A 57,671-nucleotide genomic window follows, 5' to 3' on the forward strand; every position below is an offset into this window, starting at 1 on the left:
TCAAAAAATATATGAGCGAAATTGCCATACTTGATAATCCGCGCGCCCGCGGGAAGGGACTTACTTCAAATCTATCAGGGTTGTGGCGGTACCGCGTTGGCGATTACCGCATTTTGTGCCGTATCCGTGATGATAAGCTAATTATCACCGTCATCGAAATTGAGCACCGGTCAACGGTGTATTGATGAGCAATTAAAACCGTGATAAGGATACCCGTGTGCTGAATTTTCAACGACCGCTTTCTTTTTTCCTCTTGCTGTTACTGCCGACTTTTGTACTGCTCCGGCGGACGGGGAGATTGCAAGCGGTATCAATATCACTGCCGCTTGGAAATTGGAACGGATTTGTTCCCGAAAAAAATCTGCGGGTGTATCTGGCGCACCGTATCTCCCAGTACACCCTTGCGGCAGCCTTTGTGTTCGCCGTCGCTGCGATTGCGGAACCGGTACGGCAAACTTCCGAAGCGATGTATGCCGGTTCGGGACAGGCGCTGATGTTTGTCATCGACACCAGCCCCTCGATGGCGGCACAGGACATGGGAACACAGACACGGCTTGAGGCGGCGAAGCAGATTATCAAGTCCTTTGCGGAAAAATATGAAGGCGACTCGTTAGGGCTTACCGCGCTGGGAAGTTCCGCCGCCGTACTCATTCCGCCGACAATCGATCGGCACACGTTTCTGACTCGGTTGGATCAACTGCAAGTCGGTGAATTCGGTGACGGAACGGCAATCGGTATGGGGCTTGCCTCTGCCGTGCTGCATCTGACGCAGTATTCCGCGATCCCCTCACATATCATTCTCTTTACCGACGGAGATAACAACACCGGCGAGGTGCATCCCCGCGCTGCTGCGGATATCATCAAGCATAAAAAAATCGGGTTTTACATTATCGGGTTGGGAAAGTCGGGATATGCGCCGGTTAAGTATATTGATCCCATTCAAAAAAAAGAAATTTCCGGTACGCTCAACACTGTGTTTAATGAAGCGGAGTTACAAAAAATCGCCGGTTACGGTAACGGCCGCTATTTTTCGGCACAGTCACCCGAATTATTAACGGATATTTTTAATCGATTTATTCAAAAGATACCGGCGACGCCTTCTTCAATGACGATGCGTAAATACGCGTACCTTGACGGGCTGTTTTTATTGATTGCAATGAGCTGCGCGGCAGGAGCATGGCTGCTCCGCAGAATCGGAATGCAGGCGGTGTCATAATGATTGAATTTGAAAAACCGTTTTTCCTGTTGTGCATCATCGGTATTCTGCCTGCCTGTGCCGTTACGTTGTACCGCATAAAAAAATTAAAAGAAAGCTACGCGGCAGCGGGAGAGATTCGCGCCATTATACGGACACTGCGAATCCGAACGGCGCTTTGGAGCATCGGCTGGCTGTTCCTCAGTATCGCCGCAGCCGTACCGCTCTGGGGCACAAAACAAACCACCGTAGTCAAACACGGAAATGCGGTCATCTTTGCCGTCGATATTTCGCGTAGTATGACTGTCGCTGACATCGCACCGAACCGGCTCGAATTTGCAAAGCGTTATGTTTCCTTTTTGATAGAACGCTTACCGGAAACGGCCTGCGGACTCGTTACGATAAAGGGGCTGGGTACGCTTGCCGTACCGTTGAGTTTTAATCATCAGAGTGTACTGACCGCAGCGGAAACACTGTCGCCGTTCAATGCAACCTCGGCGGGAAGCAATCTTGAACACGGACTGCGTGTCGCATTGGAGGCATTCCCCGAAAATCGATTGACCGGAAAAACGGTTGTGCTGTGTACCGACGGCGGTGAAACAATCGGTTCGGTGCCGCGTATTCTTCCGCGGTATCGGCAAGAAAGTGTTCAACTGATTATCATCGGCTTTGGAACGGAAACTGGCGGCACGCTCTCAATCCTGAATGAAAAACACGAATCGGTCGTGCAAAAAAGTGCGTTGGAGGAATCTATTCTTAAACGCTATGCGGAGCAAGCATTGAACGGAAGTTTTTATATTTCCGCTGCCGATCTCGGTTCGGCACAGAAGGTGCTGCAATCGCTGACGGAAGGCGATGCCGAAAGCGAGAAAATACGATATGTGCAAAAACCGGTACGGCGGACATTCGAGTGTACGGCGATGGCGCTCCTCTTTTTTTGTATCGGTCTTTGTGCGGGAGGTATCCGTGCTAAAAAAATGTAGACGTCCGGCTGCCGCCATATCATCATTTTCAACATTATTATCATCGTTATGTAGATTATCATTTTTGTCGATGAGTTTTATTTTTTTACTGATGACGATGTTTGTCCTATCGGGATGCAGCGCAGAACAGCAAACCAAACTTGCACACGTAAAAGGAACACTCGCATGGATGCGGAGCGATTGGAATGATGCCGTGTTGTATTTTTATGAGGCTGAAAGTTTAGCGGCGGAATTACCCGATGAGACCATAAAACCGTACACGGATTTTGCCCTTGCCTCTTCATATCTGATGCAGGGAGAGGATGAGGCTGCGTCCGGAAAATTACAAAATATTTCCGAAACGGCACCTGAGATTTTACGGGCGCACCGGTTTTATCAACAAGGTATTATTGCGTTTCACTCAAAGGATTATGCGGAAGCGGCGACATTGTTCCGAAAATCCTTGGAGCTGTCCGGAAGTGACATGGCAGCAAAGATTAATTATGAATTGAGTAAAAAGTTGAGCGACACACAGCGGGAGATGCAGCATCAAGCTCCGCAACAGACGTCCGAAGATCCCGAAGCCGATCTGACGGATTCGATTATCTTAGATATTATTCGCAAAAGAGAGCAAACCGAATGGAAAAAAACACAGCGCGAATCGGAACCGGCGATAAACGATTATTAGGACTTTTAGTATGCAGGCTAGTCGCGAAGACGGCAACAATCTTTTTTTTCTTTTGTGCCGCCGCAATCCTCTATGGGCAGCAAAACGATTATGCCGAGCATTTTATTGAGCTCAAAATAGACGGTACCGAATTATCAATTGATCGCGAATTTGAAATTGAAGTTCTCATCAAACGAGAGGCTCCGTATTTGCAGAAGAATAATGGCGATACGCCGCGATTTATCCTTGAGCAGAGCGCAGATACGGCAGAGCTGATACAAAGCAGTGCGATTCCCGAACGAGACGGCCTACACCTGCGCTATCGGTATCGGTTTAACAAAACCGGTAGCTTCCGGTTCGAACCGGAGCTGCAATGGAAACGGCAAACGGTCGAGCTTACATCGCTGGATATAACCGTACACCGGTCGCGGCTCTCGGAACATACGCCGTTTGTGTGGACGCTGTATTCCGCAAGCGGTCTGCCGATTGCGGACGGCACAGCCCTTGAACAAGGCACCGAATACATCCTGTGTTTAACCGCAGCCTTTTATTCGGCAGGACATACCGAGCGTTACCGGCACGCTTTACAGACCGCCTCCGCTCAAATCGAAGCTGCCCGCCTCAAATCGTCCGGCTCCCAAGAGAATCGTAACAGCGCTGCTGTTCGGGATATTCACAGTGGGCTGCCGTTACCGGCTGAAATAGTCCGTATCGAATGCGCTCCATCCGAAAGCGCCGCGCTGAAACCGCTCTCTCTTGCCGAATTGCCGTTCGATGCGGCTGTTTTAATAAACTCGGCGGCTTTGTCAAATACTGCCCTGTCTAATACCGGCAGTTTCGAGACCGACGATGAGTATTATGTTCTTGCCGCCTTTAGTTTGATACCCTTGCGGATAGGTGTTCAAAGCCTTCCTCAAGCGCAGATATTTTTTGCAGCGGGTGGAAAAGCATTCAGCGCTCCTGCTACCTACCGCATTGACCGGCAGGCAATTACCGAGGCCGCCGCCGGTGCAGGTGGCGCGGACGGCTTCACCGCCGCTGCATTTCAGGCGCTCCCGCCTGAAACGCAGTACGGCGGTAGCACTATGACCGAGCAAGAAAAAAGCGCCGCGGCAAAGCAGATAGCCGAATACCGTAAGCAGGAAGCCGCGGTGCTTTTTTCTCCCGCAATCCGTCGTGAACGCAGAAAGTTGGAAGCTGAGTTAGAGATTGCGCATCCGCTGCCGCTGTATCCGCGCCTGCTCGGCATTCTAACGGCGATAATCTCCGGCTTACTGCTGATCGGTGCAGCGGTGTGCGGTTTCCGCAATAAAAAGCGGTTTATGCTGCTTTGTATCATCATCGCATTGTGCAGCGGAAGCCTCACCGCCGTACTGTTTCGGCTCATACTGCGGCCGCAAGGGGTATATACCGGCGGTAATGTCGATCCAGCGGTGCGGCGGATACCGGAAACGAGCAGCAGCAGCGTATATCAACTGTCGGCAGGCGAAAGCGTCATTATCATACGCAAAGCACCGCAATGGTACTACATTAAAACCGCCGACGGAGTTACCGGCTGGGTTTCCCCGCAATCGATTGTGCAGTACAATTAACGCGAGGCAACACATTGTCTTGATTTCTCTCATAAAAAATGATAGAAAGAATGAACTATTGCTTTTTACAGGAGTTTTTTATGAAATGTAGATTTTGTGAGCAAGATGTAAAACCGGTCGGGCATAATTTAGTATCAGCGACCGGCGATATTGTTTGTACTAAGAACCCGACGAAAAAGCATGTTGCCGTGTATGACGGCGTCCACTGTATCCACTGCGGTCGTCAAGTAAGCATTCTCGGTGATAGAATTGTTACCTCAGCCGGAATAAGCTGTCCGGCATCCCCATCAGGGCGACATGTCGTAAGATAGCGGGAAAAAGCTAGACAAAACATATAGTTTTAACGATGCGGCAACGCAGAGCACCGTATGTTTTCAAAAGAAATCTTGACAGCTCCATGAACACCTTGTATCATACTATATATAATTTTTTTTGTGGTTTTATTTAAAATATTAAAACCGGAGGAATGGTATGAAAAAGCATTTCATGGTAGCGTTGACAGGCGCATTCATCGGTATTGCGGCTGTCGTATTGGTTAAATTCGGAAACCCGGGAAATATGGGCTTCTGTATTGCCTGTTTCTTACGCGACATTGCAGGTACCTTAAAACTGCACAATGCAGCTGTGGTACAATATATGCGCCCCGAAGTTATCGGACTTATCGTCGGTGCGTTTGCAATCGCGCTCATAAAAAAAGAGTTTAAGCCGCGCGGCGGTTCAGCGCCTTTTACTCGCTTTGTGTTAGGCTTTTTCGTAATGATCGGCGCGTTGATGTTCTTGGGATGCCCGCTTCGTATGTTTTTACGTTTGGGCGCAGGCGACTTGAATGCGGTATTTGGGCTTGTAGGGTTCATCATCGGTATTGCTATCGGAGTGGTATTCCTCAACAAAAACTTCTCATTGAGCCGCGCGTATCCCCAATCCGGACAGGAAGGTATGCTTGCCCCCATCGTGATGATCGTATTCTTCATTTTATTGGTTGCATTCCCCGCCGTTCTCGCCTTTAGCGAAAAAGGACCCGGTTCAATGCATGCGCCGATTGCACTTGCACTCGGTATCGGTCTTGTCGGCGGCGCATTGGCACAGCGCAGCCGGCTCTGTACTGCAGGCGGTATCCGCGATGCGATTATGCTCAAAGACTTCCACCTTTTAACGGGCAGCATTGCTATTTTAGTTGCCGTGCTGATCGGAACACTTGTAACCGGACAGTTTAAGCTCGGGCTTGCGGGGCAGGCAGTTGCCCACACCGACGGTTTGTGGAACGCGCTCGGTATGGTGCTGGTTGGCTGGGCAAGTGTTCTGCTCGGCGGTTGCCCCTTACGCCAGCTCATTTTAACCGGCGAGGGTAACACCGACTCGGCTGTAACCGTAACCGGTTTGATTGCAGGTGCCGCTTTCGCTCACAACTTTGGGCTTGCTTCTTCCGGTAAAGGGCCGACCAGTGCCGGCATGATCGCCGTTGTTATCGGATTAGTCGTAACAGCCTGCGTCAGCATATACTACGCAGCAAAAAATAAATAATGTTTTTGCGGCATCTCTAATTATCGACCTCATTAGGGATGTCGTTTTTTTAATATACAAAAGGGAGCTTCTAAATAACTCAATTTTTAGAGGCGCTCGAAGGAGATAGAGAAATGGCAGATTATACGGTAGATGCACGGGGGCTTTCCTGCCCCGAACCGGTGGTACGGACAAAAAAAGCATTCGATGCGCATCAGAATTTTACGGTGCTTGTCGATAATGAAACCTCAAAAGAAAACGTTATCCGCTTTTGCGATAAGATGAAGGCAAAGACCTCCGTCTCAGCCGACGGCAGCGACTGGAAAATCACCGTTTCAAAATGATTGACGGCTACGTAATAACGTTTCACACTCATTACGAAGCGCTCGTTTGTATGCGCAGTCTCGAAAAAAGCGAGGCTGTGCAAAACGGCGTGATTACCGTCAAGCTTATTCCCGTGCCGCGCGAACTCAGCTCCACCTGCGGTACGGCGGTTAAAGTTATGATAAAAGACGGCGCTGTGTTCGGCGTAGAGAACTTTGCAAACATTGAACGCGATGAAGTGTTCAGCTTTGACTCCGCCGGAACATACACCGCAGCGGACAAGTAAGAGGCAAACATGAGCTGTGCAATCCCGGATAAAAATTTCAGTTTAATTAAATCTTCGTCCTATTCGGGATGAGGAGCAAAATTAAGTGCGGGTGCACTGGACGGATTATTAAAAAGCTTTCCTATTTGCTCCGATCCCCGGCTTTTGGTCGGCTTTGATACATCGGATGATGCGGCTGTTTATAAGATCAATGACGAGACGGCGTTAATTTTTACCGCCGATTTCTTTCCGGCCATTACGGATGATCCGTATATGTTCGGGCAAATTGCAGCCGCTAATGCGCTCAGCGATATTTACGCAATGGGCGGCGTTCCGAAACTGGCACTCAATCTTTTTTGTATTTCGGAAAAAATGCCCGAACCCATTATCAAAGAGATACTGCGAGGCGGCGCCGACAAAGCGTTTGAGGCGGGAGCAATTATCTGCGGAGGGCACACCATTTACGACAGCATTCCGAAATACGGTTTAGCGGTAACGGGTTTTGTGCATCCAGATAAAATACTGCGAAATTCAGCGTGCAAAACAGGTGATGTACTGATTTTAACCAAGCCAATCGGCTCCGGCATTTTGACGACGGCTGCGAAAGCTGATATGCTCGGCGCGGATGAGCTTAAAAGCGTGTATGACGTTATGGCCTTTTTAAATGCCGCCGCCTGCACTGTGATGACCAAATATGAGGTTCACGCCTGTACGGATATCACCGGCTTCGGACTGTTGGGGCACTTGTATGAAATGGGAAAGGGAAGCGGACTCAGTATTGAGCTTGCCTGTAAATCGCTGCCGATTTTTGACGCTGCCGTTGAATATGCCGAAATGGGCTTTGTTCCCGCCGGAGCGTATTCCAACAGGAGCTTTGTCGGCGATAATGCTGCGCTGGATGGAGTGCCGCGCGCCTATCAAGACATCCTGTTTGACCCGCAGACGTCAGGCGGGCTTGTTATTGCGGCAGCGCAAAAAGACGCACAGCTGTTATACACAGAACTCTGCACCGTCCTTGAAAATACCGTCTGCAGAAAACCGGCAATTATCGGCACGGTTGTAGAACGTACCGATAAGGTTGTCCGAGTAAGTCCCTGATAATGATAAGCCCTGCAATTACGAAATAACCTTTGCATCATCATGGTCATTGTTTATGTCCCGGTATGCTATACCACCTATATGAATATTTTAATTGACATATAACCATAGAGGTTCTATAATATAGCCATAAGTTACTCATAAAATACTTATAATATAACGATTTGATCAGCAGTCCTGATGTGATGGGGAATGTTGTTCTTATAAGGAGGAACTGATGGTTAAAACATTGCCGCTTTTTATCGATGGAAAGCAGGTTGTTTCAAAAACACAGAAATTTTCAGATGCGTATGATCCAAGTACCGGAGAGGTAATTGCAAAAGTCCCTTGCTGCACAGCGGAAGAAGTAAATACTGCGGTGTCCGCCGCAAAAAAAGCTTTTCCGGCATGGTCTGCAACTCCGGTACAAAAACGGACGCAAATATTGTATAGGGTCAGAGATTTACTGATTGAGCACATGGATGAACTTACTCATTTGGTAGCGCTGGAAAATGGAAAGGCATGGGCAGAAGCACAAGGCGATGTGTTGAAAGCAAAGGAAGGTACCGAACAAGCGATTTCTGCCCCTTCGCTTATTATGGGCGAAAGTTTGATGGATGCTTCAAGTGGTTACGATACGGTGCTGTATCGGGAACCGATCGGTGTATGTGCCGGTATTGTCCCATTCAATTTCCCTGCGATGATACCGATGGGATGGATGACCCCCATTTGTATTGCCTGCGGGAATACCATTGTACTCAAAGCCGCAACTTTTACACCGCAGTCGGCATTGCGTATCGCAGAACTGTATAAAGAAGCGGGGTTACCTGATGGAGTTATTAACATTGTAACCTGCTCCCGTACCGAAGCAGAGATTTTATTAACCCATAAGGATATTAAAGCGATAACTTTTGTCGGTTCAACATCGGTCGGCAAGCATATCTATTCGACTGCGGCGGCGACCGGTAAACGAGTTCAGGCGCTCTGTGAAGCAAAGAATCATGCATTGGTATTGGAGGATGCACCGATTGAACGAACTGCTGCGGGGATTATCAATGCGGCATACGGGTGTGCCGGTGAGCGCTGTATGGCGCTGCCGGTCGTTGTTGTACAAGAGAATATCGCCGATGCTCTTGTTGCAAAGCTAAAAGAGGCAGCCCAGCGGCTCACTGTCGGGAAAGCCTATGATAAAGCCACAAAGCTTGGGCCTGTTGTTAATGCTGAACATAAAGCTTCTATTATTAAATGGATAGAAAAAGGCATCGCAGAAGGGGCGACGCTTGTTTTAGACGGCAGAAACTATACCGTTACCGGTGCGGAAAGGGGCTTTTATCTCGGTCCGACTATCCTCGACAATGTTACAGAGGATATGACAGTCGGTACGCAAGAAATTTTCGGCCCTGTGTTATGTATTAAGCGGGTAAAGACCTTTGAAGAAGGACTCTCAATTATGAATCGAAATCCGTTTGCAAATGGTTCGGTTATCTATACCCAGAACGGATATTATGCACGGGAATTTGTGCGTCATACCGATGGGGGAATGGTTGGAATAAATGTCGGTATACCGGTACCTATCGGAATGTTCCCCTTCTCGGGGCATAAAGAATCCTTTATCGGCGATTTACATACGCTCGGTAAAGACGGTTATCGCTTTTTTACGGAAACAAAAGTCGTTACCGCCCATTGGTTTGATGAACATGAAATTCATTCAAGCGAAGTGAGCACATGGGACGGTACTATTTAAGATAAGGCATACTGATTATGATAATGATTGCAATGCGTAATCATCAGTCAGGAGGAGACTGATGATTACGCATTGCGATTTTTCTTATATTTCTTTTTTATATTCCTGCATGTTCGCGGATAAAGCGACGTGCCTTTACCGCATATTCAAACGGATTGGCAAGCGCGGGATCTTGCTCGGCTTCAACAAGGAACCATCCTTCATATTTATGTTCCGCAAGGATTGCAAAAGCTGCGTCGAAATCAATCGAACCGTCGCCCGGGACGGTAAATGCACCAAGCCTGACCCCTTGCAAAAAGCTTAAATGCTCATCTTTTACTTTTTTAACAATCGCCGGACGGATATCTTTAAGATGCACATGCTTAATACGATCGACGTACTTTTTCAAAATTGCAATGTGATCCTCGCCCGAATACACCAGATGTCCGGTATCATACAGCAGATATACTAACGACGGATCGGTTTCGGCCATCATCCTATCGATTTCCGCCGTTGTCTGTACAACCGTCCCCATGTGATGGTGGTAGACAACCTTCATACCCTTTTCCTGTGCAAGAGCCCCCAGTTTGTTTAACCCTTCGCAAAGCTGCTTCCATTCGGCGTTATTCATACAGTGCTTTTTTTCAAATATAGGCGTATCCTGCTGTCCCTGAATACTGTGTCCCTGTTCCGACACGACAATAACCTTTGCTCCCATCGCATGTAAAAAGTCGCGGTGCTTTTTGAACGCCTCTGCCGTTTCTTCAAAAGGCTTCGTTGTCAAAAAAGCGCTGAACCACGCGCTTGCAACTGCAAGGTTGCGTATTTCAAGGTATCTTTTTAAGACAGCCGGATCACGCGGATACTTATTCCCGATTTCCGTACCTGCATACCCTGCCAGGGCAGCCTCGCTGATGCACTGCTCAAATGAATTTTCCTTGCCTAAGTCGGGCATATCATCATTTGTCCATGCGATCGGTGCAATGCCGAGCCGAATTTTCTTTGCATCAAACATAATCCTTTCTCCTCTATAGCTAGTATTTTCTTGCTTGGGCAAGATGTATTTCTTTTTGCTTGTATGCTTCCTGTACCGATTCCGATGCCGAATTACCTGCAATACCGACATGCCACCAAGCGCCGTATCCGTCGGTCATGGTCTTAGGCAACACCTTAATATCGATCAGTACGGATTCAGGGACAGCCATTGCGTCTTTCAACGCGTAAGCCAGTTCATCAAGTGTTCGTGCCGTATAAGCTTTAAGTCCGTAGCCCCGCGCCACCATCGCATAATCGATCGGAACCATTTCACCGTCCTGCGCTCCCGTTTCAGCATTTCTAAACCGGAATTCCGTTGCAAGACTGGCAATTCCCTGCCCCATTTGTAGGTTATTAATACAGCCGAAGCCGCAATTATCAAACAGCAATACGGTAATCTTAATCCCCTCCTGCCGCGCCGTTATCAACTCGGAATGCAGCATTAAAAAAGCGCCGTCCCCGACCATGCTATACACAGGGCGCGCAGGCTCCGCAAGTTTTACCCCGACGGCGGAGGCAATCTCGTAGCCCATACAGGAATACCCGTATTCAAGATGATAGCCGCCGGGTGAATCCGTTGTCCACATCCGCTGTAAATCCCCCGGTAAACTGCCCGAGGCGCCGGTTACAACCGCATCGGCTTCGATTGTCTTGCGGATAAGCGCAAGGGCAGCCGTTTGCGTAATAACGCCGCCGGTTGCGCGGATAAAATCATCAATCGAATGAGGATTGCGCTTTTCAATAAGCGGCTGAAATCCCGTTCCGTTTTTAAGATAGGCATATTCTGAAAGCCGCTCCATCTCCGTATGCCAACCGGCTTGCGCAGCCTCGATTTCTCCCGAATATCCGGTATGATACTGCGCGTTTTTAAGCGCCGGAAGCAGTTCCGCAAGGCAGACTTTCACATCACCCACAAGCGGCAGCGCATCCAGCTTTCCCGCATCAAAGCCGCTAACATTTATCGAAAGGAACCGGACGCCGGGATGCCGGAACAGCCATTTTGAAGCAGTGGTAAAGTCGGTAAAGCGCGTCCCTACCCCGATAATCAAATCCGCCTCTTTTGCAATCGTATTGGCGGCGCTGTTTCCGGTTACCCCGACGCCGCCGAGGTTCAGCGGTTCACTGCCTGCGATGCAGCCTTTCCCCGCCTGCGTTTCTGCAAATGGAATATCAAAGGTCTTACAAAACGATAAAAGCTCAGCCCCTGCTTCCGAATACCGTACGCCGCCGCCGCAAATCACTAGCGGTTTTTGAGCGCCAGCGATGCAGGCTACCGCCTGCTTAAGCAGCGTTTCATCTGGACGGCGGCGTTCAATTGTGTGTATCCGATCCGCTAAAAAACTTTCGGGGAAATCCCAGACCTCACCTTGTACATCCTGCGGCAAGGAAATACACACCCCACCGGTCAGTTCGGGGTCGGTCAACACCCGCAGTGCATTGATAAGCGCTGTCATCAGCTGTTCGGGGCGCTGTACGCGATCCCAGTATCGGCATACTGGTCTAAAGGCATCGCTCGTAGTAACAGCCGCACTGTACGGCTGCTCTATTTGCTGCAGTACGGGGTCGCTTTGCCGTGTTGCAAAGGTATCGCCGGTAAAGACCAAGAGGGGAATATGATTTGCCGTTGCAAGCGCGCAAGCGGTTACCATATTTGCGGCACCCGGACCGATAGACGATGTGCACGCGATGATTTTTTGCCGGTTGTGCTGTTTGGCAAAACCGATCGCCGCATGACACATCCCCTGTTCGTTTCTTCCCTGATACACCCGTAAATTACCTGGGTCGGTCGCTAAGGCCTCACCGAGACCGCAGACATTTCCATGCCCGAATATTGTAAATATCCCTTCTACAAACTTTATCTTCTTACCGTCCCGCATCACATATTGGCGGTCAAGAAATGCCGTTATCGCCTGTCCAACTGTCTTTCGTACCATCGCCGATTCCTCCATCATATGGAAACTTCTAAAAATAACCGTTTTTTTAAAGATATTCCTTTATATATAGCCTCTTAAAGAACGTCGGTTAAATCCACATCTATAGTTTAAATAGTAGCATTGAACGAGCACGCCGTCAAGAATTTTTTAAGAAATGCTCATTATATACTCATTAAAAATAATAGATATAACCAATATATAACATATATATAATATTAAAATTATATTTAATATATCATTATTTATCAATTTATTGCTTGAATTTACCCAAAACCTATAGTATACTTGTGTCAGAATAGTAAGGAGGCTGAAGAAAATGATTTCTCTCGGCATTATCGGTGCAGGAAGAATCGGAAAGGTTCATGCACAAAGTATTATGAATCACATTACATCGGTGCGGCTTAAAACGATTGCCGATCCCTTTATGAATGAGGAGACCGAAGCCTCGCTCCGCGTGCTCGGTGTGTCCGATTGCACAAAAGATTATAAAAAGATATTAAATGACCCCGAAATTGATGCGGTCTTAATCTGCTCATCAACGAACACTCATGCAGACATCTCGCTTGAGGCAATCGCAGCCGGTAAGCATGTGTTTTGCGAAAAACCCGTGTCTCAAGACATTGCAAAAATCCGTCAGGTAATGGAAAAATTAAAAGGAACAAAACTTAAATATCAAGTAGGCTTTAACCGCCGGTTTGATCATAATTTTGAAGCGGTACGCGCCGCCGTCGCAAATGGAGATGTCGGCAATGTGCATATTGTACGCATTACATCTCGCGACCCTGCACCGCCGCCGCCCGAATACGCAGCCGTTTCAGGAGGCATGTTCCTCGACATGACTATCCATGATTTCGATATGGTACGCTATTTAACCGCAAGCGATGTTGTCGAGGTGTTTGCAAACGGCGCTGTGCTGGTAGATCCGCTTATCGGGGAAGCGGGCGATATAGATACGGCCATTATTTCGCTTAAAATGGCGAATGGCGCCTTAGCCGTTATCGACAATTCCCGCAAGGCGGTATACGGATATGATCAACGTGCGGAGGTGTTCGGTTCGAAAGGCCAAGCAAGCGTTTCCAACGACACGAACTCATCGCTCATCCTGAGCAGCGAGACCGGTATCCATGCTGAAAAGCCGCTCTACTTTTTCCTTGAACGGTATATGGCTTCCTTTACAAAAGAGGTGCGTATGTTCGTACAGGCAATTGAGCAGGACAGCCCCGTACCGGTTGACATTAACGACGGATTGCAGCCGGTATTGATCGCCGCCGCAGCGTTGCGTTCCTTAAAAGAACACCGTCCGGTACTTTTATCGGAAATAAAGTAAGAGGCGGAAACCGGCATGGCATTAGCGCTGATGACTGATTTATTGCGGGAGGCTGAACAACATAATAAGGCGGTAGGTGCCTTTAACGTTGCCAATATGGAAATGATTATCGGTGCGATAAAGGCGGCGGAAACGGCAAATACCCCTATTATTCTTCAAATTGCGCAGGCGCGGCTGATCTATTCCCCGTTCCATCTAATCGCACCGATGATGGTGAGCGCCGCCCGTGCCGCAAAGGTACCCGTAGCAGTGCATCTTGACCATGGACAAACCCTTGATGTCATCAAAAACGCACTCGACTACGGCTTTACTTCCGTCATGATTGACGGTTCCGCGCTTCCGCTGGAACAAAATATTGCAATAACGAATGAGACGCTTGCCGCAGCAAAAAAATACGGCGCAGGCGTCGAAGCGGAGTTGGGAACAATCGGCGGCAGCGAAGGCGGCGCCGAAAAAAAGGCCGTTACTACCGATCCCGAAACCGTAAGGGTATTTTTAAGCCGCGCTCCGGCTAATGCACTTGCCGTTGCTATCGGGAATGCGCACGGCCATTATCGAGGAACGCCGCAGCTTGATTTTGAGGTGCTGAAAACAATACGTGCACTGACACCGGCGCCGCTGGTTTTGCATGGCGGTACCGGCATCAGCGATGAAGATTTCAGGCGGTGTATAAACTGTGGTATACGGAAGGTTAACATTGCAACGGCAAATTTTGATGCTGCTGCGGACAGTATACGCGCTTATTGCGCTCAACATGATACGCCAATGTTTTTCGACATACATGAAGCCGCCGTGCAAGGCGTATACGAAAATGTTCTTCGCCACATCGCGGTTTTTAATAATGAGGAGAAAGGCTGATGTATATTGATTTTGACCGGTCTCGACCGCTGGATCTCGTGTTGTTTGGACGGGCAACCGTCGATTTAAACCCTATTGATTATTTCCATCCGCTGCAGGATTGCGTTTCATTCAAAAAATATCTCGGCGGCTCTCCTGCAAATATTGCAGTCGGGCTTGCTCGCCTCGGGAAAAAGGTCGGCTTTGTAGGAGCCGTTTCCGATGACCAGTTCGGTATCTTTATTACCGACACGTTTCAAAAAGAAGGGGTTGATATCTCCCGAATGATGCGGACAACGCACGGAGAAAAACTCGGGCTTACCTTTACGGAAATCCTCAATGAACACGAAAGTAGTATTCTGATGTACCGCAATCAAGTGGCAGACTTATCGCTTTCTACGGAGCATATTCACGAAGACTATATTCAATCGGCAAAGGCAGTGCTTATTTCCGGTACCGCATTGGCGCAAAGCCCTTCCCGTGAAGCGATGTTGAAAGCGGTTACGTTTGCAAAGAAAACCAATACACCGATTATTTTCGACATTGACTACCGTCCCTATAACTGGAAAAGCGAGGATGAAACCGCACTGTATTATTCGATCGTTGCGCACGAAAGTACTGTCATACTCGGTTCCCGTGAAGAGTATGATTTAACTGAACGGCTGATAGGGCCGGGTAAAAATGATGCAGAGACGGCAGCCTATTGGCATTCGCAAAAAGCAAAAATCGTTGTTATTAAGCACGGGAAAAAAGGCTCGACGGCGTATACGCAGGACGGAAAAGACTTTTCGATTAAACCCTTTCCGGTAAAGGCGCTTAAATCGTTCGGCGGCGGTGACGGTTATGCTTCGGCATTTTTATTCGGTATCTTTAACGGCTGGGATATGATTGAATGTCTTGAATTCGGCAGCGCTTCGGCTTCGCTTTTGGTGGCAAGTCACGGCTGTTCCGCCGATATGCCGTCTGAAGAAAAGGTGAGACAGTTTATCAAAGAGTGTAAAGCACAATACGGCGAGATGGTTGCGCGGGAGGGGTAATGACTATGAAGTACGATAGAAAATCGCTATTCGGCTACCCTACGTTTAACGAACACGGGGTACAGATACTTACGGAAACAAACGGCCTTTATGCAAATATGCTGATGAATATTTCTGTTCACCGGCTTATGGCGGGGCAAACGCTTTCTTTACGGGACTCGGCGCAAGAGACTGCGGTGCTGCTCCTTGAGGGTACCGTGCATTTTGCTTGGGAGGACAAAACCGAAATCGCCGTGCGTCCTACTACTTGGGACAATGCCGGTTATTGCCTGCATATTCCCAAAAATACTGCGGTAACCGTTACGGCGGAGCAGCCCTCGCTTGTACTGGTACAGCAAACGGAAAATTTCCGCAGCTTTACCCCTGTGTTCTATACCCCTGATACGATAAAAATCAACACCTTCGGTACCAATATCCCCGGCAATACGGCGGTGCGGGAGGTTACCACCATCTTTGATTACAGCACGGCTCCGTATTCCAACATGGTTATCGGAGAAATCTTTAACCATGCGGGGCTGTGGTCAAGCTTTATTCCGCATACCCATGAACAGCCCGAAGTATACTACTATCGATTTGATAAGCCGCAAGGATTTGGTGCCTGTTTTATCGGGGATGAGGTGTTTAAAATCAAACATGAAAGCTTTGCAGCTATCCCGGGCGGATTAACCCATCCGCAGGTTGCGGCTCCTGCCTACCGTATGGCCTATGTTTGGATGATTCGGCATCTTGATGGAAACCCGTGGACAAGCCGCTGCGATGCGCCCGAACATCACTGGATAGTTGACCAATTCGGTAGTATTGGGTATTAAATTATTCATAATATGAGAACACAGCGACTGGAGAAAATTGAAAATTTTGTTTATCATTATCAAGCGGTAACCCTTGATCAACTTTGTGATGCCTTTAAAGTATCAAAAAACACTATCCGGCGGGATATTGATGAGATCGTTAAGGGGAAGAAAATTGAAAAAACATACGGCGGGGTACGTGTTGCAAAAGAGGGGATAACGCTTCCTTCCTTTGGCGATCGCACGGTTCAAAATCTTGATCTAAAAAAACGGATTGCGCGCACTGCCTGCGATTATGTGAAAGATGGAGATATTATCTTTATCGATTCAGGCACTACGACCTGCCACATGATAGAAGGGCTGCAAAACAAACAGGTGACGGTACTTACCAATAATCTTGAATTTCTCATTCAGGCAGTGCCGTATACCGGTTTGCAAGTTTTTAGCCTCTCCGGTGAACTGGACAGGAGCACGCTTTCGTTTACCGGCCCGCATACGCTTGAGGTCTTGAAAAGTTATAATATTTCTAAGGCTTTCATGGCGGCAACTGGTATCAGCACCCATGCGGAAGTCAGCAATACGGTTCCGGCAGAATCCGTAGTAAAGAAACTTGCTATCGCCCGATCACAGGAAGTATATCTTTTGTTAGACAGCAGTAAATTTAATCAAACATCGATGGTAACCTATAGCTCTTTCAGTAATTTTGATGCGCTAATAACCGATAAACAGCCGACAGACGATTTACTCATTTCTCTTCAAAAAAATGATGTTGAAATTGTGCTCGCGGATTGTATCGGAACACCGGCATCTAGAATCGTTCCTTAAAATTCAACAGCCGAACAAAATATCAATTTTGGAGACTGTTGAATTCGTGCGCGGTAGCGCACATATAATCCGCAACTTTGCTTTGTGTAAACTTGACGTGTTTTTCAGCCGCGCTATTTCAGCGGCTGAAAATAAACCTTCCTTAAAATTGAACAACTGAACAAAGTGTCAACTTTGGAAGGTGTTCAATTAGTACGCGATAGCGTACATACAATCTGCAATGTTTGCGTGAGCAAACTCGACGGTTAACTTCGGCAACCCTATTTGGTTGCCGAGAAGTTATACCTTCCTTAAAATGCAATAGTTAAACAAAACATCAAAGTCCTTACTCTTCCTCCTGCAAGGGAATATTTTATCAATAGTTTGTTATATTTAACAATAAAATGGGTATATTTTGAGTATTTTATAAATATTTTTCTTGACGTCAGTATTTTTCAATGCTACTATTAACATATACGTATCTAAAAATACCGGTTTATATACAAAAGAACCGGCGGAATGTACGTGGACTTTAGCAAATCGGCGGAGACATTAGGAGGAAAAGATGAAAACTTTTGTAAAGCGAATGTTGTATGTTACAGCAGTGGCTGCAATGTTGTTGGGGTGTACAAAGAAAGAGGCTGTTGCGCCTCAGGCATCCGAAACAAAGACCGACGGCTTTACGGTAGGTTATTGTATCAATAATCTCAATGATACTTTCCAGACTTACATTCTGGAAGCTGCAAAAACAGCTATTACCGAAGCGGGAGGGCAGATTGAGGTTAACGACGCAACCGAGGACACTATCAAGCAGCAGGATCAGGTAAACAGTTTTATTGCAAAAGGCGTTAAGGGATTGATTGTCGTACCGGTAGATACCAGTTCGATGGATGCCATCACCAATGCGGCACGAAATGCCGGCATTCCACTCTGTTATGTTAACCGCAATCCTTTTGCCGGTAAAGAGGATAGTATGCCTGATGGCGTGTACTATGTCGGATCGCAGGAGATTGTCGCAGGGCGGCTTCAAGGCGAGCGGGTCGGGGAGCTGCTGCAAGGGAAGGGTGGTGTTGCAATTTTGGTTGGTATCCTCGGAAATGAAGGCGCATTAAAGCGGACTGAGGGAAATAAAGAAGTGCTCGCTTCAAAATATCCCGAAATCACCGTGCTTGCCGAACAAACGGCGAACTGGCAACGCGACCAAGCGGTTACCGTTACCGAAAACTGGATTACGACGTACGGCCATAAATTGAATGCGATATTGGCGAATAATGACGAAATGGCGCTGGGCGCTATTAAGGCGCTGGAAGCTGGGAATAGAAAAGATGTTTTTGTTCTCGGTGTAGATGCAACGCTTGACGGACGGAATGCCGTACGCGAAGGGTTGATGGCGGCAACGGTATTTCAGGATGCGAACGGACAAGGTGGTGGCGCTGCAAAGGTTATCACCACAAAGATAAAGGGTGGCAACCCCGAAAAAATAACGTGGGTACCGTTTCAATTGGTTGATAAGGACTCTCCGCTATTGAAATAAGGCGCCTTTAAAAGGTCTGTTTATTTTTACGAGGCGGATCATCTATGGAGGATGTACGGATGAGTGACGGCAATTACATTTTGCAGATGAAGAATATTTCGAAGCTTTTTCCCGGTGTGCGTGCGTTGGATTCCGTACATCTTGATGTAAAACGCGGGGAAGTCCATGCCTTAATGGGAGAAAATGGTGCCGGAAAATCGACATTGATGAAATGTCTTATCGGTATTCAACCGGTGAGTTCCGGCGAGATTATCTTTGACGGCAGACAGCTCCCGCAGTATTACACGACTGCAGAAGCGCTTTCGTGGGGGATATCCATGATCCATCAGGAACTTTCCCCCGTAGCCGAACGGCCGATTATGGAAAATATTTGGCTTGGAAGGGAGCCTCTTTATCGAACCGGTTTAGTTAATCATAAAAAAATGTATGAAATGACTAAAGCTGTACTGGAACAGGTACACCTGCAAGAAGATCCTAAGACGAAGGTTGGATCTTTAACAGTAGCAAAGATGCAGATGGTAGAAATTGCAAAAGCGGTTTCCTATGACGCAAAGCTCATCATTATGGACGAACCAACTTCCGCCTTAACGGATAGGGAGCGAGATCAGCTTTTTTCCGTTATAAGAAAGCTTAAAAGCGAAAATAAAAGCATTATCTACATTACGCATAAGCTGGATGAAATTGCGCAAATTGCAGATACTGTCAGCATCTTCCGCGACGGCCATTTTATCGCCTCTCATGCCGCGAAAGATTTATCGATGGAACAGATGATAACCGAAATGGTCGGGCGTCCTGTTGATACGATGTTTCCTAAAATTCCCTGTCCTATCGGAGAGGATATCCTTTCGGTAGAAGGTTTAAGCGATGGACGGTATTTTACTGATGTTTCTTTTTCGTTACGGAAAGGAGAAATACTGGGACTTGCCGGTTTGGTAGGCGCCGGAAGAACCGAAATTATCGAAACTATTTTCGGTATCCGCCGCGCTGTAGCGGGAACGGTCAAAATAAACGGTAAACCGGTCCAGATTAAAAATCCCCGTGATGCAATTAAACATAAGATAGCGCTTCTTACCGAAGATCGGCGGCTTTCAGGCATCTTTCCCGTATTGCCGGTGAGCGACAATATCGTAATATCCAACATCAATCGCTATATCAACCGTTTTGGCCTTTTACATAAAAAGAATATTTTAAAAGATTGTAGTGAATATGTGCGGTCGATAGAAATTAAGACGCCTAGTGTCGGGCAGCAAATTCAATTTTTATCGGGGGGAAATCAACAAAAGGTTCTCATTGCGCGGTGGCTTTTAACCGAGCCGGATATTCTGTTTCTTGACGAACCGACGCGAGGAATCGATGTCGGTGCAAAGGCTGAAATTCACCGTTTTATCAGCATGCTTGCAGGACAGGGAAAAGCCATCATTATGGTTTCTTCCGAAATGCCTGAAATACTCGGTATGAGCGATAGGATTGTCGTCGTTGCGGAAGGACATGTTACCGGTATCCTCGAAAATAAAAACCTTACGCAGGATACTATTATGGCCTATGCTTCAAACAAAGCGGACTTAGCGGTTTAAAAAAATATACTGATACTTACGAGGAGGAATAAGGATATGGCTGGAGCAGGGACAAGTCGCTTTGATATAAAAACGTTAAAGACGCTGATACAAACCTACGGTATCGTGCTGGTGCTCATTCTGATGATTATTATTATCTCGATATTAAATCCGAGATTCTTAGGTTTAACAAATATTTTTAATGTACTGAGCCAAACGGCCATTTACGGTATTTTGGCGCTCGGTATGACCTTTGTCATCACCTCACAGGGAATTGATCTTTCCGTCGGTTCGGTACTTGCATTGGCGGGCTGTATTATGGCAAGCATCGGGCAGGTTGCAGGTGCTGTACCGCGCTATTTCCCGAACTTACCTCAAATGCCGCTTATTGTTCCTATTCTTGCGGCCTTATCGGTAGGCGCCGCTTCAGGTGCGCTGAACGGATGGCTTATTTCGGCAACGCACATCCCGCCGTTTATTGCCACGCTCGGTATGTATACCGTCGCGCGCGGTCTTGTGCTTGTTTATACGGGCGGCACGCCGATCAGCAATTTGCTGTCCGGCTTTGATGTGATCGGACAGGGCAAGCTTTTCGGATACATTCCGGTTGCGGTACTGGTGTATGTTGTGATGATTATCATTTCGTGGATACTGCTGCATAATACCAAGTTCGGCAAGGCTGTCTATGCACTCGGCGGGAATAAACGGGCAGCGGAAATTTCCGGCGTAAATGTGAATAAAACGCTGATTATCATCTATGCCTATTGCGGACTGCTTGCCGGTGTTGCAGCTATTGTGTATGCAGGACGGGCGGGTAGTATGCATCCTTCCGCTGCAACCGGCTACGAGCTGACGGCGATTGCCGCAACAACGGTTGGCGGCACCAGTCATACCGGCGGTATCGGCACGATTTGGGGTGCAGTTGTCGGAGCTCTGCTTATTTCCGTATTGCGGAATGGGCTTACGCTTTTGTCAGTCAGTTCCTATTGGCAGCAGATTGCCGAAGGTGTCATCATTGTAGCGGCGGTTATCGTCGATATGCGGAAAAATAAGGGGAAAAAATAAATGGACAAGATACGGATAGGTTCAGTCGGTTTAGGCCGCTTAGGACTTGAACACGCAAAAAATATTGCAACCAGAATCCCGGGCGCGGAACTGGTTGCTTTGTGCGACATCGATACCGAAAAACTGCACAGGGTTGGGAAAGAACTCGGTGTTCGCCATTACTGTACGACTTTTGAAGAAATGCTCGCCATTAAGGGGCTTGATGCGGTAGCGATTGTTTCCCCATCGGCTCTCCACTGTACGCAGATTGCGCAGGCTTTGGAGCGCGGTAAGCACGTATTTTGTGAAAAACCGCTCGGTACCAGCCTTGAAGAATGCCGCCTTGCAGAAAAAGCGGTAGAAGCCCATCCCGACGCAGTGTTTATGCTTGGGTTTATGCGCCGTTTTGATGAATCCTACCGCTATGCAAAGGAAAAAATCGATGCAGGCGAGATCGGCCGTCCGGTACTGTTTCGCTCGTATAGTCAGGATCCGGTCAGCTGTATTAACGGCGCGATTGCCTTTGCTCCGCACAGTGGTGGCGAATTTTACGATATGTCTTCTCACGATATTGATCTTGCCCGTTGGATGCTTTCAAGCGAACCTGTTTCGGTCTATGCAGTCGGCGGTTGTTATGCGTATCCCGAATTTGCTCAGTATGAAGACGGTGATAATGTCTCCTGCTTAATGAAGTTTAAAAACGATGCAATGGCCTTCCTCTTTGCCGGTAGAACCGCACCGCACGGGTATAACGTCGAAACGGAAATTATCGGAACGAAGGCAACGCTGCGAATCGCTTCCGTACCGCAAAAGAACTTGGTTGAAATCCTTGACCGGTACGGTGTCCGCAAAGAGTGTTCGGAGAATTTTCAGGAGCGGTTCGCACAGGCTTATCTGCACGAAATGGAAGCATTTGTAGACTGCATCCGCTCAAGGCGGAAACCGTCCGTCTCCGTATATGACGGTACGGCGGTATCCGTTATTGCCGGTAAATGTACCGAATCTTTTCGAAGCGGAAAACTGATAGCTATCTAATATGCAAACTCTGCGCTTAACCGAATATAGTGGTTGAACTGCTTGCCGATAGCTTTGGCACGCCAGTCTGCAAGCTGTCTGGCGGCTTCTTTTCGAATCGCAACTTCTCCTGTATTGCCATCATCATCAGTAATGTTACTAAGTTTTTGGCCATACCAATTGGGTTTAGTTGCCTTATAGATATTTTGCCCTACACCCGGGTTGATATTTGCCTCAAACACATAGCCGAATTTAAACAGCATATACCCGCCTGATTTTAAAATCGGTAAATGGCAGCTGATATCCAATGCAAGCTGGTTAACATATTGGATGGTCTGTTGTCGCATAAAAGGATTTGCATAAAGATATGCGTGGGTTATTGGTCCTGAGTCATTTGTTATAGTTGCATGGTTACGTGTTGAACCATCAGTTATATAGTCTTTTGAAATATAATTTTTTAGTATTTCAGGATCGGTAATACTTTCATTTACATTTGCATGGCGGACAAAAGTATTCGACACATTAATATCTAACCCATAGAGCGGCCTGAACTTTAGTTTCAGTAGAATCCTATCCGAATTAGGTTCCAAATTACTACCGAGAGGAACTCCATTGTGGGTATAATTCTGATAGTTCGGTACGCCTATAGAAGAGCCATCAAAATGCGTATATGTATAGGGAAATACAAATGTATAATTCAAATCGACAAAAGAAAACCAGTGCGTCTTAGGCATGGTATAGCTTACTCCGAATTGCCCCGACATACGCCATTTTGCATCTTTTTTGAACTTAACAATTTCGTTAAATCCGAGGTCATCAGCATAGAGGGCTCCGTCTAATCGTAAACCCTTGACCGGTTTAATCGTAAAAGTTCCACCTATGAGGCTATTATCAGGAAAGGCATACAACCCTTGGCTGATAAAAAATGCAGAGAAAGGAAGTAAGTAAATAGGCTCAAACCGATTACCATAAATAATCGTATCAACGATCCCAAATGAAAGCCATGACAGCGGGCGTATATTCAATGAATGGATGGCTAAAAACTTTCCCGGCTGATGGTTAGCACCGTTGTCACCTGTTGCAGTTAATGTCAGCAATGCTTGATTATATGTCCATTTTTCTTTATTGACAACAAAGGTAAATTGCCCTTGATGCATTGCTTGAGATCCGACAAAGAGGCTGTTATCGTAAAATGGACCATGATTGGTACGTGCAATACCGGCAGTAACATAATACTGAGGAGTACCAAAAGCAATCCCCGTGTTAAATACCGGCAGTACCAGAAATTTGCCGGCAAAGACTCCGTCATCCGCAAGGTCATATTTTGAATATTGAAAGAGCGGTGTTAACGCCTGGGAAAAAAACTTATTAGTCAGAAAAACACTCACCCTTCCGGAAATCGTAAAAAGTCTATGCAATGAATAATTAATATCCATAAAGGGAGCCAAATTTAATTCATACTGCTTTTGGGGAGCTTTTACCGCTATTTCAGCCAACCCACCAAAATGAAAGACTCTTCCAAAAAAGCGATTATAATACTCTTCAGCCCGCCGCCGCTGACCGGCATCGCCTGTATCAATAACAATTTGCAAAATACGTTGTATCTCTTGCAGAGGATATGGCCGAATATTGGGGGCATCATTAATTAAACCGCTCCCCTCCCATATCGACAAATCCTCATAAAAGGGATCAAATACATTGACTGCAGCCTGGGCGCCTATATTCATATATAGTGCAGCAAACAAAAGCCCAACGCACAAAATCTTTTTCATCATAACCTCGTTTTTTCATAATGATTTCTATAGTATTTCACGAAATTACCAAAAACAGGCAATATACTCAAGCAGGAACATCCTATATGAGCAGACTTTACCGGATCGTATATTTAACCGAAGAATAAATATCCACCGCGTGTCCCTTCTTTCTCCCGGATACAATCGTCCAGTTCAGCCCCGCATTCAGTTCAAGCTGTTTTATCACCCGGTATGAGCCTTCCAACGAAATCGTATGAAAATATGCAGGGTTCCCATACGGGGTCTTTGCCTGTGCTATCGCTTCATAGTGATCGGCATCAGGGTAATAGATACCCGGCTTCCCGGGTTTTTCTTTACTGGGATCAAAAAAATTATCTTCGTTTTCTCCCTTCACCAAAAAACGATAGCCAAGCTTTGCACGGTATTTTTGGGGTTCCGTTAGCGTAACTTGTAAAAAGGCTCCTATTGTATCCGGTCCATAAGGATTTGCAACCCATTGCCGGATATACGAGTCTGTCATTCCCTTGCCTGCAACAGTATCCTTCCGGCGATGGTAGAGACTGATATGCTTATTTTCCATTATATACATCCACGGGTTGGCGTATAAAAACTCACCTGTTACGGAAAGATGTCCAAAACTGAACGGATGGATATACTCAATACCGGCTAACCCGCCGAGGCTGTTAGGAATATTCCGGGCTTTAGGGTAGTTTTTCAGTTCAAATGATGTTTGAAATTGATTTTGACCGTATTGACCATATAACCGCAAACCTCGTATCGGAACTATATCAATACCGACACCGAATTGGCAACCAAGACTTGCTTTTCCGGAGTCTTCAGAAGCATTTCCATTAAAAGTCTTCTCTCGCCAGCCGAAAAAATTATGAAAAATCATCATTGGATTTAAATATTTAGGGTCAAACGGAGCATTAAGTACGATCCCTTCGTAAAGGCGGAGTGTAATCCAATCAATTGGACGAAACGAAGCTTCGTGAGAAAATACAAATCGAGTAGGCTCTAATTCCAATACATTCAGTGCTAATCGTACCTTCTTATAGAAAAATGAGGCGGTTATGTAATCCAGTCGATCTACGGTATCCGCAAGCAGCATACTACCTGCTAGCGACCTGCCGATATTTAAAGCTCCGCGTCCAATGGTAAAGTTAAAGAAGTGATTACCAAGACTGAGTCCCGCCTGAGTAGGAAAGGCAGCTTCAAAGGCATTGCCTTCCAACGGCAAATTGGTATATGGATAGGACAATACCGCAGCCCAGTAATTTTTCTTTAAGCTGAGGTTAGCAAAAAAATCAACATACCGGGTAAACATCACATGCATTGGGATAGAAACAATAGCAGGAGTTCTATTATACCGTAAAAAACTATCAAGCCGAGGTTCATTTTCACGGTTGTGTACATATTGCCCCTGCAGCGCAAAAATGCCGTTCACATCAAATGAAAAATATTTACGAGTAAACAAAAACGAATGCCCGGAAAAATAATCGTGCATCATACGGTACAGCGGTTCACTCGCCTGAGGTATAGCAGCATTGTCAAAAGTAGAAAAATATTCGGCAAGCTCACCCTTAGAAAGCGGTTGCCGGTCTGCAAGCGTCGTCTGCCGCGATTCGACCGACAAAATATGCATTGCATCATAAATCCAATGGTCATTTTCTACAAATAACGCATATGGAGTATCCGCAAAAGCAAAAACGAACATTTCTAAAGATAGTAATAAAATGACAATAAAACGCTTCATTTTTTAATCCTAAGAGATAATTGGAAATACTATAGATAAAACGTAAAGCGATGTCCAGCTGCACATATCAACAGATCGCCCAAAAAATCTTGGACGTATGCCGGCAAGCTCCTACACAATATCATAGGCATTTTGAAGTTTTGTTTACGGCTTGCTTTTACCGACTGACCGTGCTAGGATAAAAGCTGTCTTATAAAGGGCTGCTTATATGCGAATTGCTATTATCACCGAGTGTTATCTTCCGGAAATTAACGGCGCCGTATATCATATCGAAGCGCTGAGGAAAGGTTTAATTGAATTAGGGCATGAGGTTCTTATCGTTAAGCCCGATGCAAATACAAAGCATCATCATATTACCGACGGTATTTTATACAGTCCTGCCGTAAAATTGCCCCATCTTTACAATTACTCTGTCTCTTACCCGCATAGTAGAACCAGATTAAAACTGCTAAAAGAATGGAATCCCGATATTATCCATATTCACCATGAATTCAGCCAAGGCCTATTCGCCTTGTATGCAGGGCGTAAACTCAATATACCGATCGTATACACGTGTCATAGTATGTATTACGATTATATTCACTATTTCGGTGCATTGCAGAATCTTAAAGCGGTAAAAGATTTTATTGATCACGGTATTTTACGATATACCAATGCCGCCAAAGCGGTTATCTGTGCGTCGACAAAACTGGAAGATTTTTTAAAACAGTGCAAGGTAACAACGCCGATCTATAAAATTCCCAATGCATGCATTACGTCCGATTTTGCAGAAGAAACGCTTAATCAAGATGTTGTTCGTAATCTCAAAATACAATACAACATCAAACCTGAAGATTTTGTTGCTTGTTTTTGCGGTAGACTTGCAGCGGAAAAAAATCTTTCCCTTACGTTAGAGTATTGGAAAGATTTTGCAGCCGGTATGCCGAATGCAAAATTATTTATAATCGGGGACGGTCCCGCTAAAGCTGAGCTTGAGAAGCAGGCCAAGGATTATGGCATTGGAAATTCGGTAATTTTTACCGGAGCCGTATTGCATGAAAATATCAAATACTATTATCACTTATGTGATGCATATATTATGACTTCGCTTTCAGAAAATCATTCGGTTTCTGCTTTGGAAGCAATTGCCTGCGGCATGCCTGTCGTCCATCTATACGATAAAGAAAATGAAGATCAATATATTGAAGGAGTGACGGGTTTCGCATTTAAAGATTCGTCCGCGTTTAATAAAATCCTACACAATCTGTATGAAAAAAAGCAAAGCGCTAAAAATAGCAAAACGCTCAAAGAGGAAATAAGCTCAGCTGCATTACAAGACAATTATCAAACGATGACGCAGAAAATTGTAGAGGTTTACCAACAGGTACTTGCAGAACCCCATAATCCGTAAAGCCCTTCTGTGCGAAATTTTATCTAAAATTTCGCACATTTTTCCCACAAATGGATAAACGCATCAGGTAGACTAGATAAAAACCGCGGAAAAACTGAGACTGTGAGGCCATTTGAACCATCTTCAACTGTTGTACATCCGTGTACAACAGTTGAAGGCGAGTTTTGTGTACGCACAAAACATCGCTGCTGTATGGAACTACTGCCATCCTTGGCAGTTCTGGTCGAATAGTCTCAGTTTTTCCGTGGGGATGTTAAAAAACGATCTGATGCGTTTATTCATCCATCCCGTTCACTCTTTTTTTCTTTTAGGCTATACTGCCCTTTATGATTACAGTAAGCGATGTTAGTTTAAAATTTTCGGAAAAACCTCTTTTTAAAGATGTCAATTTAAAATTTACCCCCGGGAACTGCTACGGCATTATCGGAGCGAACGGAGCGGGAAAGTCAACCTTTCTCAAGTTGCTTTCAGGCGAATTAGAGCACGATAGCGGTGAAATCAGTATTACGCCGGGCGAGCGGATGGCGGTACTGCGGCAGGATCACTTTGCTTTTGATGAATATTCCGTCAAAGACACCGTATACATGGGCTACCCGCAGCTCTACAAAATTATGAAAGAGCGGGAAAACATTTACGAAAAAGAAGATTTCAGCGAAGAGGACGGTATCCGCGCCTCGGAGCTTGAGGGTGAGTTTGCCGACATGGGCGGCTGGGAGGCGGAAAATCAGGTAGAACAGATGCTTTCCGGTCTCGGTTTGGAAGAGGCAAACCACGAGCGCATGATGAGCGAGCTGGACGAAAGCCAGAAGGTGCGTGTGCTGCTGGCACAGGCGCTGTTCGGCAATCCCGATATTCTTTTGTTGGACGAACCGACGAACGGTCTCGACCTTGAATCCATCAGCTGGCTGGAGGAGTTTCTCATTGAGTTCCCGAATACGGTGATCGTGGTATCGCATGACCGACACTTTCTGAACACCGTGTGTACGCATATTTGCGATATCGACTTTGGCAAAATCCGTATGTACAGTGGTAACTACGACTTCTGGTATCAGATGAGTCAGATTATGCAGCGGCAGGCACGCGATCAGCAGAAAAAACGCGAAGAAAAGATGAAAGACCTGCGCGAATTTATCCTGCGCTTCGCTTCTAACGCGGCAAAAAGCCGGCAGGCAACCAGCCGCAAAAAAGTGTACGATAAACTTGCTCTGGAAGAACTGGAAGTTACCACCCGAAAATTTCCGTATGTCCACTTTAAACCGGATAGAGAAATCGGCAATAACGTTGTCCGCGTAGAAAAGCTCAACTATACTTCTAAGGAAGAAGGTTCGGGCAACGGTATTACGCTGCTCAAAGATTTCAGCTTGACCGTGAACCGAACGGATAAAATCGCCTTTGTCGGGCAGGAGCATAACTCAAAATCGGCATTCTTCGATATTATCGCCGGTGTTAAAACCGCCGATTCGGGGGATGTGTATTGGGGACAGACCGTTACGAATGCCTATCTCAGCAAGGATAATTCCAGCTACTTTGAAACCGATTTGAACATTACCGACTGGCTGCGGCAGTTTTCCACCGAACAGGACGAAGCTTACGTGCGCGGTTTTTTGGGACGAATGCTTTTTACCGGCGATGAATCGCTCAAACCCGTCAAGGTACTTTCCGGAGGTGAGAAGGTACGCTGTATGCTCAGTAAGCTGATGCTTTCCGGCGCCAATGTGCTGATTATGGATGAGCCGACCAATCACCTCGACTTGGAAGCGATTACCAGCTTGAACGAGGCGCTCATCGCCTTTCCGGGCGTAGTACTATTCAACTCACATGACCACGAGTTCATTTCGTCCATCGCAAACCGCATTGTAGAAATTACCCCCGGCGGTGTAATTGACCGGATGATGCCTTTTGACGACTATATTCGCGATGAGCACGTCCACGAACTCCGCAATGAATATTACGGCGGTGCTGCAAAGAAGATATTGATTTAATACATATACCTTTCCATAAGCATTTTGAAATATACTGTTAAACAGCGTACATCCGCGTACCTCTCTACCGATGTACGTCCATATACATCGGTAGAGGACAAGTTTTGTTCCAAAACTTATTTCTGACTTATTCCCCGCCCATCCTTGGGCGTTCTGACGACGAGATTTGTGCATAGCAACGAAGTAGATGCACCGTCTATTTCAAAAGAGCACTTGACATAGCACTCAATATCATATATACTCGTCCTGTTATTTCAAGATATGGGCTATTAGCTCAGTAGGTAGAGCAACGCCCTTTTAAGGCGTGGGTCGATGGTTCGAATCCATCATAGCTCAAAAGACTGCAAGGGTGCTTGCAGTCTTTTTTTTTACGCACTTAATTTTAAGGTTTAAAGGAGGAAAAACAATGATACAACCGATAGAAGTAGAGGTTAGGAGTTATGAACTGGACGCGTATAATCACGTAAATAACGCCATATATTTAAACTATTTGGAATATGCCCGTATGGAATACCTACGCCGTATCGGTTTTGATTATGTCGGGTTAATCGAAGAAGGCTATATGCTCTATGTAACTCATATCGATATACACTATAAATATTCCGCGCGACTTTACGATAAACTTCGTATTGACGTTACGCCCATCAAACTCGGCAAACTCTCGGGAACTTTCCGGCAGGTAATCACAAATCCGGAGGGCATTGTCTGTGCTGAAGCTGAGGTTTCGTGGGGCTGTGTAGATAAAACCGGTAAACCGGCAAAACTACCCGACAAGTATTTAGTCGAAGGCCTTGTCCCAGAGAAAAAGTAGTTTACACGCTTTTTATTTTATAGAATTCTCAATTTTATTTAGAGCTTTTCTTTAGATTTAATTTTCTTTACCACCACTACTTATTTCTTGCTGGACACCTACCGGCAAAAGGGTTATACTTTTCTTGTATGCACAACATGCACACGGCTCCGCTTATTATTACCTTCTAAAAGGCGGACAAGATAGGCGGAGGTGATCTTTTGTCATAAAAGGAGAGTTTTGACAAAATGAATGAAAAAAGTACCATCCACACCCATCAAGAACAAGTAGATAAGGCGTATGTCACCACCGAAAAGGTAAGAAATCGTTTTTCTTTAAGAAAAAAACTTATTCTCATCTTTGGTATTTTAATCGCAGCTGCGGGAATAATCGAAATTGTTTTCGCTGTTGTCATTGCACGAAAGGCAGTAACAGAAAAAATTGAAGCCCACCTTATCGACAAAGCAAATGATACCGCTGAAATTATTAACGGGAGAGTAACGTCGTTATTACAGTTTATCGAAGGGATTTCCCGTATGCCGATTCTTCGAGGTGTAAATTCTTCATCTGCCGCAAAATTAAGCTTTCTCGCAAAAGAAGTAGCCTTTAACGAAAAAATAGTAGAATTAAATATGACGGATGCGCAAGGACAATGTTTACTTGCCGATGGAAGTATATTATCCGTCATTAACAGAGATTGGTTTCGTGCCGCCATTGCAGGGAAGTCTTTTTTTTTCGGAACCGTATATCTCGCGTGCAAACGGTCAATTGATCAATACCCTTTCCGTGCCTGTATATGATGATGACAAAACTATCGTAGGAGTGTTGTCTGCCGATATCTCAGGTTTTACTTTGTCCGAAGCCATTGCCGATATCGTCGTAGGAGAATCCGGTAACTGTTATATTATGGGCTCGTCAGGAATTATCATCGCAGATAGGGATACCGATTTAGTGCAAAAACAAGATAATATCATCGAACAAGCAAAAACAAACGCCTCGCTCGCATCAACTGCTGTCTTTTTACAGCATGTCCTTGATAGCAGCGAAGGCGAAGTCTGTTACTATGACTATCAAGGGGTTGATTATATCGCATCATTTGCAACAGTCAAAGCTACTCGTTGGTCGATTATCATACGCGCTCCCGTCAACGAATTTATGGGAACCGTCAACACGCTCCGTACCGCGATGATTGGTATTGGTATTAGCGTACTGATCGGTGCACTGATCGTGGTCTATTTTGTTGCCCGTACAATGGTAAAACCGGTTCAGACTGCTGTTAATGCCTTAAAAAATATTGCGCAAGGGGAAGGAGATTTAACAGTTCGGCTACCGGCGATCGGTAATGATGAGGTAACGGATTTGTCCGAATACTTTAACAAAACGATCGATAAGATTGGTACATCGATACGAACGGTTGGGAGCAATAGCCATACCATGGAAGAAATCGGCGATGAACTTGCCTCCAATATGACCGAAACGGCAAGCGCAGTAAACCAAATTAGCGCAAATATTGACGGTGTTAAACAGCAGGCCTTAACTCAAGCCGCCAGCGTTACCGAAACCGCAGCAACTGTTGAAGAAATCGTACGGACGATTAAACAGCTTAATACCAGTATTGAAAATCAAGCGGGCAGTGTTGCACGATCCTCCGCTTCAGTAGAACAAATGGTAGCAAATATCGCTTCCATCAGCCAGACGCTCAGCAAAACCGATGGCGCCATCGGAAATTTGACAACAGCAACCGGAGACGGCAAAGCCACTCTTGTTACCTCGAATACCGTGACGCAAAAAATTGCAGAAGAGTCCGGTTCGTTAATGGAGGCTTCCAGCGTTATTCAGCATATCGCATCACAAACAAACCTACTTGCAATGAATGCTGCAATAGAAGCTGCTCATGCAGGTGAAGCAGGCAAAGGATTCGCCGTCGTTGCGGATGAGATACGTAAACTTGCAGAAGAGTCCTCGATGCAAGGGAAAACTATTACCGCTACACTAAAAAACTTGACCGGAGAAATAGAGATGCTTTCAAGCTCGTCAAAAACCGTGGAGGAAAAATTCAATACGATTTTTAACTTTGCCGAACAGGTAAAAGAGATGAGTAATACGGTTACCGAAGCAATGCGGGAACAGGAAAACGGCAGTAGAGAAGTATTAACCGCTATGAAAGATATCAATACGGTAACGGCGGAAGTACAGGCCGGCTCAGAAGAAATGCTGAAAGGTGGTGAAAGTGTTGCAGACGAAATGCAGAAGCTTGATGAACTTACTCGTGTTATTACCGATAGCATGAGCGAAATGGCATCCGGTGCGGTGCAGATTAATAACGCTATACAAGAAGTGAATGAGCTTACGCAGAAAAACAAGCATAGCATTGAGAATCTTGCAAAAGAAGTCTCAAAATTTAAGGTGTAATATGTAAAACATAAGGTACCGCTACCGGGTTGTTTTACTACATCCTGACATAGAGGAGTCCGAAATGTATAGTCGGAAAATTGATCTTAAAAAGATAAGTGTCCTTATATATGCACTGGTCTGTATTATGCTGTTGGGAAATGCCTGTACAGCGCAAGAAGGCAAAAGCGATTCGAAGGGTATGACAGCTATCACGGACATGAAAGGCGCCGAGCTGGACACCATTATGAACGACAAGGCGGAAAAAGAGCAGTATCTTGTTATCGATGTGCGTGAAAAATATGAGTATGATGCAGGGCATGTCCGCTATGCAATCAACATCAGCCTTAACGATATCGGTAACAGACTGAGTGATATTGCCGACCTCAAGGATAAAAATATTATCGTTATTTGTAGAAGTGGAAGACGGAGCCGAGCAGCTGCAGAAATCTTACAAAAGAACGGATTTAAAAAACTGTTCAACGCGGATGGAGTCGGCAGCTACTCTTATAAATCGCTCACCAAAGTCGCAAATGTACGGGGAAAGCAGATGCAGGAGTTGGTAAATACCGGAAGATATTCGGTAGTCGATGCACGGGAACCTGCGGACTATGCCGTTTCGCATTTAAAGGGCGCGATATCGGGGAATGCGAATACCCTTGCTGAATTACTCCCTAAACTGCCTAAAGACAAACCGGTACTGACCTACTGCTATTCCGGCAACCGCGCTTTTGCCATTGCGGAAAAATTAGCAGCTGCAGGATACACGGTGATAAACAGTTTAGACGGCACTAACGAATACTCAGCCTTTGAATTGGTAAAATAACGGAAGATCCCTTGATAGCCGCTAAAAATTTTACCTTTTAGCGGCCTTTCTTGGGCACCTCTAAAAACTCGGTTAGATTTTTAGAGGTGCCCCTTCTGTTTAACTTACAACTAACGTATGATAACTATGCGCTGCGTTTATTTACACTTCACCGGGGGCAAGTTGGGTTAAAATTTCGGTGTGGTCTTCGAAGATGGCAACTGTGTGTTCCATGTGGCAGGAGCAGGACTTGTCGGCGGTGACAACCGTCCATCCATCGGCACGGGTTTTAACATCCGCCGTACCGAGGTTGATCATCGGTTCAATCGCGATTACCATACCGGGTACCAGCCGCGGATTTGGCGCACCACGCTCCGGTACGTTCGGAATATTGGGGTCTTCGTGCACCTTAAGCCCAACTCCGTGTCCGCAGTATTCATATACAACGCCGTATTTATACTGCCGCGCTAAATCATATACCGCGCGGGATATCGCATTTACACGCTTCCCTGCCTGACAGGCGGCAATTCCTGCGTAGAGGCAGTCGGTAGTAACCTTTAAGAGCTGGGCTCGTTCAGGGCTTACATTTCCGACTGGTACCGTTACGCACGAATCGCTGATGTATCCGTTGAGGTCAATACCGATATCCAGCGATACGAGGTCTCCTTCCCGTACGATTTTCTTTTTGCTGGGAATGCCGTGAATAACTTCTTCATTGATGGAGATACAGGCTGCCCCCGGAAAATCTTCTGCATACCATGCGGGAACGCCGCCGATACTCTTAATGTACTCAACACAAAAGTCATCCAGCGCTTTAGTGGTTATGCCAGGTTGCACACGAGGAGTCAGCTCTTTAAAGAGCCGTGCCAATGCCTTACAGGATAGGCGAATGCCGTCTATCTGTTCCTTTGTCTTAATCCGTATCATATATTCCTTACCTTTTGCGCAGCCTTACCGTCTTAGGAGGATACACCGGTTATCTTGTGTTAAGGATATCCGGCATACCGTTAACGTCAAAGCTGCTGCTGATAGTTTTTTTTCAACTTTGTTATACCACGGATACGGGGATTCATCCGCACGGATGCCGCTGCGCATCCGTCACCGGTGCTAAAATCACCCATCCGGTAATAAATTTCCGCCATCTTTTTTAATATTTCCGCATTATCCGCTTTACTCAACCCAAAATCAAGCGCGGCTTCGCAGCAATCGAGCAGTAGATCATCGGCAAGGGCATAGATCAGTTTCTCGCGGATAAGTTTGCGGGCGAGGATAAGAACTTCGGGGAAAAAATGGCGGAAATATGCCTGCTTCTGCTCTTCGCGGATAATCCGGTCAAGCAGCAAAAAAGACTCATAATAGTGATCGCGGAAATACAATTCCTCTGCAAGAACAAAACCGCAATCCATAAAATCTCCTCTGCTAAAGTAATGGCGGAGCGAAAACGAAGGCTGTACCGACCGAAGCCGTAAAAACTCCTGTACTGCTTCGTCTTCTGCATTATGGAAAAGGTCAAAAAAAATCAGCGTAGCTCTGCTTTCAGGATCTGCCCGCTCTTTTAACCAGGTACGGTAATCAAAACTTTCACCTTTTTTAGCGGTCTTATTATAGAAAAAATCAAACTCCGCCCGACGTTTTACATCGAGCAATGCTTCATAGGCGCGGATAAGCCGCATCAGCTCTTGCTCATTTGCTCTTTTGCCGCCGGTATTCCGAATATTATGCGGAATATCGGGATGCAATTCTTTAGCTTTTTTTCTAAATGCCCGTTTGATTTCTGCGGTCGAAGCAGAAGGAGAAATATCTAAAATCTTATAATAATCTTCTATTTCTAGAACTTGATGAGCTGATCGATTTCTGCGTCCTTCTTCGCTATCCTGCTGTCCGCTTTCCGCCTTACTACCCAATATTTGCCCCCGCACGGCGAGCATCCGCAGCATTCCGCAATGTATCGAAGTAGTCAATCATAAAACCGCAGCTTTCCAATGCATTCATCACATTCCGAGTAAATTTATCCGAAAACAAGCCGCGGCTTACGGTCAGAACGCAGCCCTTACAGCCTTCTTTCAGGCCGTGTTCTTTTAGGATAGTTACAACAGCAGAATCGGGTTTGGAGGTAAAAAGCGGTTTTTCGGCGCAGAAAACGACAATATACTCGTACATATTAAGCCGATCGGTATCGGCCAACGCATATCCGTTCAAAACGCGAACGTCATCACACTGATTATGAGCCGCCTCTTTTAAGGCTTCCAGAAGAAGCTGTGTTTGTGCCTTTTCTCCTTTATCAAAATACACTAATACTGCTGTCATAATGATATCATAATAAAAAAAATTTTTTTATTATGCAAGCGCCCATCTTTTGAAAATAGCAAAACGTTGAATATTGAAAACCTCTAGAAGCTATCACAAAAATCCATGTACGTTTGCAAAAGACGCTTGTTTTTTCTATAATGCTAAGATGATAATGAGTATGCAAAAACCGTTCTACGAAAAATTCGTTAAAAAAAACGCCTCTCCCCGGACGCAAGATAAAGCGGATCATGTTCAGTCAAAAGAAAGCCGTCAGAACCATCAATCAAAAGATAAAAAGCAATATACAAAAGTTTTCGGTGAGAAGCTCAATCAAAAAAATGAGAAATTGCGTGGAAGCCGAAACAGTACGCCTTATACCTTTGGAAAACCTGTTTTTTCCGGACTTACGTCAGAAGCAAAAAATATCTTAGAGTATTTTCCTATGTTGTTGGATCAGGTTTTACCGCTTGATGCAAAAAAGAAACAACTGTTACCGCAGCATATTCACACGCTTTTCCATGAACTAACGGATGAGCGAAGCAGCAGAAAAACGCACTATTTAAATGATCCGGTAAAGCTTTCTGCATACACGCACTATTATGTGTGGTGGAATTTAGTGCGGCTTACGAAACTTCTGCAGAATCTTGAGATCCCGCTTGATGACGGCGATTATGCGGCAGATTTCGGTTCGGGGCCGCTTACTTTGGTCTGCGCTTTGTGGATTGCAAAACCGAAGCTACGGAAAAAACGGCTGACATGGTATTGTGTAGATATTTCCAATAAAGTGCTTAGCTTCGGAGAAGAGCTTTTTTTAGCACTCTGTGCATACACCGGTAAAAAGGACAACAGAGAAATTCCCTGGACTGTTAAGAAGGTATGCGGAGCATTCGGTACGCCATTGTCCGAAAAAGTGTCGCTGGTAACGGAAGCAAATATGTTCAATGAGATATTTTGGAATAGTCCGCTTTCTCTTGATGACCAAGCCGAAAAAACGCACCGTACGGTTATGCACTATTTAAAACCGAACGGCGCCGTGCTTTTTATTGAACCGGGGATACCACTTGCAGGTGAATTTTTAAGCCTGTTGAGAACGGAATTTTTAGAGGCTGGATTTTCCATCTATGCGCCGTGTCCCCATGTCGGAGTCTGTTGTTTCCCCAATCGTCCTCTCCAAACTGGAACGGCGAAAATGCCGATAGCGTTTCATAAATGGTGCCACTTTACTTTTGAAACACACGATTCACCCGAAAATCTTCTCCGCCTTTCGGAAGCATCCCATTTGGGAAAAGAGCGTGCAAGTTTAAGTTTTTTATACGGCACGTTATCCTCATCTGCCTTACCTTCCGGCAATGCAGAGAAGGCTTCTTCCGAGGGAATACCGGTGCGCATCTGTTCGGATATCATCAAACCGGATCCGCAAACTATCGGTAGATATGCCTGTTCGGAAAAAGGATTTATGTTCATTACCGGTCATGCGTACAAAGAATCGGTGTTAAACACCGCCGTATCGGGCACACTGCTTATCCTGCCGGAAGAGGCCGTTAAATTTCATCAACGGGATAAAAAGACCCATGCGCTTTTGGTAGAAGTGCCGTAAAAGTGGAGAGAAACGATTAGTTCGAAATTGCTATGGATACCATCATGGTTGACGCATCTACCGTTTCGTTTCCCTGTGCATTTATCCTTCGCTGTCCTTTACTTACTCCAGGGCGCTTATATCAAGCCGGTCAAAACCTTCCAGTAATGTGCGGGCGATAGCTTTCAACTTTGCAAGATCACCTTTTCGGCTGCTTTCGATGTTCAGCGGCATAACGGGGTCGTGCAAGGATAAGCGGAGTAGCATCCAGCCCTGTGCTTCTGTGCTTTTAAACGAAATACGCACCCCTTCATACGATTGCGGCAGTTCAAAGCCTGCTTTTTCGGCGCGCTCTTTAAATGCTTGCAGGATTGACATGCCGTATTCTTTAAAATCTTCGCCGCGTATCTTAAAACGCAATTCCGTTTCTTCTACCATCGGCGGGAGCTTTCCAATTAGGCTTTCGATATTTTTTCCTTCGTGCTTTGCGTTCGCAAGCGCCGTTACCAGCTTTACCGCAAGAAAAGCGCCGTCATCGAGGTAGTAATTGTCTTTCAGCGCGCCGTGTCCGGACGTTTCCATCGCCAGTGGACTGATAATCCCCTGCTCATTCAATTCGCGGCATTTGTTGATTACGTTTTTGTAGCCGCGCATATACCGCAAATGGATAAGCCCCAGCTCCTGCTCAAGGAAGAAGGTGAGCCGATCGGAAGTTACCGAATCGGTAACGATGGTGCTGTGCGGATAGTTGGGTGCAAGGATTGCCGCCGTCATTGCGATAATTGCATCGCGGTTGACCTCCGTTCCGTCGGACAGTACTGCCGACATACGGTCAACATCCGTGTCGAAAATCAGGCCCAAATCGGAATGGCTTTGCACGGTAGCGGTTTTTGCCGCTTCCATCGCCGCCTTGTTTTCGGGATTGGGAATGTGATTGGGAAAGGTGCCGTCCGGTTCAAGGAAGCGGCTGCCGCTGGTATCGGCGCCAAGTTCTGTTAATACCTGCTCTGCAAAAAAGCCGCCCGCACCGTTCCCGGCATCGACCGCGATTTTCAAGTTTGCAAGCGGCTTTTCGGCATGGAAGCTCAAGCCTTTCCGGATGGCGTCTTGCAGGTGTTTTGAGTAGCGCGCAATTAAATCGAATGACCGGTATTTCGGGGAGCCGTTGTCTCCGGTAGTCTGTTGAGTGGCACTATCCGGCGGCATGCCAGTACTGTGTTGCGCTGTGGTATCATACTGTGCGGCGGCACTGCGTAAAATTTCCGTGATGTCGATGCGTTCAAGCCCGCCGGATTTATCGAAGAACTTGAACCCGTTACGGTTGAAGGGGAGGTGGCTTGCGGTAATCATAATTGAGCCGTCAAAGTTTGTTTCTTCAAACACGGTGCCCATAAACATTGCCGGTGTGGTAGCAAGCGAGCAGCGCACGATAGTAACCCGCTGCGCCGCAAGTCCTTCGACGAGTGCATTTTCAAGCGCTTCGCCGGAAAGCCGGGAATCCCGCCCGATACCGATTACCAGCGTATCCGTGCTGCGTCCTGTTTTTGCGGAAAGCCAGAGCGCAAACGCTGCGCCGATGTTCCGGCAGACTTCGGTCGTTAAATTTACGTGTTCGCCGTCAACACCTTCCAGCGCAACGCCGCGGATATCGCTACCGTTTTGCAGCTTCAAAAAATCATGTTCGTTCATAGTGCTTTTATTATAGCAAAAAAGTGCGTGTGGGGTAGAGGGGAAAGCGCGGACTTTTAGTCGGGGAGAGCCCCCTCGCAAAATGATGATCTGATGATATAGCTTGCTTGATATATAAAACTGCGGTACCATTAGGGAATGAGCAGGAATATAAACATGAACAAAAGATTTTTTTATTGGTTTATTATCAGCATTGCTGTTGCGGCACAGTTATTTGCAGTTGAGACGGTGCGTTTTCAGGAGCAGACTTACAGCGGTTCTGTAACGTACAACGAAAAGGCTCAGCCGGGAGACGCGGTGTTCGTGCGTCTTTCGATGAAGGTGCCCGAAACAACGTCTGATAAGACTTCACAAAAGCCTATCGCCGTTTTGCAGCTCTTTAAGGGAAAAGAGCGGGCAGCTTCCACGCAGTTTTTCTTTACAAATCCCCAAAATCGCAGTGCGGAAACGGCTGAGATGCTTGCGGGTATTCCGCTTTCGACATGGCTTTCCGACAAGGAAGTTTATTCACTTAAAGTGATTATTTCAACAGGGGATGCACAGAAAAAAGAAATAACGCTGCCCTTTAGCATTCAGAAAAAGCAATTTGCTTCCGAGCGTATTGTGCTTGATGCAAGAAATACAGGAATTAGGAAGGATGTGAGTCCTGAACGTCGTGCACAAAGTGAAAAACTCAATAAAATTCTTGAAACGGTAATACCGCAGGATGTGTATACATTGAAGCCCTTTACAATACCGGTAGATTCAAAACGGATAACGTCCGGTTTTGGGGATCGCCGTGTCTTTGAATACACTGACAAAAAGACAAGCACTTCGCTGCATTATGGAATAGATTATGGTGTACCGACAGGGACTCCCGTTCATTCCTGTGCCGAGGGAAAGGTTGTGCTGGCGGAGAACCGTATTTCTACCGGCTGGAGCGTTGTGGTAGAACATTTACCCGGACTTTACAGTCTCTATTACCACATGGATTCACTGAACGTGCAAGAAGGTCAATATGTCAAACAAGGGGAAAAGCTTGGCCTTTCAGGTGCAACGGGACTTGCAACCGGTCCGCATCTGCACTGGGAAGTGCGGCTGAATATGGGGGCTGTAAATCCCGAATTCTTTTTGAAAGAGTTTGCGTTTTGACTTTGATGTCTTCCGATACATCATCAGAAAATCTTTATACATTTTTATCCGTATAAGTATTTTATATCTCCGTCTCGAATAAGCTCGGCTGATAGTGCTTATACGTTTTACTTTCGACGGCGTAGCTGGTGCTGATGAGTTTTTTAATCCGAATGCTGCAAAGTTCTGTGCAAAGAATTTGGTAAAATTGCTCCATTCCGGATCAACTCCTTTCCAGTACTTTGTATTCCTTTATAAGCAAAACGAGCGAAAATACCAAAATGACGATGTCGTTTAAGGGGAGCGCTGCCCACACACCGGCGACGTTTCCGCCCAGCAATACGGGAACTAAAAGCACTAAGGGAACGACGAGTGCAAGCTGTCTGAACACGACGAGTAAGCCCGCCTGCTTTGCTTTTCCCAACGATTGCAAATACGTGAGTGTCATAATAAGAAGACCGTAGGTGGGAAAAACGGCGAACATAAGACGGAAGTTCGTTATTCCTTTAGCGACGATATCGGCTTGCGTAATAAATGCCGATAAAATCCCGCGCGCAAAGCATTCTATAACAAGCCAAAATACAAGCGATAAACACGTAGAGCCTGCAATAAAAACGTTTGTCAGTTTTTTTACGCGCTCGTAATTTTTTGCGCCGTAATTCGTTCCGACGGCGGGCTGTAAACCTTGGCTCATACCCCACACGGGCACAAAGGCAAGCTGCATAACGCGCAAAGCGGCTCCCATTAAAGCGATTTGATCGGCGCCGCCGTATTTAACCGCCGTGTTGTATACGACAGTCATTTGAATGAGCATCATCACTTGCATGAGCATGGCGCTTACACCGACGGCAAAAGTTTCTCCGGTGAGCTTTTTTTCAAGGCGGAGGGCGTGAAATTTAACGACCGGACTTTTGCGCAAAAAGTACCACAAGGTAACGGCGGCTTGCATCAGCTGCGACACAACCGTAGCGATTGCAACCGCTTGCGGTCCGAATCCGGGCAACAAGATGATAAAAATCGGATCGAGTATGATATTCAAAACGGCACCGCCTGCCATAATGCCCATAGCAATTCCCATACGTCCTTCGGCGCGCAGCACCATATTGGCGCCTTGCATAAAATTGACAAACACGGAACCGATATACACCGTACGTAAATACGAAACGCCCATATCGAGGACGGCACCTTGCGCTCCGGACAAACGCAAAAATACGGGGGCAAGCGGAATGCCGGCTACCATAACACAGGCGGACATTAAAAGTACTAAAACGCTTAAGTTGCCCATAATTTTATCGACCGTTTGCCAATCTTTAGCGCCGATTGCACGCGACAGTATGGAACCCGATCCGATGCCGAGCAACACCGCGATGCCGTTGTTAATCAGCACAAAGGGGGACGCTGCAGAAACCGCGCTCATCGCATCCGTTCCCACCATTTGCCCGACGTAAATCGAATCGACAAAGGCATATAAGCCGACTACAAACTGTCCCAAAATTGCCGGAAGACTTAACTTAATCATTAAGCTCCACGGATTTTTGTTTAATAATTCTTCTCTTACCTCACTCATACATACCCCTTTGTAGATAAAAATTACACGGCATGAAAAAAGCCCAAACAAACCGACGAGTACAGCTGTACCGCACAGACGGCGGAAAACATCACTGCCGCAGCGAAACGCTTTTTATAAAACAAATACACGCAGCTGCACACTGTGCACAGTGCGCATGCGGCATTTATCGCAACTATGAGATTCATCTGAACCGAATCTATCGTATAAATTGCAAACCAATTGCGCATTCCCGCAATTATGCTCACATCCGCAATTAAGCCGCATGCGGTGCATAGAACTTTTGGCAGCCGGTCGAAGCCGGCACGTATAGTAGGTGCGGATTTAATCGTCTGGCGCAGCGAGCGAATGCCCGACACTGCAAGGGCTATACCGGATCCAAGCCAAAATACAAAGGCTAGTACAAAAGTTGTTACACACGACAGCAAAAAGCCGGTGGTATACATTCCTTTTGCCGGAACATAATCGTGCGCAAGAAAAAAAGTCATGGAAAGGACATCTCCGTTTTCGATTTTAAAAGCAACGTATTGTTCTTCCGGCAGCGCTTCTTTGCAATAAAAGCGGTTGTTTCCGATTGACCGATACGCGAGGCTTTTACCGTCGCTTCTTTTTTTCAGTACAATACCGTCCGTATTTTGTTGTATGGAAATCATTTGCATATAACCGTTCAGTTTTCCCGCGTGAGTCCATACGGAACGCGCCGGAAAATATTCGCCCGAAAACCGTGCAAAGTCCGCCGTATCGGTACCGGCAGCGGCATTTGTGCCGGCATTTCCATTTGTATTTGCGCTCGTTTCCTTGCCGGCTTGCGTCCGATCGCTTTGAATAAGTTCATTCATAAGACTGCGGCAAAAATCGGATTCCATGACATTCGTTGCAATGAGGATTGCGCGCTCCTGCTCCGGCTGAACCCACAGCTGGGTTTGAAAACCGTAAGTTCCGCCCTCGTGCCCGAATATGCCGTTGTCTGCCGCATGCTCCCAAAAGCCGTGCGCAAGCCCCGAAGCGGCTCCGAAAGAACGGTATGTTTCGCCGAACAGCTTGTTCTTCGTCGCAGGATCCGAAAATAAAAGCGAAGGCTCGCCGCTTTTTTTTGCCAATTCGGATGCATATTTTATGAGCGCGTTCGGCGTTCCGTTTAATGAACCTGCGGGGTACAGCCGCAAGCGCATAAAATCTTCTTTGCGAAATCCTTTTTTCGAATACGAGTACCCGTTTATTTTTCTTTTGAGCGTTTCGGCGCTCCACTGCGGTTTCAGCTCCGCGTCTTGAATGCCGAGCGGTGCAAAGATGTGTTCGGAAACGTACTCGTCAAAACTTTGACCGCTTACCCGTTCTACGATAAAACCCGCAAGTGCCGCGCCCCAGTTTGAGTACGCCGACATGCTTCCTGGCTCAAACACTTGCGTCGGCTGATGTGCGGACAATATGTCGGCGAGCGGCTTTACCGGCTGTTCGTTCAAATAACGAAAATCGATTAAATATTCTTCAAAACCTGCCGTATGGTTCATTAAGTCGAGCATGGTAATGGGCGCATCGTATCGTATGTTGCGCAAAAAGTTCTCGGGAAGATAGCGCCGTATGTCCGCGTTAAGGTCAAGCAAGCCTTTTTCTTCAAGTTGCAGTGCGCTTACCCATACGAGCGTTTTGGTAATGGAACCCCACTCAAAAAAATCGGTATCGGGCCGTATGCGCTGTTGTGTGTCGAGGTTTGCGTATCCGTAGCATTTTGAAAAAACGGCAGTACCGTGTTCGGCGATGATAATGCATGCTCCCGGAACGCTCTTTCCAACATAGGATGCAGCTACGCCGTCGACGATGCTTTCGTATCCGCTTTTTACCGGTTGTACATCTTGCGCGGCGGCACAGAGGCAAAGAAAAAATATCGCTACACGACATAAACGGCGGAAAACATCACTAAGCGACCGTAACGTTTTATACATGATTTCCCGCCTTTTTGCCCTTGTTTTCGCCGCGTTTGTTTTCGATGCGTGTATTTTTGGTACGTTCATTGTAAAAAACAAAATCGCAAATATCATCGCCGTTGCCGATAGTGCGTGTGCGCGCCCAGCGGATTGTCGGAATGCTTCCGTATACGACATCGTCGCTTTCGCAAAAAATCGCGGTCAGTTCGCTTACTTTGTGCTGCGTAAAAATATCGGCATAAAAGCAGCGGCTGCAATCCCATTTGAGCGCGCGGCGGTCGTTTTGTTTCCATGTAAAATCCCAGCCGCTCGGGCCGAAAGTCGTTTTTAACGATAGGGGAGTCATAAGACGCATAAGCGAAAAACCGAACGGCAGTGTACCGATTTTTTGAAACGCCCTTTTTTGTTTTTCCGAATCCGACAGCACGGAAGCGCGCACGGCTTCAAACGCTTGCTCTTTTGTTTTTCCGGCTGCAAGGAGCATTTTGTATGCGGCGACGGCAGGCAGTATTGATTTTTTTAAGTGGCGCGCCAGCATTGTGTTTGCAAAAGATTGTTCGCTTAAAAGGCGTTTATATTCGCTTTCCATACGCAGTACAAGCGCTGCGTTTTCCTCCGCCGAATTGTTCGACAACGTATCAACCAGACTTTTCATTTGGGTGCCGTACAGCAATAATTTTTGTTTTTGCATTTTCGCTCCTTGTCCGCTTTTATTCGTGCGGAGGGTTTAATACCCGCCGTCCTCGGCAACGCTCTGCGTCGTAACAAAGGGTATTAAAGCCGACTGCAACCACCTTATGAGAACAACATACCCCGACGCTTGCGTCGGGGTTGTTGATTGATATAATCAATATTCATCACGCGCGTGCAGGCTGTTTCTATGAGTTCATAATCGTGGGTAATAACGATTACTAATTTATTTTGCCGTGCAAGTTCTTTAAGCAAACGGGCAACTTGGTGCATACTGTGTAAATCCAAACCGCTGGTAGGCTCGTCAAAGACAAGTAATTGTTTGCCGCAAATCATACTGACCGCCACCGCAAGCCGTTGGCGCTGTCCGCCTGATAAAGCAAGCGGGTGTCTGTCTTTGTATTCATTTAACCCCATAGCGCGCAGTGCATGTTCTATTTGTGCTGCATTCGCTTCTTTTATTCCGAGTGTGCATTCGGCTTGTACGCTGTCGGTAAAAAGTTGATGTCCGACATCCTGCATAACCATATACGAAATATTCTTTCGCTCCCGGTTGTTCAAACGGCGAGCGTTTAACTTTACCGTACCGCAAGATTTTTGAAGTCCGCACAGCACTCGTGCCAGCGTCGTTTTTCCCGACCCGTTTTTACCGGTAATTGCAAGGATTTCTCCTGCACGAACTTCAAACGAAACGCCGTTAAGGATTGTGTGTTTTCCGATTTGTACCGACAGGTTTTCCGCTGTTAAAACGGTTGAACCGTTCATTCCGTCAGCCATTTCGCAACGCATATCACACTCTTGGCTGGATTCCGGCACAATGCATGTGCGTGTCCGCAAACCGAACTCGCTGTACGGCTTCTCTGCAAGATCGTTAAATTCGCGTGCGCTCAAATCTTTTTCAATCCTGCCGTTTTTCATAAAAAGCACCCTGTCGATAATATCCGTTACATACCACAGCCGGTGCTCGGATACGATAACCGTCAATCCCCCATTTTTTGCTTTTTTTAAAAGACGCGCCAACTCCAATATGGAGTGATAATCCAAATTGGATGACGGCTCGTCCAACACCAGTACTTTCGGAAAAGCGGCATACGCAGATGCAAAAGCGATTTTTTGTTTTTCGCCACCGGACAGTTCAAAAATGTTTTTACAGCGCAATCGCTGCAAATTTAACTCGGCGGTTACGGCTTCCAAGCGTTCCAAAATGTCGTTTACAGGCATTCCTCGATTTTCCATGCCGAATACGATTTCGCTGTCGGTGTCCGCATTAAAAAACTGCGTGCGCGGATTTTGGAACACCGATCCGACCGTATCCGATATATCCGCTATGGGTGTGGCGGACGTTTCCCTGCCGGCAACGCGGATGCTTCCCGAAAGATTGCCTGAAAAAAAATGCGGTATAAGTCCGTTTATAAGCCTTGTTATTGTCGTTTTGCCGCATCCGCTTGCACCGCACACAAGGACGAATTGTCCTTCCGGTATTGCAAACGAAATATCGTGCACGGCGCCTGTTCCGTTTTCGGTATATGAAAATGAAACCGAATTGAATTCCACCATCATACCGGCAGTACCCCATTTGAGCGTAAAAACAAAAGCACAATACCGGCGTAAACCGCCAGCACAAGCACATCGAAAACGGAAAACCGCACGGTTTCGATACACGTTCTGCGCTGCACGTGATCGATACCTCGCGTGACAGCAGCTTGTGTAATTTCATCGGAAATTTTTGAAGCGGAAACCAACATCGGTACGTAAATGTATTCCATCGTCTTTATCGGTCGGCGCAGTACGGCCGGAAAAGACGTCGACAATCCGCGAAGCGCCATCGCTTCTTTTATAAACGTCCACTCTTCCTTCATCGTCGGAAAGTATCTGAGCGTAATGCTCAAGGCAACGGCAAAACCTTTGGGAATATGCATTTTATACAGAGCTGCCATAAAGCGGCTTACCTGCGTTGTTGCAATCAAAAAATTCCCAAGCATAAGGCAGGGAATGAGTTTTCTGATGTATACCGAAAACACATAGACGATACTTCCCGCCGTCGCCGGCATAAGCGGCACCAACATGTACTGCAGCGCAACAAGAGCACTGAACAAAAGTCCGTAGGAAAATGCAATTTTCAGCCGTTTTGCCGTACACAACAAAACAAATGGAAAAACCGCAAACAAACATTCAATGAACAGATTGTCGTTCAAAAATACCGTTATGCCGGTAATCGCCAAAATAAACAATTTTGTTCTCGGATCGAGTTTCATACAACTACACAATACCCGCTTTTTCAAAATGCTTGCGCAAAATACGTTTGCCGATTAAACCACCGAGGATGGCGCACAGCAGTGTAATTGCAGTCATTGCCGGAAGCACCCATACGCTCGTACCGATTGTGTGAATGATTTGCTCAAAGGCGGCTGTGTTCCCCTTTTTTTTCATAAAAGCGTCAAATTGTGCGGGAAGTAGCGCCATGGGGACGTATGCGCCGAAGGGAGCAAGTGCCATTATGCAATATGCGGTAAGATTTTTTTTAAACGACCGAAAATGCCCCGACGCGCAAATACAATCTGCCGCAATACCGAACAGCACAAAAAAAAGGCTCATCATCCAAAACATACCGGTGATAAAAAGCAAAATGCCGCCGATAACACCGAGGCAGGTTAATGCGCCGCGCTTCGGAATTTTTGCAACATAGAGCATAAAGACGGTACCCGTAAACAGCGCAATACATGCAGGCATTAAAGGAAACGTGAGCGGCGTCATCTGCGCTATGCCGCCGACAACAAAAGCGACAACCGAATAAATCAGCGAAAAAATTCCTATCGAAATAAAGTCTTTTGTTTGTAATTTTTTTTGTTCCATTGCCGCCCCTTTTCCTGTTTTTAGTATTTTATATCACTGATATATATCAGTGGTATATATTAAACGGAAAAGTTTGTCAAGGACGAACGTTTGGAACAATGTTAGATTTTGTTTCCATAATAACGAGACAATTTTGAAATGATTATATCTTCAAAATTTCTTCGACCATCAATAATTGTGTGCACTATTACTTTGTCTTCCGAAATTTCATACACAATTCTATAGTAACCTTGAATTAATTCTCTGTATCGTTTTTACAAACTCGTCCGAGTGTGCTATAATGTACGCTATATTCAAATGCGAAAGCGGAGTAGGGGTAGACGATGTCCATTAAGGCAAAAGACATGACGATGGCGGAACGCAAGGAACGTGTAGCACAGCTGGTAAGTCAATTTAAGGAAAATGAGCCATTTTATCTTTCCAAGAATTTTGTGGAAAGCGAAGTGCGCAATAAGTTTATCGATCCGCTGCTTGAATGCCTAAAATGGGATGTCAAAAACGAGAAAGGAGCGCGGCATGACCGGCAGGAGGTTATTACCGAAGACCGTGTAGTGATGAACGGGCAGGTGAAGCATCCCGACTATACGCTCTGTTACGGCGGCGAGCGGAAGATGTATGTGGAAGCAAAGCAGCCGAGTGTTGACCTTAAAACAAATCCCGAACCGGCGCTGCAGGTGCGGCGGTATGCGTATACCTCAAAGATGCCGATTGCGGTGCTGACGGACTTCCAGGAATTGGCGATTTACGATACGCGGATTAAGCCGTCCGAAAAAGACACTGCCGCTACTGCCCGCATTGAGTATCTGACTTACGATCAGCTTTCTGAAAATTTTGAATCGCTGTACGATAAAATCAGCTGGGATGCCGTCGATCTTGGTAAGTTCGATACCTATTACGAAGGGACAAAAGATAAGCGGGGGACGGCAACTGTCGATGATGATATTTTAAATATGATCGAAAAATGGCGGATGGTACTTGCCGAAGATATTGCGCTGCATAATGATGGGATCGATGCATTTAATTTGACGGGCGCTGTGCAGAAAATTATTGACCGGCTGCTCTTCTTACGGATTTGTGAAGATAAAGAAATTGAAGAAGGAAATCAGCTTAAAAAAATCGCGGAGCAAAAAACGGCTATTTATAAAAATGTGCAGTGGCTTTTTGAAAATGCGAATGCTAAATTCAATGCAGGGTTGTTTGCTTCCGACCAATGGCTTGACGAACTTGCTGTTGCGGATAAAACGCTTATCAGTATTATCAATGCGCTCTATTATCCTGAATGTCAGTATGAGTTCAGTGTGCTGCCGGTTGAAATACTCGGTTCCATTTATGAACGCTTTTTGGGAAAGATTATCCGCTTTACGCGCAAAACGAAGAACGGGCACAGCATAGAAATTCTTGAAAAGCCGGAAGTGCAAAAAGCTGGGGGTGTGTATTATACGCCGCCTTATATCGTTAAATACATCATTGAAAACACAATCGGTAAAAAGCTTGCAGGCAGAACGCCTGATGATGTAAGCCGTTTGCGTTTTGTTGATCCTGCATGCGGTTCGGGGAGTTTTCTTGTCGGGGCGTATCAGTATTTGCTGGACTGGCACTTGGATTGGTATTATGCGGAAGCGCCGCGTGTGCAGGCAGAGAAGAAGGGGCTTATTTACAAGGATGCAGCAACGCAAGGGTATAAGCTGAGCATTGAAGAGAAAAAACGTATTTTACTAAACAATATCTACGGTGTGGATATCGACGCACAGGCGGTGGAGGTAACAAAGCTTTCGCTCTTTTTGAAGCTCTTGGAAAATGAGGGCAAGGCGCTTTCCGCAACGGGACAGGCTGCACTGTTCAGAACGAGCGACATACAGGCAAAAATTTTACCGGATATGTCGCACAATATTAAATGCGGGAACAGCCTTATCGGAACAGATTACTACACGGGTAAGGATTTAACACTGTTCGGCATCGAAGAACAACGCAAGGTGAACGCCTTTGACTGGGATGCTCAGTTCCCGGGCATATTTGCAGACGGCGGTTTTGATTGCGTGATTGGGAATCCGCCGTATGTAAAAGAATATACCGATACAGGCTGCTTTGAAGGTTTACATAATCATCCTTGCTATCAAGGAAAAATGGATTTGTGGTATTTTTTCGGATATCAAGCGATTCGGTTTACAAAAGAAAACGGATTAGTCGGATTTATCGCACCGAATAATTGGATAACAAATGCGGGGGCTTCTTTGTTTAGGGATTTTGTATTGGATAATGCAAAGATAGTAACGTATACGGACTTCGGCAATTACAAGGTATTTGAAACCGCCTCAATTCAAACAATGATATACATTATGCAAAAAACGAAAATGAATGAGTGTTATTCGGTTGAATATTCGCGGCTTAATAATGCCCACGCCGAACTGTCTGAAGTGATTGATTTTTTAGCGGGGAACGGAGAAGAAAATATAACCCGGTTTGAAGCAGAAATTGTAAAAAATGTCTGTAAAGATACATATATTCTCTTTTTGAATAAGAAAAATTCTGTCATTCTTAATCATATAAAAAGAAACAGTAATGCAGGGCTTACAGAAGGCGAAATTGCACAAGGGATTGTAGCGCCTCAAGATTTTTGTAATAGAGCATCAGCTCTAACATTAGGTGATGAAAATCTGCAAGGTACAGGTATATTCAATCTTTCGATGGATGAATATAATGCACTCAATTTATCGTCCGAAGAAAAGGAATTGGTAAAACCTTTTTACACTTCGACGGAGTTGCATAAATATTACGGCAATGCAAATAATAAACTATGGGTGATATATACAACGTCAAAGTTTAAAAATAAAAGCGAAATGAAAGCATATCCAAATCTCAAAGCGCATCTTGACAAATTTATCCAAGTGATTACATCTGATAATAGACCGTATGGGTTGCACCGTGCGCGGGATGAGAAATTTTTCAGAGGAGAAAAGATCGTTTCATTACGGAAAACAGCGGAACCGTGCTTTACCTACACTGATTTTGATTGCTATGTTTCACAGAGTTATAATGTTATTAAAACCGAACGGTTCAATCTTAAATTCTTAACCGCCATATTAAATTCCAAGGTGATTAAGTTCTGGCTGCGCTATAAGGGAAAAATGCAAGGGGATAACTTTCAGGTAGATAAAGAACCCCTGCTTGAGTTACCTTTGATTGTCCCAACAGAATCGGAACAGGCACATTTAAGTGTGTTGGCTGACCAGATGATTACTGCACAGGAACAGCTGAACAGCGCAATCTCCAATTCTGATAAGAAATTCTTGCAACAGCGGGTTGATATTTTGGATAAGCAGATAAATACTATTGTATATGGGCTGTATGGCCTGACGGCGGATGAGGTGAAGGTTGTGGAGAGGGAGTAGGGATGGAATATATATGTGAATTGATAGAACATAATATAAAAGATTTCACCAATTATTGTGTAAAAAGGAAGAATATATCAATTGAAGAAGATCGACTACATTTACTTGAAGTTAATGGTACATGCCCGCTTTGCGGAAATTCTCTACTAAAAAATTCTGGAAAAAAAACAAAACTATATGAAATTGCTCATATTTATCCTAATAAACCGACAGAACAGGAAAAATATGTTTTAAATGATGTACAAGTATTAGGAGATAATTCTGAATCATTCCAAAATAAGATAGCCTTATGCTTTAATTGTCATAAAAATTATGATTCTCATAAAAATAAAGAAGAATATAATAAACTTATTGAGAAAAAGAAGAAATTATATGCTGCAGAAAAAATAAAAAATGAATTATCAAATTTAGACTTATTCCCACAAATCGAAAAACTCTTGGATAAAATTTCAACAGGCAACATATTTTCAAATGAGACCATAGAATTAAACATGACCCCTTTAGAAATACAACATAAATTTCAAAAATCAGAATTTCTGCTTGAAAACAAGATAAGAGATTATGTAATAAGATATTTTGTTTCTATCAGAGAGTATTTGAAAAACTTAGCTGAAACAAATCAGTTTAATTTTGAAAGGTTTGCGATAACTATTAAATTAGCCTATATAACTATACAGAGCTCTGCAAAAACAAAAGACGAAATTTTTGATTCTTTAATAAATTGGTTGATGAGCAAAATGCAAACTACAAATAGAATTGTATGTGAAATTATAATTTCATATTTTGTTCAAAATTGTGAGGTTTTTGATGAAGTTACCAAATAAGCTTTTTACAACGACTGAAAGTTGTATTGGAAAATTCCCCGTAATCTTGGAGGTTACTAAAAAAGATCCTGTTTCGGTATATAATTTATATGCGATGACAAAAAAATACTTTTTATCAATTACAGATTTTATCGACACATTAGATGCTTTATTTTATTTAGGAAAAATTACGTTTGTAGAGGATGATATAATTTATGTTAACTGAAATTATTTGCAAGAAATTTAATCAGAATAATCAAAAAATTATGTTTCATTCAGGATTAAATACCATTCTTGGTGATGATGTGGGCACTAATTCTATAGGAAAATCAACATTTTTAATGATAATCGATTTCGTATTTGGGGGAGATGATTATATAGGGAAATGTTTAGAAGTGGAACGAAATGTTGGGTTTCATGAAATTATATTTACACAGATTTTTAATAATGTAAAATATACTTTTGGACGTTCTACAGATCAGCCTAACATCCTACGAAAATATGATTCTAATTATAAAATTTTAGAAGAAATACCAATCACTCAATTCAGAAATTTTTTAAAAGAGAAATATGATATAAATTCTGCTGATATATCATTTCGTGATGCAGTTTCCCCATATTTTAGAATATATCAAAGAGAAAATTATGATGAACACCATCCGTTCAAGGCTCATTCATCTGATAATGGTGAAAAGTGTATTACCCGGTTAATAAAGCTTTACAATCTATATGAAACTATAAAACAATACAGTGACTTGGTTAAAGAAAATGAAAAAATATTAACAACATATAAGAACGCAAAACAAGCAGCCTTAATTCCGTCAATAAATCTTAAGCAATATAAAAATAATCTAAAAGAATTAGAGAATGATGATAAAAAACTGGATATTATTGCTGCAAATCTATATAAAGAAATTCGTGATGTTGAATCTTTTGAGACGGAAAAAACTATTACTATAAAGAATCAATTATCTGTTATACAGGCAAAATGTACAAGATATAAAAATAAAGTTAAATCTTTGTATAGTATACAGCCAGAGAATATAAGATCAAATTTAAATAGTGATGAGTTTTATATTTCATTACAGACTTTTTTCCCCGATGCCAATATAAAAAAGATAACTGAAGTCGATAAATTTCATAGTAAAATATCCACTATTTTAAGTAACGAAATAGAATCAGAAATTAAAAACTTAAATATTTTAATCAAAGAATGCGAAAATGAACTTGACAATCTATATTCTGAATTAGATTCTTTTCAAGATGAAAAACAGATTTCTACAACCGTCCTAAAGAATATTGGAAATATCGTTGAGCATAAGAAACAATTAACCATAGAGATTGAAATATATGATAAATATGAGGCTTTAAAAAATGATAAAAAAATTAATACTGCAAAACTCAATGAATTGATAAACGATATATTAAGAAAAATTCAAAATCAGATAAATATTGAATTAGCAATATTGAATGAAAAACTTTATTCAAGGGCAAAACACTCCCCTATGCTAAACTTATCAAAAAGAAGCTATGATTATAGAACATTTGATGATTCTGGTACTGGAACAAACTATAAGAATTTAATTATTTTAGATATTTGTTTATTGAAGCAGACTTTCTTACCAGTATTAATACATGATTCTTTATTATTCAAGAATCTTGCTGATGAAGTCTTAGAAAATATAGTTAAATTATATACAGATTTTAATAAGCAAATTTTTATTGCTTTTGATAAGGTTCATACATATTCAGAAAATATACAAAAGATACTTGAAAATAATTGCGTTTTACATTTAGGAGATAATGAAAAAGCTCTGTTTGGTTTTACCTGGAATGACAGAATTTGAGAATGATATAGGAAGACTCTTTCCTCAATGTCCTACGAAACAATTATCAAACAAGCAAAAATATTGCCGGAAGCACCTTTAGCATCAGTATCAGCCTGTATCAAACTGTTTGAATCTGCGCAAGATAATTTTACTGAAAACTATGCCGATCAAGCAAAAGCCTAAAAACAAGCTTTTTTGCATGAGCCGGAAAACTGCACCTTGACCAAAACGCAGTTAGCGAACTACGCGAGGTAAGCTTGATATGATTTTGATCTACTGAATGAATCTTTTAACCCACGTATCTAAAAAATTCATTTGCTCTTCCGTATGAAACCAGTGTTCGCCCCTATCAAAAACCGTTAAGCTCGCGTTTATTGTATGTGCAAAATTCGTCATTGTTTCCAAAGAAGTCATATCGTCTTTTTTACCGTAAAGAATGCCGGTAGGAATATTCCATGTTATAGGATTGTTCCTGACAAAAGAAAGATATTCCCACGATAATGGTTCGCCGAAAGAAGTAATGATTATCTTTTTTGCTCTCAGTTCTTCTTCGGATACCTTTGCCTTTTTCATCATAGTTAAGATTAGATTTTCCATATCGACAATGGGCGAAATAAGCAGAGCTTTTGTGATTGGCTTTTCCGATAAAGAAATCAGAGAAAAATAAGCTCCGATGCTGTTTGCGATTAGTAAAATTTCAGTGTACTTTGGAGCGATAAAATCAAAATAGTTTTGAAATTCTTCTTTCACCTGCCACGGTAATTCCGCTTTATAATCGAAACCTAAAACCTCATAATCGTCATTAAAAAGTTTTTTATAATGATTTGATTCGTCTGCAGAACCGCCTTTTCCATGTACATATATAACAGCGTTTTTCATTTAAAATAGCTCCTATTCTACATCTATAAATCCGAAACAATAAATTATTTTAAGAAATCTTCTCAATCGCGCCAACTGATATAAGTAAATTCTAAAGTCAATACATGGGAATTTCCAGAGTAACCCCCGCTTCCCACCTGTTACCTTTCCGTTCAAAAATCGTGATGTTATCAACCGGAAAGTCTTCCGCAAGGTTTAGTTCGTTCATAACCTGAAGCGCCTTCGTCATTATGCCTACAGGAATATCCCGATTTGCAACAGTTGCGTGAGGCCGGAACGGCTTTTTGTCTTTTTTAGTGCAGCCAGGACAGGTATTCAAAATCGCTTGTATTGTTTTATCACGGAGCTTTGTCCACGCATCACTTGCAACGACATTTGCAAAAAGTGTTCTATCTCCAAACGCATCAAAGTTATCAATATGAGCAGTAAAACCTAAGCCTTTGGGCAAGACTTCTTTTTCAATCGCGCTGATTAAATCAGCTGTTGAATATTCTTCTTGCAATCTGAACGGAGGGACGAGTGTCACATGGATGGGAGTGCCATGCCCTGACTTGCAGCCGTAAACCTCGTTCATATAGCGGCGGCAATCTTCAAGAGTAAGGGTTATATCCTCTGGGAGGAGAACACCGATAAAATGTGTTTGCTGCGAAATGTTGGTTTGTTTCATCTTTATCATTGTAGCAAAGAATTACAGTACATTCCATCTGCTTATATAGTCGATATAATTCTTGGCTATCTGACCGGTATTACCGGAGAATATATTACACCGAAGGGCTATGCCGTCTGCGATGAACATCCGAATGACTTCGCTGTATATGAGGTAGACTTTCCGTATAAAGAGAACTTAAAGCTGCCCGGACAGATTTTTGGGTGAAATTATTTCCTGCCAGCTATTAAAACGAAAATAAAGGGAATAGCGTATACAATAGTATTAGCAACAACACGATCTGCAAAGATCATACTCCTATGTTTTGCATTGAGATTATTGATTTTTCACACTTTGCAGCTCTTATAAACTGGAAAGTATAGTGGGAACCTTTACCCCCCCCCCAGTTTCTAAAGATTCCCTCAAGTATTTCCAATGGCTTTGTCAGTTTACTTATCATACTGCCATGGTATACCAAGTAAACCTCGGTAGGTATAGACTGTTTTTTCTTGTCGGTTTTCGACTATTACGGTTGCTACCGGCGATGAGGTATCAAAGGCACAGTTGACCGCCGTTGCCGCTGAAAGCGCGTAGGCAAAAAAGTAGACAGAGTACACTAGTGCCGCTGCATACGCATAGCGGTCTTTAAAAGAGTATTCTTTTTGCATTACAAGGAATAAGATAAAGTATGCCGAATAAAATACGGTTGCGATAAAAAACAGTTTCTTTACATCTATAATACTGTATACAGCAAGCATTCTCCATGCAAGGCCAAACGTACAGGCAATCAGAGAAATTGCTATGGACGGATAAATTGAGTTTCCTTTTTTATCAAACCTGACCCAACCGTTTAAGAAGTGCAGCAGAAAAAGCATGGCAATCGGATATACCGCGCATAAAAATACGGTGAGCCGATACTCGGTCTGAAACGCGTTGACCGATATGCCGAGGAGGATGCCTATCAGATTAAGCGTTTTTGCAATTCTTTCCGCCTTGATCAAAGCGTTTTGAACCTGCGCATAATCAATATCTTTGTACCGCTTTTCAATCGCACGGAGGTCTTCCAATGCCTGACCATCTACATAGAGCGGCAGATTCTTATAGAACCATGCAAGTATTTGATCGCCATGCTCGTACAGTCCGATTGCAGGAATTCCGATCTTAAAAAGAACGCCGTTATTTTGTATGGTAAGAGCTTTCTCCGCTGTATTTTCTTGGACTCGTTTTTCTCCGGCAATGCGGAATGATACGGACTCAAGCGTTTCTTTAATAAAATAAACAGTCAATATTCCGCCACTGAAAGTAAAGTATCGCAAATTCCGTGCAGTAATTAAAATCGATTTTCCGGCCGTATGGTACTCAAAATAATCGGAACCGAATATAAAATACGATCTTGCCGCGACGATAATTATCACCGTCAGCAGCAGGGGAATACATAAAAGTAACGGAACCAATGCGCAATAGGCGGCATAACTTTTCATTCCTTGAACCGCACTGTATACAAGCACATACAGTGCCGCTGCATAAAAGAGCACGGCGATTACCGCAGGGATAATGAGACTCGATTTTTTTCTCTTGATTACTTTTATAATAATACCTCTCGCTCTCTGATCTCTCTATTTTAAATTTACCGGCTTCCGGTACAAGGCTGTCAATACTTTTTTTTACTGCTATTTCAAATGCCTCTTGTGCAGCGTAAAAATGCTACTCTAATTCCTTAAGCTTGATATCATAAATTTCGTTCTTATTCAGATAGGCTATATATGCTCTTAAAGATTAGCCTACTAATAGCCGTAATATAGAACAAAAACATTCATCGTTTGATAAAGTTTTGTCAGCGGCATCCAATAGATTGCTCCATAGGCATCTGAATATCGGAACTTTTTTCACTTGTTTAATTTTATCATCACAAAGTCCTCCGAGGGCGATAAAATATAATTTTTTACAGTGACCATATTCATTTCGATAGGCAATGATTTCTTTTTCCCATTGAGTACTATTTTGCAGACCTTCCTCATAAAGCTTTGCTTCAATTATTACATCAAATTCTGAAAAACGTATAAATACATCAGGTTCAACATAATTTAAATTTTGCGTATTTTCGGGATTCCATTTTGGCCAGAATGTATAATGCAGCAAGTGACCTACTTGTGTAGGCATCTTTTGTTCCATATTTTGAGGAGTTGCACGCACAGCTTTTCTTAGTATTCCCCAGTAAAGCTGTTCAGGGAGTAAAAAAAGAGTGTCAAAAATACCGGAGGTTAAAGAATCTTCACATAAATTTATGGTAGTTTTTTTATGGTGCAATGCCGAAATCATACACACCCCTCTTTATGTACACAAACTAACATGAGTGTAAAGCGCTGTTATATAATTGTCAAGTTATAAAATGGCATATACTTTTTTCGATGACGAGTGTATTGTCCTCCTTGTGTCTATACTTATATTATGCAGATGATAGGCGCTTTTGAAGATCCTAATTATAGTAAGTTATCAATTTCTGATAGTCCATCTTACTATGCTAAAGGAGTAACAACAAACTATGCCAAGACCTACCACCAAAGCCGATTTAATCCAAGCCGCAAATGACCAATTCGCAAAACTGTGGACGTTAATCGGTGAAATGTCCGACGAAGAGCTTTTTTCCAAAGGCGTTTTCGATTGGACGGGAACGACGACGCTTGGCAGCTACTGTGTATCTGCAACTTCCAGCCACTATGATTGGGCAATTAATGATATTAAAAAAGCCTTGAAAAAATATAGAGCGCGATAACAGCCATCTCTAACAACTGCGGTTTTTAGCAGTTTCCAACACAAACACTGTCGGATTTTCAGGATATAATAGACCTGTTCGATAGCTTCGTCTTCGAACAGGTTTAATCTTTCATAGACAATACGGCTTTATTGTGGTACTATCATGCCATAGGGGGATAGTTATGCCGCAAATAGTTCCGATACGTGATTTAAAGAATACTGCAAATATTTCCGCCTTGTGTCATGAAAGTAATGAACCTATTTTTATAACAAAAAACGGTTACGGTGATATGGTGATTATGAGCATGGAAACGTTTGAAAGAAACTCTTTTTTCGATCGTCTGTATGATAATCTGCATGCAGCGGAACAAGATGTACAAGAAGGCCGTGTTACCGATGTTGATGATGCAGTGGCAGAACTAAAGTCAAAGTATGGTTTATAAAGTCAGAGTAACCGATAAAGCAAAGACTGATCTTGATGAGATTATCAGGTATATTGCGGAAAAGCTTTCAAATGTAACAGCTGCCGCCAATTTGCTTGCAGACTTTGTAAAACAGAAAAATAATTTACAGAATTCGCCATATATGTATC

Annotated in this window: 52 protein-coding genes, 1 tRNA gene and 2 pseudogenes (2 of these 55 cut by a window edge); 37 read left to right on the forward strand and 18 right to left on the reverse strand. The window is 44.4% G+C overall.

Going from position 1 to position 57,671, the window contains the following annotated elements; genetic code table 11:
- From ABH09_RS00235 to ABH09_RS00285, 11 genes are all read left to right on the forward strand, one after another.
- Positions 1–185: the 3' portion of a type II toxin-antitoxin system RelE family toxin gene (locus ABH09_RS00235; protein ID WP_253714746.1), read on the forward strand. The gene continues 70 nt to the left of window position 1, outside the view; 185 of the gene's 255 nt are visible here — the last part of the coding sequence; the start codon falls outside the window, past its left edge; it ends in the stop codon at positions 183–185.
- Between the two features lie 32 nt (positions 186–217).
- The gene (locus tag ABH09_RS00240; protein WP_253714747.1) at positions 218–1,216 is read left to right on the forward strand and encodes a VWA domain-containing protein; all 999 of its coding nucleotides are present in this window, start codon (positions 218–220) and stop codon (positions 1,214–1,216) included.
- Positions 1,216–2,178: a vWA domain-containing protein gene (locus tag ABH09_RS00245; RefSeq protein WP_253714748.1), complete on the forward strand. Its 963-nt coding sequence runs from the start codon at positions 1,216–1,218 to the stop codon at positions 2,176–2,178. Before ABH09_RS00240 ends, ABH09_RS00245 begins: the two co-directional genes overlap by 1 nt.
- A 70-nt stretch (positions 2,179–2,248) precedes the next feature.
- The gene (locus tag ABH09_RS00250; RefSeq protein WP_253714749.1) at positions 2,249–2,845 is read left to right on the forward strand and encodes a tetratricopeptide repeat protein; all 597 of its coding nucleotides are present in this window, start codon (positions 2,249–2,251) and stop codon (positions 2,843–2,845) included.
- Entirely contained in the window at positions 2,797–4,416 is a 1,620-nt protein-coding gene (locus ABH09_RS00255) for an SH3 domain-containing protein (protein ID WP_253714750.1), read from the forward strand. The genes ABH09_RS00250 and ABH09_RS00255 overlap by 49 nt, the downstream gene beginning before the upstream one ends.
- A gap of 80 nt (positions 4,417–4,496) precedes the next feature.
- Complete coding sequence (locus tag ABH09_RS00260) at positions 4,497–4,727, forward strand: hypothetical protein (protein ID WP_162661964.1); 231 nt, start codon at positions 4,497–4,499, stop codon at positions 4,725–4,727.
- Positions 4,728–4,887: 160 nt separating this feature from the next.
- Positions 4,888–5,937 carry a YedE family putative selenium transporter gene (yedE, locus tag ABH09_RS00265; protein WP_253714751.1) on the forward strand — a complete coding sequence of 350 codons (1,050 nt, stop codon included), beginning with the start codon at positions 4,888–4,890 and terminating at the stop codon, positions 5,935–5,937.
- A gap of 113 nt (positions 5,938–6,050) precedes the next feature.
- Complete coding sequence (locus ABH09_RS00270; protein WP_162661966.1) at positions 6,051–6,260, forward strand: sulfurtransferase TusA family protein; 210 nt, start codon at positions 6,051–6,053, stop codon at positions 6,258–6,260.
- Positions 6,257–6,526, forward strand: a complete 270-nt coding sequence (locus ABH09_RS00275) for a putative Se/S carrier protein (protein ID WP_253714752.1) — start codon at positions 6,257–6,259, stop codon at positions 6,524–6,526. Before ABH09_RS00270 ends, ABH09_RS00275 begins: the two co-directional genes overlap by 4 nt.
- A 9-nt stretch (positions 6,527–6,535) precedes the next feature.
- A complete protein-coding gene (gene selD, locus ABH09_RS00280; RefSeq protein WP_253714753.1) occupies positions 6,536–7,603 on the forward strand; it encodes a selenide, water dikinase SelD in 1,068 nt (355 codons plus the stop codon).
- A gap of 217 nt (positions 7,604–7,820) precedes the next feature.
- A complete protein-coding gene (locus ABH09_RS00285) occupies positions 7,821–9,326 on the forward strand; it encodes a CoA-acylating methylmalonate-semialdehyde dehydrogenase (protein ID WP_253714754.1) in 1,506 nt (501 codons plus the stop codon).
- A gap of 97 nt (positions 9,327–9,423) precedes the next feature.
- On the opposite strand, the gene iolE is transcribed toward ABH09_RS00285, so the two are convergent.
- On the reverse strand, positions 9,424–10,320 hold the full coding sequence (gene iolE / locus ABH09_RS00290; protein ID WP_253714755.1) for a myo-inosose-2 dehydratase: 897 nt from the start codon (positions 10,318–10,320) through the stop codon (positions 9,424–9,426).
- A gap of 19 nt (positions 10,321–10,339) precedes the next feature.
- Entirely contained in the window at positions 10,340–12,274 is a 1,935-nt protein-coding gene (gene iolD, locus ABH09_RS00295) for a 3D-(3,5/4)-trihydroxycyclohexane-1,2-dione acylhydrolase (decyclizing) (RefSeq protein WP_253714756.1), read from the reverse strand.
- 316 nt (positions 12,275–12,590) lie between these two features.
- Here iolD and iolG (ABH09_RS00300) point away from each other — a divergent pair, with 316 nt between their 5' ends.
- The 9 genes from iolG (ABH09_RS00300) to iolG (ABH09_RS00340) all read left to right on the forward strand — a co-directional run bounded on the left by iolG (ABH09_RS00300) (position 12,591) and on the right by iolG (ABH09_RS00340) (position 22,233).
- Positions 12,591–13,601, forward strand: coding sequence for an inositol 2-dehydrogenase (iolG, locus tag ABH09_RS00300; protein ID WP_253714757.1), 1,011 nt, complete (start codon positions 12,591–12,593; stop codon positions 13,599–13,601).
- A gap of 15 nt (positions 13,602–13,616) precedes the next feature.
- Positions 13,617–14,459 carry a ketose-bisphosphate aldolase gene (locus ABH09_RS00305; RefSeq protein WP_253714758.1) on the forward strand — a complete coding sequence of 281 codons (843 nt, stop codon included), beginning with the start codon at positions 13,617–13,619 and terminating at the stop codon, positions 14,457–14,459.
- Positions 14,459–15,475 (forward strand): 5-dehydro-2-deoxygluconokinase, encoded by a 1,017-nt coding sequence (gene iolC, locus ABH09_RS00310; RefSeq protein ID WP_253714759.1) that lies wholly within the window; start codon positions 14,459–14,461, stop codon positions 15,473–15,475. The genes ABH09_RS00305 and iolC overlap by 1 nt, the downstream gene beginning before the upstream one ends.
- 5 nt (positions 15,476–15,480) lie before the next feature.
- On the forward strand, positions 15,481–16,284 hold the full coding sequence (locus ABH09_RS00315) for a 5-deoxy-glucuronate isomerase (protein ID WP_253714760.1): 804 nt from the start codon (positions 15,481–15,483) through the stop codon (positions 16,282–16,284).
- A gap of 12 nt (positions 16,285–16,296) precedes the next feature.
- Positions 16,297–17,088 carry a DeoR/GlpR family DNA-binding transcription regulator gene (locus tag ABH09_RS00320; protein WP_253714761.1) on the forward strand — a complete coding sequence of 264 codons (792 nt, stop codon included), beginning with the start codon at positions 16,297–16,299 and terminating at the stop codon, positions 17,086–17,088.
- 544 nt (positions 17,089–17,632) lie between these two features.
- A complete protein-coding gene (locus ABH09_RS00325; protein ID WP_253714762.1) occupies positions 17,633–18,601 on the forward strand; it encodes a substrate-binding domain-containing protein in 969 nt (322 codons plus the stop codon).
- A gap of 44 nt (positions 18,602–18,645) precedes the next feature.
- Positions 18,646–20,175: a sugar ABC transporter ATP-binding protein gene (locus tag ABH09_RS00330; RefSeq protein ID WP_315450008.1), complete on the forward strand. Its 1,530-nt coding sequence runs from the start codon at positions 18,646–18,648 to the stop codon at positions 20,173–20,175.
- A 36-nt stretch (positions 20,176–20,211) separates the two neighbouring features.
- The gene (locus ABH09_RS00335; protein WP_253714763.1) at positions 20,212–21,219 is read left to right on the forward strand and encodes an ABC transporter permease; all 1,008 of its coding nucleotides are present in this window, start codon (positions 20,212–20,214) and stop codon (positions 21,217–21,219) included.
- Complete coding sequence (iolG, locus tag ABH09_RS00340; RefSeq protein WP_253714764.1) at positions 21,220–22,233, forward strand: inositol 2-dehydrogenase; 1,014 nt, start codon at positions 21,220–21,222, stop codon at positions 22,231–22,233.
- Here the strand turns inward: iolG (ABH09_RS00340) and ABH09_RS00345 are convergent.
- Together ABH09_RS00345 and ABH09_RS00350 are read right to left on the reverse strand one after the other, a co-directional pair.
- Positions 22,230–23,984 (reverse strand): hypothetical protein, encoded by a 1,755-nt coding sequence (locus ABH09_RS00345; RefSeq protein ID WP_253715795.1) that lies wholly within the window; start codon positions 23,982–23,984, stop codon positions 22,230–22,232. The two genes, iolG (ABH09_RS00340) and ABH09_RS00345, sit on opposite strands and share 4 nt — an antisense overlap.
- A 97-nt stretch (positions 23,985–24,081) precedes the next feature.
- Positions 24,082–25,722, reverse strand: coding sequence for a hypothetical protein (locus tag ABH09_RS00350; protein WP_253714765.1), 1,641 nt, complete (start codon positions 25,720–25,722; stop codon positions 24,082–24,084).
- 208 nt (positions 25,723–25,930) lie between these two features.
- On the opposite strand from ABH09_RS00350, the gene ABH09_RS00355 reads away from it, so the two are divergent.
- The 6 genes and pseudogenes from ABH09_RS00355 to ABH09_RS00380 all read left to right on the forward strand — a co-directional run bounded on the left by ABH09_RS00355 (position 25,931) and on the right by ABH09_RS00380 (position 33,101).
- Positions 25,931–27,112, forward strand: a complete 1,182-nt coding sequence (locus ABH09_RS00355) for a glycosyltransferase (protein WP_253714766.1) — start codon at positions 25,931–25,933, stop codon at positions 27,110–27,112.
- A 326-nt stretch (positions 27,113–27,438) separates the two neighbouring features.
- The gene (locus ABH09_RS00360) at positions 27,439–29,094 is read left to right on the forward strand and encodes an ABC-F family ATP-binding cassette domain-containing protein (protein ID WP_253714767.1); all 1,656 of its coding nucleotides are present in this window, start codon (positions 27,439–27,441) and stop codon (positions 29,092–29,094) included.
- A gap of 263 nt (positions 29,095–29,357) precedes the next feature.
- Positions 29,358–29,430: transfer RNA gene (locus tag ABH09_RS00365), tRNA-Lys, on the forward strand.
- Positions 29,431–29,500: 70 nt separating this feature from the next.
- Positions 29,501–29,905, forward strand: coding sequence for an acyl-CoA thioesterase (locus tag ABH09_RS00370; protein WP_253714768.1), 405 nt, complete (start codon positions 29,501–29,503; stop codon positions 29,903–29,905).
- 227 nt (positions 29,906–30,132) lie between these two features.
- A pseudogene (locus tag ABH09_RS00375) lies at positions 30,133–32,296 on the forward strand (methyl-accepting chemotaxis protein).
- 64 nt (positions 32,297–32,360) lie between these two features.
- A complete protein-coding gene (locus ABH09_RS00380; protein WP_253714769.1) occupies positions 32,361–33,101 on the forward strand; it encodes a rhodanese-like domain-containing protein in 741 nt (246 codons plus the stop codon).
- A 141-nt stretch (positions 33,102–33,242) separates the two neighbouring features.
- On the opposite strand, the gene map is transcribed toward ABH09_RS00380, so the two are convergent.
- The 3 genes from map to ABH09_RS00395 all read right to left on the reverse strand — a co-directional run bounded on the left by map (position 33,243) and on the right by ABH09_RS00395 (position 35,387).
- Positions 33,243–34,007: a type I methionyl aminopeptidase gene (gene map / locus ABH09_RS00385; protein ID WP_162661974.1), complete on the reverse strand. Its 765-nt coding sequence runs from the start codon at positions 34,005–34,007 to the stop codon at positions 33,243–33,245.
- Positions 34,008–34,093: 86 nt separating this feature from the next.
- Positions 34,094–35,008 carry a J domain-containing protein gene (locus tag ABH09_RS00390; protein ID WP_253715796.1) on the reverse strand — a complete coding sequence of 305 codons (915 nt, stop codon included), beginning with the start codon at positions 35,006–35,008 and terminating at the stop codon, positions 34,094–34,096.
- The gene (locus tag ABH09_RS00395; RefSeq protein WP_253714770.1) at positions 34,977–35,387 is read right to left on the reverse strand and encodes a hypothetical protein; all 411 of its coding nucleotides are present in this window, start codon (positions 35,385–35,387) and stop codon (positions 34,977–34,979) included. Before ABH09_RS00395 ends, ABH09_RS00390 begins: the two co-directional genes overlap by 32 nt.
- A 160-nt stretch (positions 35,388–35,547) precedes the next feature.
- On the opposite strand from ABH09_RS00395, the gene ABH09_RS00400 reads away from it, so the two are divergent.
- The gene (locus ABH09_RS00400) at positions 35,548–36,966 is read left to right on the forward strand and encodes a small ribosomal subunit Rsm22 family protein (RefSeq protein WP_253714771.1); all 1,419 of its coding nucleotides are present in this window, start codon (positions 35,548–35,550) and stop codon (positions 36,964–36,966) included.
- Between the two features lie 102 nt (positions 36,967–37,068).
- On the opposite strand, the gene ABH09_RS00405 is transcribed toward ABH09_RS00400, so the two are convergent.
- The gene (locus ABH09_RS00405; RefSeq protein WP_253714772.1) at positions 37,069–38,634 is read right to left on the reverse strand and encodes a phosphohexomutase domain-containing protein; all 1,566 of its coding nucleotides are present in this window, start codon (positions 38,632–38,634) and stop codon (positions 37,069–37,071) included.
- Positions 38,635–38,790: 156 nt separating this feature from the next.
- Here ABH09_RS00405 and ABH09_RS00410 point away from each other — a divergent pair, with 156 nt between their 5' ends.
- On the forward strand, positions 38,791–39,765 hold the full coding sequence (locus ABH09_RS00410; protein WP_253714773.1) for a M23 family metallopeptidase: 975 nt from the start codon (positions 38,791–38,793) through the stop codon (positions 39,763–39,765).
- 202 nt (positions 39,766–39,967) lie between these two features.
- Here ABH09_RS00410 and ABH09_RS00415 read toward each other — a convergent pair whose 3' ends face one another.
- The 6 genes from ABH09_RS00415 to ABH09_RS00440 all read right to left on the reverse strand — a co-directional run bounded on the left by ABH09_RS00415 (position 39,968) and on the right by ABH09_RS00440 (position 46,779).
- Positions 39,968–41,311: an MATE family efflux transporter gene (locus ABH09_RS00415; protein WP_253714774.1), complete on the reverse strand. Its 1,344-nt coding sequence runs from the start codon at positions 41,309–41,311 to the stop codon at positions 39,968–39,970.
- A 23-nt stretch (positions 41,312–41,334) separates the two neighbouring features.
- Complete coding sequence (locus ABH09_RS00420) at positions 41,335–43,254, reverse strand: serine hydrolase domain-containing protein (RefSeq protein ID WP_253714775.1); 1,920 nt, start codon at positions 43,252–43,254, stop codon at positions 41,335–41,337.
- A complete protein-coding gene (locus ABH09_RS00425; RefSeq protein WP_253714776.1) occupies positions 43,247–43,927 on the reverse strand; it encodes an L-2-amino-thiazoline-4-carboxylic acid hydrolase in 681 nt (226 codons plus the stop codon). Before ABH09_RS00425 ends, ABH09_RS00420 begins: the two co-directional genes overlap by 8 nt.
- A 104-nt stretch (positions 43,928–44,031) precedes the next feature.
- Positions 44,032–45,486, reverse strand: coding sequence for an ABC transporter ATP-binding protein (locus tag ABH09_RS00430; RefSeq protein ID WP_253714777.1), 1,455 nt, complete (start codon positions 45,484–45,486; stop codon positions 44,032–44,034).
- Positions 45,483–46,181 (reverse strand): energy-coupling factor transporter transmembrane component T, encoded by a 699-nt coding sequence (locus ABH09_RS00435; RefSeq protein ID WP_162661981.1) that lies wholly within the window; start codon positions 46,179–46,181, stop codon positions 45,483–45,485. The genes ABH09_RS00430 and ABH09_RS00435 overlap by 4 nt, the downstream gene beginning before the upstream one ends.
- A 4-nt stretch (positions 46,182–46,185) precedes the next feature.
- On the reverse strand, positions 46,186–46,779 hold the full coding sequence (locus ABH09_RS00440; RefSeq protein ID WP_253714778.1) for an MptD family putative ECF transporter S component: 594 nt from the start codon (positions 46,777–46,779) through the stop codon (positions 46,186–46,188).
- Positions 46,780–47,102: 323 nt separating this feature from the next.
- Between ABH09_RS00440 and ABH09_RS00445 the strand changes: the two genes are divergently transcribed.
- The 5 genes from ABH09_RS00445 to ABH09_RS00460 are packed head-to-tail and all read left to right on the forward strand — an operon-like array spanning position 47,103 to position 52,983.
- Positions 47,103–50,168: an Eco57I restriction-modification methylase domain-containing protein gene (locus tag ABH09_RS00445; RefSeq protein WP_253714779.1), complete on the forward strand. Its 3,066-nt coding sequence runs from the start codon at positions 47,103–47,105 to the stop codon at positions 50,166–50,168.
- Positions 50,169–50,170: 2 nt separating this feature from the next.
- Positions 50,171–50,992, forward strand: a complete 822-nt coding sequence (locus ABH09_RS00450) for an ABC-three component system protein (protein WP_253714780.1) — start codon at positions 50,171–50,173, stop codon at positions 50,990–50,992.
- Complete coding sequence (locus tag ABH09_RS12945; protein WP_371922117.1) at positions 50,976–51,197, forward strand: ABC-three component system middle component 7; 222 nt, start codon at positions 50,976–50,978, stop codon at positions 51,195–51,197. Before ABH09_RS00450 ends, ABH09_RS12945 begins: the two co-directional genes overlap by 17 nt.
- A complete protein-coding gene (locus ABH09_RS00455) occupies positions 51,187–52,818 on the forward strand; it encodes a DUF2326 domain-containing protein (protein WP_253714781.1) in 1,632 nt (543 codons plus the stop codon). Before ABH09_RS12945 ends, ABH09_RS00455 begins: the two co-directional genes overlap by 11 nt.
- Positions 52,819–52,845: 27 nt before the next feature.
- Positions 52,846–52,983 (forward strand): hypothetical protein, encoded by a 138-nt coding sequence (locus ABH09_RS00460; RefSeq protein WP_253714782.1) that lies wholly within the window; start codon positions 52,846–52,848, stop codon positions 52,981–52,983.
- Positions 52,984–53,073: 90 nt separating this feature from the next.
- Here the strand turns inward: ABH09_RS00460 and ABH09_RS00465 are convergent, their stop codons facing one another.
- Together ABH09_RS00465 and ABH09_RS00470 are read right to left on the reverse strand one after the other, a co-directional pair.
- Positions 53,074–53,679, reverse strand: a complete 606-nt coding sequence (locus ABH09_RS00465; protein WP_253714783.1) for an alpha/beta hydrolase — start codon at positions 53,677–53,679, stop codon at positions 53,074–53,076.
- A 97-nt stretch (positions 53,680–53,776) separates the two neighbouring features.
- Positions 53,777–54,346 (reverse strand): 2'-5' RNA ligase family protein, encoded by a 570-nt coding sequence (locus ABH09_RS00470; RefSeq protein ID WP_253714784.1) that lies wholly within the window; start codon positions 54,344–54,346, stop codon positions 53,777–53,779.
- On the opposite strand from ABH09_RS00470, the gene ABH09_RS00475 reads away from it, so the two are divergent.
- Positions 54,314–54,553, forward strand: coding sequence for a hypothetical protein (locus ABH09_RS00475; RefSeq protein WP_162661899.1), 240 nt, complete (start codon positions 54,314–54,316; stop codon positions 54,551–54,553). The two genes, ABH09_RS00470 and ABH09_RS00475, sit on opposite strands and share 33 nt — an antisense overlap.
- Positions 54,554–54,774: 221 nt before the next feature.
- Here the strand turns inward: ABH09_RS00475 and ABH09_RS00480 are convergent, their stop codons facing one another.
- Both ABH09_RS00480 and ABH09_RS00485 read right to left on the reverse strand, forming a co-directional pair.
- Positions 54,775–55,806: a hypothetical protein gene (locus ABH09_RS00480; RefSeq protein ID WP_253714785.1), complete on the reverse strand. Its 1,032-nt coding sequence runs from the start codon at positions 55,804–55,806 to the stop codon at positions 54,775–54,777.
- Positions 55,807–56,101: 295 nt separating this feature from the next.
- Entirely contained in the window at positions 56,102–56,644 is a 543-nt protein-coding gene (locus tag ABH09_RS00485) for a hypothetical protein (RefSeq protein WP_253714786.1), read from the reverse strand.
- 292 nt (positions 56,645–56,936) lie between these two features.
- Here ABH09_RS00485 and ABH09_RS00490 point away from each other — a divergent pair.
- The 3 genes and pseudogenes from ABH09_RS00490 to ABH09_RS00500 form a co-directional block, all read left to right on the forward strand.
- A pseudogene (locus ABH09_RS00490) lies at positions 56,937–57,098 on the forward strand (ClbS/DfsB family four-helix bundle protein); the annotation flags it as partial.
- A gap of 163 nt (positions 57,099–57,261) precedes the next feature.
- Positions 57,262–57,522 carry a type II toxin-antitoxin system Phd/YefM family antitoxin gene (locus ABH09_RS00495; RefSeq protein WP_253714788.1) on the forward strand — a complete coding sequence of 87 codons (261 nt, stop codon included), beginning with the start codon at positions 57,262–57,264 and terminating at the stop codon, positions 57,520–57,522.
- On the forward strand, positions 57,512–57,671 hold the 5' portion of the coding sequence (locus tag ABH09_RS00500) for a type II toxin-antitoxin system RelE/ParE family toxin (RefSeq protein WP_253714789.1). 155 nt of this gene lie beyond the right edge of the window; only the first 160 of its 315 coding nucleotides appear in the window; it begins with the start codon at positions 57,512–57,514; its stop codon lies off the right edge, out of view. The genes ABH09_RS00495 and ABH09_RS00500 overlap by 11 nt, the downstream gene beginning before the upstream one ends.

The organism is Treponema sp. OMZ 803, from assembly GCF_024181165.1.
GTDB lineage: Bacteria > Spirochaetota > Spirochaetia > Treponematales > Treponemataceae > Treponema.

Coding starts and splice junctions, on each gene's coding strand:
- iolD (WP_253714756.1), bottom strand. CDS start 12,274: ATGGTACGAAAGACAGTTGGACAGGCGATAACGGCATTTCTTGACCGC.
- ABH09_RS00400 (WP_253714771.1), top strand. CDS start 35,548: ATGCAAAAACCGTTCTACGAAAAATTCGTTAAAAAAAACGCCTCTCCC.
- yedE (WP_253714751.1), top strand. CDS start 4,888: ATGAAAAAGCATTTCATGGTAGCGTTGACAGGCGCATTCATCGGTATT.
- ABH09_RS00430 (WP_253714777.1), bottom strand. CDS start 45,486: ATGATGGTGGAATTCAATTCGGTTTCATTTTCATATACCGAAAACGGA.
- ABH09_RS00495 (WP_253714788.1), top strand. CDS start 57,262: ATGCCGCAAATAGTTCCGATACGTGATTTAAAGAATACTGCAAATATT.
- ABH09_RS00370 (WP_253714768.1), top strand. CDS start 29,501: ATGATACAACCGATAGAAGTAGAGGTTAGGAGTTATGAACTGGACGCG.
- ABH09_RS00415 (WP_253714774.1), bottom strand. CDS start 41,311: ATGAGTGAGGTAAGAGAAGAATTATTAAACAAAAATCCGTGGAGCTTA.
- ABH09_RS00475 (WP_162661899.1), top strand. CDS start 54,314: ATGTGTTTGCTGCGAAATGTTGGTTTGTTTCATCTTTATCATTGTAGC.
- ABH09_RS12945 (WP_371922117.1), top strand. CDS start 50,976: ATGAAGTTACCAAATAAGCTTTTTACAACGACTGAAAGTTGTATTGGA.
- ABH09_RS00345 (WP_253715795.1), bottom strand. CDS start 23,984: ATGAAAAAGATTTTGTGCGTTGGGCTTTTGTTTGCTGCACTATATATG.
- ABH09_RS00435 (WP_162661981.1), bottom strand. CDS start 46,181: ATGAAACTCGATCCGAGAACAAAATTGTTTATTTTGGCGATTACCGGC.
- iolE (WP_253714755.1), bottom strand. CDS start 10,320: ATGTTTGATGCAAAGAAAATTCGGCTCGGCATTGCACCGATCGCATGG.
- ABH09_RS00420 (WP_253714775.1), bottom strand. CDS start 43,254: ATGTATAAAACGTTACGGTCGCTTAGTGATGTTTTCCGCCGTTTATGT.
- ABH09_RS00320 (WP_253714761.1), top strand. CDS start 16,297: ATGAGAACACAGCGACTGGAGAAAATTGAAAATTTTGTTTATCATTAT.
- ABH09_RS00260 (WP_162661964.1), top strand. CDS start 4,497: ATGAAATGTAGATTTTGTGAGCAAGATGTAAAACCGGTCGGGCATAAT.
- map (WP_162661974.1), bottom strand. CDS start 34,007: ATGATACGGATTAAGACAAAGGAACAGATAGACGGCATTCGCCTATCC.
- ABH09_RS00470 (WP_253714784.1), bottom strand. CDS start 54,346: ATGAAACAAACCAACATTTCGCAGCAAACACATTTTATCGGTGTTCTC.
- ABH09_RS00350 (WP_253714765.1), bottom strand. CDS start 25,722: ATGAAGCGTTTTATTGTCATTTTATTACTATCTTTAGAAATGTTCGTT.
- iolG (WP_253714764.1), top strand. CDS start 21,220: ATGGACAAGATACGGATAGGTTCAGTCGGTTTAGGCCGCTTAGGACTT.
- ABH09_RS00390 (WP_253715796.1), bottom strand. CDS start 35,008: ATGCTCGCCGTGCGGGGGCAAATATTGGGTAGTAAGGCGGAAAGCGGA.
- ABH09_RS00270 (WP_162661966.1), top strand. CDS start 6,051: ATGGCAGATTATACGGTAGATGCACGGGGGCTTTCCTGCCCCGAACCG.
- ABH09_RS00450 (WP_253714780.1), top strand. CDS start 50,171: ATGGAATATATATGTGAATTGATAGAACATAATATAAAAGATTTCACC.
- ABH09_RS00355 (WP_253714766.1), top strand. CDS start 25,931: ATGCGAATTGCTATTATCACCGAGTGTTATCTTCCGGAAATTAACGGC.
- ABH09_RS00480 (WP_253714785.1), bottom strand. CDS start 55,806: ATGAAAAGTTATGCCGCCTATTGCGCATTGGTTCCGTTACTTTTATGT.
- ABH09_RS00425 (WP_253714776.1), bottom strand. CDS start 43,927: ATGCAAAAACAAAAATTATTGCTGTACGGCACCCAAATGAAAAGTCTG.
- ABH09_RS00455 (WP_253714781.1), top strand. CDS start 51,187: ATGTTAACTGAAATTATTTGCAAGAAATTTAATCAGAATAATCAAAAA.
- ABH09_RS00465 (WP_253714783.1), bottom strand. CDS start 53,679: ATGAAAAACGCTGTTATATATGTACATGGAAAAGGCGGTTCTGCAGAC.
- ABH09_RS00325 (WP_253714762.1), top strand. CDS start 17,633: ATGAAAACTTTTGTAAAGCGAATGTTGTATGTTACAGCAGTGGCTGCA.
- ABH09_RS00315 (WP_253714760.1), top strand. CDS start 15,481: ATGAAGTACGATAGAAAATCGCTATTCGGCTACCCTACGTTTAACGAA.
- ABH09_RS00460 (WP_253714782.1), top strand. CDS start 52,846: ATGTCCTACGAAACAATTATCAAACAAGCAAAAATATTGCCGGAAGCA.
- ABH09_RS00445 (WP_253714779.1), top strand. CDS start 47,103: ATGTCCATTAAGGCAAAAGACATGACGATGGCGGAACGCAAGGAACGT.
- ABH09_RS00395 (WP_253714770.1), bottom strand. CDS start 35,387: ATGACAGCAGTATTAGTGTATTTTGATAAAGGAGAAAAGGCACAAACA.
- ABH09_RS00245 (WP_253714748.1), top strand. CDS start 1,216: ATGATTGAATTTGAAAAACCGTTTTTCCTGTTGTGCATCATCGGTATT.
- ABH09_RS00335 (WP_253714763.1), top strand. CDS start 20,212: ATGGCTGGAGCAGGGACAAGTCGCTTTGATATAAAAACGTTAAAGACG.
- ABH09_RS00255 (WP_253714750.1), top strand. CDS start 2,797: ATGGAAAAAAACACAGCGCGAATCGGAACCGGCGATAAACGATTATTA.
- ABH09_RS00285 (WP_253714754.1), top strand. CDS start 7,821: ATGGTTAAAACATTGCCGCTTTTTATCGATGGAAAGCAGGTTGTTTCA.
- ABH09_RS00440 (WP_253714778.1), bottom strand. CDS start 46,779: ATGGAACAAAAAAAATTACAAACAAAAGACTTTATTTCGATAGGAATT.
- iolC (WP_253714759.1), top strand. CDS start 14,459: ATGTATATTGATTTTGACCGGTCTCGACCGCTGGATCTCGTGTTGTTT.
- ABH09_RS00380 (WP_253714769.1), top strand. CDS start 32,361: ATGTATAGTCGGAAAATTGATCTTAAAAAGATAAGTGTCCTTATATAT.
- ABH09_RS00305 (WP_253714758.1), top strand. CDS start 13,617: ATGGCATTAGCGCTGATGACTGATTTATTGCGGGAGGCTGAACAACAT.
- ABH09_RS00405 (WP_253714772.1), bottom strand. CDS start 38,634: ATGAACGAACATGATTTTTTGAAGCTGCAAAACGGTAGCGATATCCGC.
- ABH09_RS00410 (WP_253714773.1), top strand. CDS start 38,791: ATGAACAAAAGATTTTTTTATTGGTTTATTATCAGCATTGCTGTTGCG.
- iolG (WP_253714757.1), top strand. CDS start 12,591: ATGATTTCTCTCGGCATTATCGGTGCAGGAAGAATCGGAAAGGTTCAT.
- ABH09_RS00275 (WP_253714752.1), top strand. CDS start 6,257: ATGATTGACGGCTACGTAATAACGTTTCACACTCATTACGAAGCGCTC.
- ABH09_RS00330 (WP_315450008.1), top strand. CDS start 18,646: ATGGAGGATGTACGGATGAGTGACGGCAATTACATTTTGCAGATGAAG.
- ABH09_RS00485 (WP_253714786.1), bottom strand. CDS start 56,644: ATGATTTCGGCATTGCACCATAAAAAAACTACCATAAATTTATGTGAA.
- ABH09_RS00360 (WP_253714767.1), top strand. CDS start 27,439: ATGATTACAGTAAGCGATGTTAGTTTAAAATTTTCGGAAAAACCTCTT.
- ABH09_RS00250 (WP_253714749.1), top strand. CDS start 2,249: ATGAGTTTTATTTTTTTACTGATGACGATGTTTGTCCTATCGGGATGC.